Source organism: Methylorubrum sp. SL192, from assembly GCF_026672325.1.
Classification (GTDB): Bacteria; Pseudomonadota; Alphaproteobacteria; order Rhizobiales; family Beijerinckiaceae; genus Methylobacterium; species Methylobacterium extorquens.
This window is the reverse complement of the sequence record NZ_JAPPQV010000003.1, coordinates 1,308,242-1,364,341: the sequence shown is the minus strand read 5'-3', so window position 1 is coordinate 1,364,341 and position 56,100 is coordinate 1,308,242. Positions and strand designations below refer to the sequence as shown.

General features: G+C 69.3%; 51 protein-coding genes, 1 tRNA gene and 2 pseudogenes (1 of these 54 running past the window's edge). 30 read left to right on the top strand and 24 right to left on the bottom strand.

Features of this window, described 5'->3' with window-relative positions:
• Positions 1-543 precede the first annotated feature (543 nt).
• Positions 544-1,173, bottom strand: a complete 630-nt coding sequence (locus tag OVA30_RS07055) for an alpha/beta hydrolase (RefSeq protein WP_268175030.1) — start codon at positions 1,171-1,173, stop codon at positions 544-546.
• A gap of 76 nt (positions 1,174-1,249) precedes the next feature.
• Entirely contained in the window at positions 1,250-2,179 is a 930-nt protein-coding gene (locus OVA30_RS07050) for a ring-cleaving dioxygenase (RefSeq protein ID WP_268175029.1), read from the bottom strand.
• A 135-nt stretch (positions 2,180-2,314) separates the two neighbouring features.
• Between OVA30_RS07050 and OVA30_RS07045 the strand changes: the two genes are divergently transcribed.
• A complete protein-coding gene (locus OVA30_RS07045) occupies positions 2,315-3,241 on the top strand; it encodes a LysR family transcriptional regulator (protein WP_268175028.1) in 927 nt (308 codons plus the stop codon).
• 113 nt (positions 3,242-3,354) lie between these two features.
• Here OVA30_RS07045 and OVA30_RS07040 read toward each other — a convergent pair whose 3' ends face one another.
• Complete coding sequence (locus OVA30_RS07040; protein WP_268175027.1) at positions 3,355-3,990, bottom strand: DUF4194 domain-containing protein; 636 nt, start codon at positions 3,988-3,990, stop codon at positions 3,355-3,357.
• Between the two features lie 12 nt (positions 3,991-4,002).
• A complete protein-coding gene (locus OVA30_RS07035; RefSeq protein WP_268175026.1) occupies positions 4,003-5,415 on the bottom strand; it encodes a Wadjet anti-phage system protein JetA family protein in 1,413 nt (470 codons plus the stop codon).
• 152 nt (positions 5,416-5,567) lie between these two features.
• Here OVA30_RS07035 and OVA30_RS07030 point away from each other — a divergent pair, with 152 nt between their 5' ends.
• Entirely contained in the window at positions 5,568-6,242 is a 675-nt protein-coding gene (locus tag OVA30_RS07030) for an HAD family hydrolase (protein ID WP_268175025.1), read from the top strand.
• A gap of 225 nt (positions 6,243-6,467) precedes the next feature.
• On the top strand, positions 6,468-6,857 hold the full coding sequence (locus OVA30_RS07025; RefSeq protein ID WP_003605194.1) for a hypothetical protein: 390 nt from the start codon (positions 6,468-6,470) through the stop codon (positions 6,855-6,857).
• A gap of 69 nt (positions 6,858-6,926) precedes the next feature.
• Here OVA30_RS07025 and OVA30_RS07020 read toward each other — a convergent pair whose 3' ends face one another.
• A complete protein-coding gene (locus OVA30_RS07020; RefSeq protein ID WP_003605195.1) occupies positions 6,927-7,817 on the bottom strand; it encodes an HpcH/HpaI aldolase/citrate lyase family protein in 891 nt (296 codons plus the stop codon).
• A gap of 260 nt (positions 7,818-8,077) precedes the next feature.
• Between OVA30_RS07020 and OVA30_RS07015 the strand changes: the two genes are divergently transcribed.
• Complete coding sequence (locus OVA30_RS07015) at positions 8,078-8,467, top strand: tautomerase family protein (protein WP_268175024.1); 390 nt, start codon at positions 8,078-8,080, stop codon at positions 8,465-8,467.
• Here OVA30_RS07015 and OVA30_RS07010 read toward each other — a convergent pair.
• Positions 8,451-9,353 (bottom strand): LysR substrate-binding domain-containing protein, encoded by a 903-nt coding sequence (locus OVA30_RS07010; RefSeq protein ID WP_268175023.1) that lies wholly within the window; start codon positions 9,351-9,353, stop codon positions 8,451-8,453. The genes OVA30_RS07015 and OVA30_RS07010 overlap by 17 nt on opposite strands.
• Before the next feature lie 117 nt (positions 9,354-9,470).
• On the opposite strand from OVA30_RS07010, the gene OVA30_RS07005 reads away from it, so the two are divergent.
• The 4 genes from OVA30_RS07005 (at position 9,471) to OVA30_RS06990 (ending at position 11,821) form a co-directional block, all read left to right on the top strand.
• Positions 9,471-10,673 (top strand): MFS transporter, encoded by a 1,203-nt coding sequence (locus OVA30_RS07005; protein WP_268175022.1) that lies wholly within the window; start codon positions 9,471-9,473, stop codon positions 10,671-10,673.
• A gap of 130 nt (positions 10,674-10,803) precedes the next feature.
• Positions 10,804-11,169 carry a hypothetical protein gene (locus tag OVA30_RS07000; protein ID WP_147017850.1) on the top strand — a complete coding sequence of 122 codons (366 nt, stop codon included), beginning with the start codon at positions 10,804-10,806 and terminating at the stop codon, positions 11,167-11,169.
• A gap of 115 nt (positions 11,170-11,284) precedes the next feature.
• The gene (locus OVA30_RS06995) at positions 11,285-11,539 is read left to right on the top strand and encodes a hypothetical protein (RefSeq protein WP_003600060.1); all 255 of its coding nucleotides are present in this window, start codon (positions 11,285-11,287) and stop codon (positions 11,537-11,539) included.
• Positions 11,540-11,821 (top strand): hypothetical protein, encoded by a 282-nt coding sequence (locus tag OVA30_RS06990; RefSeq protein ID WP_003600059.1) that lies wholly within the window; start codon positions 11,540-11,542, stop codon positions 11,819-11,821.
• Between the two features lie 562 nt (positions 11,822-12,383).
• On the opposite strand, the gene OVA30_RS06985 is transcribed toward OVA30_RS06990, so the two are convergent.
• From OVA30_RS06985 to oxlT, 4 genes are all read right to left on the bottom strand, one after another.
• A complete protein-coding gene (locus tag OVA30_RS06985) occupies positions 12,384-13,964 on the bottom strand; it encodes an acyl--CoA ligase (protein ID WP_253395644.1) in 1,581 nt (526 codons plus the stop codon).
• Positions 13,965-13,966: 2 nt separating this feature from the next.
• The gene (locus tag OVA30_RS06980) at positions 13,967-14,974 is read right to left on the bottom strand and encodes a 2-dehydropantoate 2-reductase (protein WP_003600053.1); all 1,008 of its coding nucleotides are present in this window, start codon (positions 14,972-14,974) and stop codon (positions 13,967-13,969) included.
• A 105-nt stretch (positions 14,975-15,079) separates the two neighbouring features.
• A complete protein-coding gene (locus OVA30_RS06975) occupies positions 15,080-15,844 on the bottom strand; it encodes a fumarylacetoacetate hydrolase family protein (protein ID WP_268175020.1) in 765 nt (254 codons plus the stop codon).
• Between the two features lie 11 nt (positions 15,845-15,855).
• Entirely contained in the window at positions 15,856-17,166 is a 1,311-nt protein-coding gene (gene oxlT / locus OVA30_RS06970) for an oxalate/formate MFS antiporter (RefSeq protein WP_003600049.1), read from the bottom strand.
• Between the two features lie 304 nt (positions 17,167-17,470).
• On the opposite strand from oxlT, the gene OVA30_RS06965 reads away from it, so the two are divergent.
• Together OVA30_RS06965 and OVA30_RS06960 are read left to right on the top strand one after the other, a co-directional pair.
• Positions 17,471-17,674: a CsbD family protein gene (locus OVA30_RS06965; protein WP_003600046.1), complete on the top strand. Its 204-nt coding sequence runs from the start codon at positions 17,471-17,473 to the stop codon at positions 17,672-17,674.
• A gap of 130 nt (positions 17,675-17,804) precedes the next feature.
• Positions 17,805-18,221 (top strand): CsbD family protein, encoded by a 417-nt coding sequence (locus tag OVA30_RS06960; RefSeq protein WP_015822662.1) that lies wholly within the window; start codon positions 17,805-17,807, stop codon positions 18,219-18,221.
• Here the strand turns inward: OVA30_RS06960 and OVA30_RS06955 are convergent.
• Positions 18,205-19,146: a sensor domain-containing diguanylate cyclase gene (locus OVA30_RS06955; RefSeq protein WP_253395640.1), complete on the bottom strand. Its 942-nt coding sequence runs from the start codon at positions 19,144-19,146 to the stop codon at positions 18,205-18,207. The genes OVA30_RS06960 and OVA30_RS06955 overlap by 17 nt on opposite strands.
• Before the next feature lie 148 nt (positions 19,147-19,294).
• Between OVA30_RS06955 and OVA30_RS06950 the strand changes: the two genes are divergently transcribed.
• Positions 19,295-20,071 carry a creatininase family protein gene (locus tag OVA30_RS06950; RefSeq protein ID WP_268175019.1) on the top strand — a complete coding sequence of 259 codons (777 nt, stop codon included), beginning with the start codon at positions 19,295-19,297 and terminating at the stop codon, positions 20,069-20,071.
• A gap of 6 nt (positions 20,072-20,077) precedes the next feature.
• Here OVA30_RS06950 and OVA30_RS06945 read toward each other — a convergent pair whose 3' ends face one another.
• The 3 genes from OVA30_RS06945 to OVA30_RS06935 all read right to left on the bottom strand — a co-directional run bounded on the left by OVA30_RS06945 (position 20,078) and on the right by OVA30_RS06935 (position 22,999).
• A complete protein-coding gene (locus tag OVA30_RS06945) occupies positions 20,078-21,340 on the bottom strand; it encodes a glycosyltransferase (protein ID WP_268175018.1) in 1,263 nt (420 codons plus the stop codon).
• A 36-nt stretch (positions 21,341-21,376) separates the two neighbouring features.
• The gene (locus OVA30_RS06940) at positions 21,377-22,675 is read right to left on the bottom strand and encodes an alpha/beta hydrolase (RefSeq protein ID WP_268177465.1); all 1,299 of its coding nucleotides are present in this window, start codon (positions 22,673-22,675) and stop codon (positions 21,377-21,379) included.
• Positions 22,676-22,923: 248 nt separating this feature from the next.
• Positions 22,924-22,999, bottom strand: a tRNA-Thr gene (locus OVA30_RS06935).
• A gap of 470 nt (positions 23,000-23,469) precedes the next feature.
• Between OVA30_RS06935 and OVA30_RS06930 the strand changes: the two genes are divergently transcribed.
• The gene (locus OVA30_RS06930) at positions 23,470-23,787 is read left to right on the top strand and encodes a DUF167 domain-containing protein (protein WP_056503683.1); all 318 of its coding nucleotides are present in this window, start codon (positions 23,470-23,472) and stop codon (positions 23,785-23,787) included.
• A gap of 24 nt (positions 23,788-23,811) precedes the next feature.
• Here the strand turns inward: OVA30_RS06930 and cmk are convergent, their stop codons facing one another.
• Both cmk and aroA read right to left on the bottom strand, forming a co-directional pair.
• Positions 23,812-24,480, bottom strand: a complete 669-nt coding sequence (gene cmk / locus OVA30_RS06925) for a (d)CMP kinase (RefSeq protein WP_268175017.1) — start codon at positions 24,478-24,480, stop codon at positions 23,812-23,814.
• Positions 24,477-25,838, bottom strand: a complete 1,362-nt coding sequence (aroA, locus tag OVA30_RS06920) for a 3-phosphoshikimate 1-carboxyvinyltransferase (protein ID WP_253395635.1) — start codon at positions 25,836-25,838, stop codon at positions 24,477-24,479. Before aroA ends, cmk begins: the two co-directional genes overlap by 4 nt.
• 380 nt (positions 25,839-26,218) lie before the next feature.
• Here aroA and OVA30_RS06915 point away from each other — a divergent pair.
• Together OVA30_RS06915 and OVA30_RS06910 are read left to right on the top strand one after the other, a co-directional pair.
• Positions 26,219-26,484, top strand: a pseudogene (locus OVA30_RS06915) (hypothetical protein).
• Between the two features lie 180 nt (positions 26,485-26,664).
• Positions 26,665-27,042: a TIGR02300 family protein gene (locus OVA30_RS06910; RefSeq protein WP_003600035.1), complete on the top strand. Its 378-nt coding sequence runs from the start codon at positions 26,665-26,667 to the stop codon at positions 27,040-27,042.
• A 168-nt stretch (positions 27,043-27,210) separates the two neighbouring features.
• On the opposite strand, the gene OVA30_RS06905 is transcribed toward OVA30_RS06910, so the two are convergent.
• The 3 genes from OVA30_RS06905 to OVA30_RS06895 all read right to left on the bottom strand — a co-directional run bounded on the left by OVA30_RS06905 (position 27,211) and on the right by OVA30_RS06895 (position 29,306).
• On the bottom strand, positions 27,211-27,942 hold the full coding sequence (locus OVA30_RS06905; protein WP_268175016.1) for a ferredoxin reductase: 732 nt from the start codon (positions 27,940-27,942) through the stop codon (positions 27,211-27,213).
• 13 nt (positions 27,943-27,955) lie between these two features.
• On the bottom strand, positions 27,956-28,561 hold the full coding sequence (locus tag OVA30_RS06900) for a sulfite oxidase-like oxidoreductase (RefSeq protein ID WP_268175015.1): 606 nt from the start codon (positions 28,559-28,561) through the stop codon (positions 27,956-27,958).
• A gap of 244 nt (positions 28,562-28,805) precedes the next feature.
• Positions 28,806-29,306 carry a hypothetical protein gene (locus tag OVA30_RS06895; protein WP_076643908.1) on the bottom strand — a complete coding sequence of 167 codons (501 nt, stop codon included), beginning with the start codon at positions 29,304-29,306 and terminating at the stop codon, positions 28,806-28,808.
• 344 nt (positions 29,307-29,650) lie between these two features.
• On the opposite strand from OVA30_RS06895, the gene OVA30_RS06890 reads away from it, so the two are divergent.
• The 4 genes and pseudogenes from OVA30_RS06890 (at position 29,651) to OVA30_RS06875 (ending at position 34,903) form a co-directional block, all read left to right on the top strand.
• Positions 29,651-31,831: a TonB-dependent siderophore receptor gene (locus OVA30_RS06890; protein WP_268175014.1), complete on the top strand. Its 2,181-nt coding sequence runs from the start codon at positions 29,651-29,653 to the stop codon at positions 31,829-31,831.
• Positions 31,832-31,885: 54 nt separating this feature from the next.
• A pseudogene (locus tag OVA30_RS06885) lies at positions 31,886-33,082 on the top strand (PepSY-associated TM helix domain-containing protein).
• A gap of 184 nt (positions 33,083-33,266) precedes the next feature.
• Entirely contained in the window at positions 33,267-33,998 is a 732-nt protein-coding gene (locus tag OVA30_RS06880) for a Crp/Fnr family transcriptional regulator (RefSeq protein ID WP_012253614.1), read from the top strand.
• A 521-nt stretch (positions 33,999-34,519) separates the two neighbouring features.
• Complete coding sequence (locus tag OVA30_RS06875; protein ID WP_082290176.1) at positions 34,520-34,903, top strand: VOC family protein; 384 nt, start codon at positions 34,520-34,522, stop codon at positions 34,901-34,903.
• A gap of 86 nt (positions 34,904-34,989) precedes the next feature.
• Here the strand turns inward: OVA30_RS06875 and OVA30_RS06870 are convergent, their stop codons facing one another.
• Positions 34,990-36,810 carry an ATP-binding response regulator gene (locus OVA30_RS06870; protein ID WP_268177464.1) on the bottom strand — a complete coding sequence of 607 codons (1,821 nt, stop codon included), beginning with the start codon at positions 36,808-36,810 and terminating at the stop codon, positions 34,990-34,992.
• 375 nt (positions 36,811-37,185) lie between these two features.
• On the opposite strand from OVA30_RS06870, the gene OVA30_RS06865 reads away from it, so the two are divergent.
• The 8 genes from OVA30_RS06865 (at position 37,186) to OVA30_RS06830 (ending at position 44,633) form a co-directional block, all read left to right on the top strand.
• Complete coding sequence (locus tag OVA30_RS06865) at positions 37,186-37,920, top strand: response regulator (RefSeq protein WP_082290178.1); 735 nt, start codon at positions 37,186-37,188, stop codon at positions 37,918-37,920.
• Between the two features lie 156 nt (positions 37,921-38,076).
• On the top strand, positions 38,077-38,361 hold the full coding sequence (locus OVA30_RS06860; RefSeq protein WP_245268185.1) for a hypothetical protein: 285 nt from the start codon (positions 38,077-38,079) through the stop codon (positions 38,359-38,361).
• A gap of 11 nt (positions 38,362-38,372) precedes the next feature.
• Entirely contained in the window at positions 38,373-38,576 is a 204-nt protein-coding gene (locus OVA30_RS06855; RefSeq protein ID WP_012253609.1) for a hypothetical protein, read from the top strand.
• A gap of 121 nt (positions 38,577-38,697) precedes the next feature.
• Positions 38,698-40,971 (top strand): sensor histidine kinase, encoded by a 2,274-nt coding sequence (locus tag OVA30_RS06850; RefSeq protein WP_268175013.1) that lies wholly within the window; start codon positions 38,698-38,700, stop codon positions 40,969-40,971.
• 615 nt (positions 40,972-41,586) lie between these two features.
• Positions 41,587-42,534 (top strand): helix-turn-helix transcriptional regulator, encoded by a 948-nt coding sequence (locus OVA30_RS06845; protein WP_003604166.1) that lies wholly within the window; start codon positions 41,587-41,589, stop codon positions 42,532-42,534.
• Between the two features lie 281 nt (positions 42,535-42,815).
• A complete protein-coding gene (gene cysE / locus OVA30_RS06840; RefSeq protein ID WP_003604165.1) occupies positions 42,816-43,676 on the top strand; it encodes a serine O-acetyltransferase in 861 nt (286 codons plus the stop codon).
• Between the two features lie 135 nt (positions 43,677-43,811).
• On the top strand, positions 43,812-44,027 hold the full coding sequence (locus tag OVA30_RS06835) for a DUF3126 family protein (protein ID WP_003604163.1): 216 nt from the start codon (positions 43,812-43,814) through the stop codon (positions 44,025-44,027).
• 276 nt (positions 44,028-44,303) lie between these two features.
• Positions 44,304-44,633, top strand: coding sequence for a DUF6949 family protein (locus OVA30_RS06830; protein ID WP_012253606.1), 330 nt, complete (start codon positions 44,304-44,306; stop codon positions 44,631-44,633).
• 10 nt (positions 44,634-44,643) lie between these two features.
• On the opposite strand, the gene OVA30_RS06825 is transcribed toward OVA30_RS06830, so the two are convergent.
• Positions 44,644-45,276 (bottom strand): S24 family peptidase, encoded by a 633-nt coding sequence (locus OVA30_RS06825; protein WP_012253605.1) that lies wholly within the window; start codon positions 45,274-45,276, stop codon positions 44,644-44,646.
• Positions 45,277-45,498: 222 nt separating this feature from the next.
• On the opposite strand from OVA30_RS06825, the gene OVA30_RS06820 reads away from it, so the two are divergent.
• The 4 genes from OVA30_RS06820 (at position 45,499) to OVA30_RS06805 (ending at position 50,082) form a co-directional block, all read left to right on the top strand.
• Complete coding sequence (locus tag OVA30_RS06820; RefSeq protein WP_003604160.1) at positions 45,499-45,849, top strand: DUF952 domain-containing protein; 351 nt, start codon at positions 45,499-45,501, stop codon at positions 45,847-45,849.
• Complete coding sequence (locus tag OVA30_RS06815) at positions 45,846-46,922, top strand: quinone-dependent dihydroorotate dehydrogenase (RefSeq protein WP_268175011.1); 1,077 nt, start codon at positions 45,846-45,848, stop codon at positions 46,920-46,922. Before OVA30_RS06820 ends, OVA30_RS06815 begins: the two co-directional genes overlap by 4 nt.
• A 521-nt stretch (positions 46,923-47,443) precedes the next feature.
• Positions 47,444-49,762, top strand: a complete 2,319-nt coding sequence (locus OVA30_RS06810) for an FdhF/YdeP family oxidoreductase (protein WP_268175010.1) — start codon at positions 47,444-47,446, stop codon at positions 49,760-49,762.
• Between the two features lie 17 nt (positions 49,763-49,779).
• The gene (locus OVA30_RS06805) at positions 49,780-50,082 is read left to right on the top strand and encodes a hypothetical protein (protein ID WP_182568984.1); all 303 of its coding nucleotides are present in this window, start codon (positions 49,780-49,782) and stop codon (positions 50,080-50,082) included.
• A 22-nt stretch (positions 50,083-50,104) separates the two neighbouring features.
• Here the strand turns inward: OVA30_RS06805 and OVA30_RS06800 are convergent, their stop codons facing one another.
• From OVA30_RS06800 to OVA30_RS06790, 3 genes are all read right to left on the bottom strand, one after another.
• Entirely contained in the window at positions 50,105-52,072 is a 1,968-nt protein-coding gene (locus OVA30_RS06800) for a PAS domain-containing sensor histidine kinase (protein ID WP_268175009.1), read from the bottom strand.
• 355 nt (positions 52,073-52,427) lie between these two features.
• Positions 52,428-54,587, bottom strand: a complete 2,160-nt coding sequence (locus tag OVA30_RS06795) for a TonB-dependent receptor (protein WP_268175008.1) — start codon at positions 54,585-54,587, stop codon at positions 52,428-52,430.
• 150 nt (positions 54,588-54,737) lie between these two features.
• Positions 54,738-56,100 carry the 3' portion of a DNA translocase FtsK gene (locus tag OVA30_RS06790; protein ID WP_268175007.1) on the bottom strand. Its footprint extends 1,253 nt past the window's final position, so only the last 1,363 of its 2,616 coding nucleotides appear in the window; its start codon lies beyond the right edge, outside the window; its stop codon occupies positions 54,738-54,740.

Here is a 56,100-nt window from a genome sequence, read left to right as displayed (position 1 = left end):
ATCTTTCCTTAGGTTACCGCCGCGGCCGATCGCGCGCAAAGGGTCACTTGGCTTAAAACTAGGCGAATTCTGCAGGTTCCCCTTTATCGAACGGCATCGTTAACGGACCGGTCACCCTAAGGTTGGACGTCCGGCCGGGACGGCGTCAGCTTGGTGCCGCTGCGTATCGATCCGCAGATCCGGCGTTCGCCGAAAGGGGGTAGGCTGTCCCGCGGCGCCACTCGTTTGTCCGCGATTGCGCCGAAGACGAGCCTTTCGCCCGCCGCCGCGGCATCGGCGACACCCTGGTCGAGACCAGCATCGGCTTCGCCCGCGAGACGAACTTATACCAGCGACGGCTTCGCCTGCGACGAGACCGCAAGCCATACCGGCTTCGGTAGGCCGGTCGAGGATGAAGCCTGGATGCTGCCCTTAGGCGAGACGGGGCAGGCACTGGGGCAAGCACCGGGGCAGGCCACGTGACGGGGGCGATGCCCCCGCCACATCGGGTATGTCACGCCGATTCCCCGGTCCCCAGTCCGGACAGGCCCTCTCGCGGGAAGCTTAGCCGCCAAAATTCTTGGCGAGCCACGCCCCGGAGGCGGCCAGATCGGCCTGGGACAGGCCGTGACCGGCCGGATTGACCGTGTGGGTCACCGCCGCGCCCGCTTGCTGGAGACGCGCGGCGAGCCGTTCGGCATTCTCGGCCGGCACGATCGGATCGAGAGCGCCCGAGAGCAGCAGCACCGGGCGGCCAGCGAGGTCGGCCGGCGGGCTTTCGGCAAGCGGCACCATCGCCCGCAGCAGAACCGCCCCGGCCAGCACCTCCGGGTGCAGGAGCAAGGTCGCCGCGGCGATGTTGGCCCCGTTCGAGAATCCGACCGCCACCGGCGCGGCGAGCCCATAGGCCGCCCGCGCCTGCGCGACGAAGGCGGCGAGGTCACCGGCCCGGCGGCGGACATCCGCCTCGTCGAACACGCCTTCCGCGAGACGGCGGAAGAAGCGCGGCATGCCGTTCTCCAGAACCGGCCCGCGGGGCGAGAGCAGCGCGGAGCCGGGCGAGAGCGCGCGGCCGAGGGAAAGCAGGTCGTTCTCGTCACCGCCCGTGCCGTGCAGCAGCAGGAGCGGCGGCGCGCGCTCGTCGGTGCCGGGCTCGAAGCGGTGGATGAAATCGAAGGTGACGCCGTTCGTCATGGCTGTCTCCGTTCCGTCTGAGGAGGGTACGGCCGCCCGGATAGGATCCGGGCGGCCGCGAAGGTGGGCGGTCGGTTCAGGCGACCTTCGGCAGCACCGCCTCGATCCGCCCGCGATGCGGCTCGAGGAAGGGCGGCAGCTTCAGCGCGGTCCCGAGTTCCGCCACCGGCTCGTCGATGGCAAAGCCCGGCGCGTCGGTGGCGATCTCGAACAGCACGCCGCCCGGTTCGCGGAAGTAGACCGAGCGGAAGTACTGCCGGTCGCGCTGCTCGGTCACGGACAGGCCGTGCCGATCGCTCAGCCGTTCCGTCATCGCCGCCTGCGCCGCGTCGTCGGCGGCACGGAAGGCGATGTGGTGGACCGAGCCCGCCCCCTGCCGGCCGGGCAGGAAATCGCCGACCGCCCGAAGCGTCACGAACTCGCCGAGGCCTGCCCCGCTCGTCAGCCGGATCTGGCTGCCCTCGCGGGCGGCCTCCGTAAAGCCGAGCACGTCGGTGAGGATCGCGGCGGTCGCCTCCGCCCCGCGCAGGAGCAGGGTGACGCCGTGGAAGCCGCGGATCGCGGTCTCCGGCGCGATGCCCTCGGAGGTCCAAGCCGGCTCGGCCTCCGCCCCCTCGACGCCGACGAGTGCCAGCGGCATCCCGTCGGGATCGCGGAACCGCAGCACCGTCTCGCCGAAGACCGTTACGGGCGCCTCGTGCGAGACGTTCAGCGACACGAAGCGGTGCGTCCAGGCGCCGATCGCGGCGCGCGGCACGCGGAAAGCGGTCTCCGACACCTGCCCGATGCCGACGCGGCCGGGGGCCGCCTGAGCGATCGGGAAGAAGGTGAGGATCGTGCCGGGCGCGCCTGCCTCGTCGCCGAAATACAGGTGGTAGGTGCCGGGATCGTCGAAGTTGACCGTCTTCTTCACCAGCCGCAGGCCGAGCACGCGGGTGTAGAAGTCGATGGTGCGGGCCGTATCGCTTGCAAACGCCGTAACGTGGTGGATGCCGTGCGCGCTCATGGTGCGGGTCTCCTGTTCGAGAGGATCGCCGCGGGGATCCGTGTCCGGGCTGCGATCGGTGTGAGCGCAATCTGGCCCTTGCCTGCTCACCTGAAAATGGAAACGATCGAAACGCATCGTTTCCGGATTTGAGCCATGGCGAAACTACCCGATTTCGAGGCCTGGGCCGTGTTCGCGGTGGTGGCCGACGCTCTCTCCTTCGCCCGGGCGGCCGACGAACTTGGGCTGTCGAAGGCGACCGTCTCGAAAGCGGTCGCGCGCTTGGAGGGACGCCTCGGCGCGCGGCTGTTCCACCGCACCTCCCGCCGCCTCGCACTGACCGAAGCCGGCCGTCTGGCGCGCGAGGACGCCGCGGGGCTGCTGGCCGCGGGCGAGGCGGCGGAGGCCCGCGCGCTCGACGCCAACGGCGTGCCGCGGGGCCGAGTGCGGCTCGCGGCCCCCATGTCCTTCGGGGTCGCCCATGTTGCGCCGGTGTTGCCGGAATTCCTGGCTGCACACGCGCAAGTCTCGGTCGATCTGCACCTGTCGGATGCGCTGGTCGATCTCGTCGGCGGCGGGTTCGATCTCGGCCTGCGGATCGCGGCTTTGCCCGATTCCTCGCTCCGGGTGCGGCGCCTCTGCGGGGTGCGCCGTTCGCTCGTGGCGACGCCCGCCTATCTCGAACGCTACGGACCGCCGCAGCATCCGGAGGATCTGAAGGCCCGCGCCTGCCTCGGCTACGCCTACCTGCCGACGCCGGACCGCTGGCCCTTCACCAACGCGGCCGGCGAAACCGTCACGATCGTGCCCGAAGGCCCGCTGCGGGCCAACAATGCCGATGCCCTGGTGCCGGCCCTGCGCGCCGGGCTCGGCCTCGCGGTGCAGCCGGATTTCACGATCTGGGAGGATCTGAAGTCGGGCCGCCTGGAGCGGGTGATGCCGGACTGGCAGCCGCCGCCGATCGCCCTCAACCTCGTGATGCCGCCCGGTCTGCCGCGCCCGGCGCGGGTCACCGCGCTGATCGCCTTCCTGGAACGGGCCTTTTCCACCGCGCCCTGGGCACAGGAGGAGGCTTCGCCTTAGATCGATGTGCGTTGACCCCGCCCATCGGTCGGGATCAACGCGCTCGGCGGACGACCGCCGCCACGCATTCGCGTGGGCGAACGGCGATGAGATGGGCTCATCGCCGTTCGGTCTCAGGCCCCCCTCCCCTCCCCAGCGGAGGCCCAGGCGCGGACCTGATCCATCCAGGCATCCGGCGAGAGCACGGTGATGCCCGGCATCACCATCAGCGGCGTGACCCGCTCGGCCCGGTCGCGCTCGCCCAGCCGCAGGGCGCCCTTGCGGGCGAACAGGCGCAGGATTTCGATCAGGCGCGCCTCGTCCGGGGGCTCGGTGCGGGCGGCAGAGCGGATCGCGTCGGCGATGTCGTCGGTGGTGCATTCCACCGTGCCGTCGGTGGAGACCCGGTGATCGCGCAGGCCCTCCTCGTAGGCGAGCCGGAGCGCCAGCAGCACCAGCGTCTCGTCCTTGCGAAGGCGTTCGCCCTGCGCGTCGTGGCGCACGCCGTCCGGCGGCAGGGCGAGGAACACCATCTGATCGCGGTGGGCGACCTCGAAGCGGTAGCCGAGGCAGGCGAAGTAGTCGCGGAAGAACGGCGCGTAGTGCCGCGCGAGTTCGTAGGAGCGGCCGATGCCGGTGGTCGCGGCATAGATGCACTGGCTCTTCAGCATCACCTGAAGCGCGCGGGTCAGCTCCTCCTCGCTCGGCGCGGCGCTGCCGGGCGGGGGCATCTCCTCGCCGTCGAGGATGGCGCGGAAGGGTTCGAGCATCGGGTTGTCCGTTCAGCCTGCTTTGCCGGCTCCGCGCCGGGCGGCGGGGGGCGGTATGCGCTCGATCGTGAAGTCCGGACAGTCGAGCCAGCCGTTGGAGACGCGGCCCTCGATCCGGGCGACGCGGTAGCGGCTGCGCAGGACGCCGTCGAACAGCACGTCGATCTCGCGCAGGCGCTGAAAGACGACGAAGGCATCGACGTCATCGACCTGGATGTCCGAGCCGCGCAGGGCCTTCACCTGGGCGAGCCGGGCGTCGAGATAGGCGACGATGCGCTCCGGCGTCACGGTGATGCGGCGGCGGAATTCGTCCTTGGCAGCGATGAACGCCTCGATCGCCGGATCGATGTCGATCTCCGGCAGCGGCTCGTACTCGATGATCCGGCGCGGCATGCGCGGATTCGTGAGCTGCGGCGGACCGATCGGCGGGCGCAACAGCGAGATCTGCGCCAAGGGCAGGCCGGCGAGGTCGTCCTCGCCCGCGCCGACCGCGCGGAGCGCCGCCGCCGCCCGCTCGATTCGGGCCGAGTCGCGCGGGTCGCGGTAGCGGAGCGCGGCCGAGATGCGCCGTTCCAGCCGGGCAACCACCTCGGCCACCGCATCGAGATGCGGGTCGAGTCCCTCGAAGATCGAGAGGATCTCGACGAGGTCGGTGCGCACCATCCGCTCGGCCGCGGTGATGTCGGCGGCACGGCCCTCGCGCAGGTTGCCGTCCGCCAGCGCCCTGAGCGTCAGCGGATCGCGCAAGGCGCGCCCGGCCTCGCGCACGATGCCGGAGCGGAAGCGGAACGGATTGAAGCGGGTGTGCAGCGTCCGGTAGTCGGAGACGAGGTGGCGCTCGACGAACTCTTCGAAGTAGAGCCGGAAGGCCGCACTCAGATCGGGCTCGCGCAGGATGCGCTCTTCGAGCTTGCGCATGGCACCGGCTAGGCCGCGCAGGTGGCCGAGGAAGGTGCGCGAGGCTTTCGCCGCGTTGCGCAGCGCCTCAGAGCGATCGGCGGGGCTGGCGATGGCGCTCTCCAGCGCGCTCAGGACTTCGAGCACCGCGCCGCCGTAGGAGCGGGTCTCGCCGCGCTCGATCCGGGCCAGTTCCTCGATCAGCAGCCGCGCGTCGGGGTCGAAATCGACCACCGGCACGTAGCGCTCGCGCCGCTCCACCAGCCAGCCCGCCTCGATCAGCCGCCGGAACACCGCCGAGCGCCGCTCGATCGGATCGACCGGCGTCGCCTCGTCGTCGGCGATCTCGGCCTGGCTCCAGCCGGCGGAGAAATCGCCGATGGCGGCCAGCAACTCGCTCTTGCGCAGGGGCTCGGCGGCATCGCCGAACACGCGGGCATGCAGGTGCAGCAGCAGGGCCGCGTTGAAGGCGCGGCTCGGCGAGGCGAGCGGTCGGAAGAGGTCGTCGGCGAGATGAGTGAACAGCATGACGGGACGGGCGCGACCACAACCCGCTCGGGCGCCGCGGGTCAATGCTCGCGCCGCTCTATCCCCCCTTGATCCCTGATTGATCCCTTCTTGCATCGACCGCGGCATGCATCCGTTGTCTCGGCAGACGCCGCCCGATGGAGCCCAAAGAAATGCGCATCGAAACTGTCTTCCTGTTCGATCTCGACGGCACGCTGGTCGACAGCGTCTACCAGCACGTGCTCGCCTGGAAGGAGGCGCTCGACGCGGAGGGGATTCCGCTCTCTGTCTGGCGCATCCACCGCAAGATCGGGATGAGCGGGGGCCTGTTCACCAACCAGCTCCTGCGCGAGACCGGGCTCGCCATCGATCCGGATCGGATCGACCGGCTGCGGCGGCTGCACGCGGAGGCCTATGGCCGACTGTCGAAGGGCGTGGTGCCGCTGCCCGGTGCGAAGGACCTGCTCGCCACGCTGACCGAGAACCGCATTCCCTGGGCCATCGCCACCAGCGGCCGGATGGAGACCGCCGGCCACAACCTCGTGGCGCTCGGCGTCGATCCCGAACAGGTGCCGGTGGTGACGCGGGACCTCGTGAAATACGCCAAACCCGATCCGGACCTGTTCCTCGCCGCCGCCGCGCGGCTGAACGCGCCGATCGAGCACGCGGTGATCGTCGGCGATTCGATCTGGGACATGCTGGCGGCCCGGCGCTACCGCGGGCTCGGGGTCGGCCTGCTCTCGGGTGGATACGGCACGGAAGAGCTGGAACGCTCCGGCGCGGTCAGGGTCTACGACGACCCCGCGATGCTTCTGGAACACCTCGACGAAGTCGGCGGCCGACGCTGAGCGCTGAGCGCGCACTATGGCCAAGGCTAAGCCGAAGATCCGCTGCGCTCGGCCTCGGTCATGGGTCCGCAATGTGACCCTGACGATTGGATGAACGGCCCCTTGCACCTTCGTTCATGCGACAGGACGTAGCGTGAGCTTCGGCACATCGGGAGTGAACCGAATCCAGGCCGTACCCGTTGGGGTGCCAATGGATCGATGATCCACCCTTTTCGGAGAGACGTGATGAAGAAGCTTGCGATTCTGTCCGCCGTGGCCGTCCTCGGCGTCGGCGCCCTGTCCTCCACCGATGCCGAGGCCCGCTGGCGCGGCCGTGGTGGCGGCGGTGGCGCGATCGCGGCCGGCGTCATCGGCGGACTCGCGGCCGGCGCGCTCGTCGGTGCGGCCGCCTCGAATGCCTACGGCTACGGCGGCTATGGTGATGGCTACGGTTACGGCGGTGGCTACGGCTATGCCCGCCCGGTCGCCGGTTACGGGTATGGCTATGCCCGTCCCGCCTACGGGTACGGCTACCGCAACGTCGGCTATTACGATGGCGGCTACTACGCGCCGCGTCGTGCCTACGGTGGCTATTCCTGGGGCGGCCCGGCCTACGATTACGGCTACGGCTGGTAAGTCTTTCAGGCCTGACAGCCTCTCATAACGAAACGGCCGCGCCCCATCCGGGCGCGGCCGTTTCGCGTTTCAGGCGGCGGCGTCGCGGGCGGCGATGGTCTCGGACCAGACCACGGCGCGGCGGGCCACGCCGATATGCTGGCGCTCGTACATGCGGCCCTCGACCTTGATCGCCGCGCGCTTGGCGTTCTCCGGTAGGTTGAAGGCCTCGATCACGAGGCGGGCGCGGCGCACCTCCTCCTCCGTCGGAGCGAAGGAGGTGTTGGCGGGCTCGAGCTGGTTCGGGTGGATCAGCGTTTTGCCGTCGAAGCCGAGGTCGCGTGCCTGCCGGCACTCTTCGCGGCAGCCCTCCGGATCGGCGATGTCGTTCCACACGCCGTCGAGGACGATCAGCCCCTCGGCCCGGGCCGCGGCCAGGGTCAGCATCATCCAGGGCAGCATCGGCACGCGCCCGCGCACCAGTTGCGCCCAGGTGTCCTTGGCCAGATCGTTGGTGCCGAGCACGAAACCGGTCAGCCGGTTGCGACGGTCGCGGCGCGCCTTGGCGATCTCGTGGATGTTGAGGATCGCGGCCGGGGTCTCGATCATCGCCCAGACCGCGATGGAATCGGGAGCGTCGAGGGCCTCCAGCGCGTCGGCCACGCTTTCCAGCACGGCGGGCGAGGACACCTTCGGCATCAGGATCGCATCGGGCTTGGCCTGGATCGCCGCGCGCAGGTCGCCGTCGCCCCAGGGCGTCTGGGGGGCGTTCACCCGGATCACGAGTTCGCGATGGCCGTAACCGCCGCCCTTCACCGCGGCGCAGACCTGATCGCGGGCCAGTTCCTTCTCCTCCATGGAGACGGCGTCCTCGAGATCCAGGATCAGCGAGTCGGCGGGCAGCGTCTTCGCTTTATCGAGCGCCCGCTGGTTCGATCCCGGCATGTAGAGAACACTGCGGCGCAACCGCAAATCGGACATGTCTCGTCTCCTCGCAGGGGCCGGTGAGGGGCCCGGTGCGCCGCTCCCCACCCTCATTTGAATGCATAATACGAACAATCCCGATCGGTTGGAAGCGGCCGGAAGCGAAGCTATTTAACCGCGAGCGCCCGGCAACCGCCAGAGGGCGCAACCTCGCCTTGCGGCGCCGTCGTTCGGATCTCGGATCTCGGCCGACGCGCCCGAACCGTCTTTCGGCCTCGTTCCCCTCTCGGGGACGACGCTTCATCCTGGAGAGTCCCATGCCCTTGATGCGTTTCGACCTGATCGAGGGCCGCAGCGACGCGGAATTGAAGGCGCTTCTCGACGCCGCGCACGAGGCGATGCTCGAAGCCTTTCAGGTGCCGCCGGGCGACCGCTACCAGATCGTGACCGAGCACAAGCCTTCGCGGATGATCGTGGAGGATACCGGCCTCGACATCCCGCGCACGCAGAATGTGGTGGTGGTGCAGATGATCACCCGGCCGCGCGGGCGCGAGAAGAAGGAGCTGTTCTACCGGCTGCTGACCGAGAAGCTGCAGGTCGCCTGCGGCATCGCCCCCGCCGACGTGATGGTCTCGACGGTGGAGAACACCGACGAGGATTGGTCGTTCGGGCACGGCCGGGCGCAGTTCCTCACCGGGGAATTGTGAGCCCCGGCCGCCCACCCTCCGCTACGAGCCAGTCAATGAGGGCGGTGAGCGCGGGCGACTTGTCGGCATCGAACGGCGTCAGGGCGAAGTAGGCGGCGCGTCCGACCCGGATGTCCGGAAAAGGCGCCACGAGCCGGCCCGCGGCGACCATCCGGTCGAGCACGGGAAACGGCCCGATGCCGATTCCCGTACCGTCCTCAAGCGCCTGAAGGGTCACGAAGAAGTGGTCGAAGACCCGGCGGCGCACGCCGCCGGGGAGCATTACCGCGGCGGCCGTGAGCCAGTCGCTCCAATCCCCCGGCCGGGTCTCGGTGCCGAGGAGGATGTGACCGTCGAGGTCGCGCAACGTCGCGAGCGGTTTGTCCCGCAGCAAAGCGGGGCTTGCCACCAGCGTGTCGGTCTCCGTCAGGAAGGGCACGGCGCGGTGCTGTGGCCAGGGCTCGGGGCCGCGCCGGATCGCGAGGTCGAACCCGCCGCGCAGCGCATCCTGCAAGGTCGTCGTGGTCGTGACCCTGACCTCCGTGCCGGGACGAACCGTATGGAAGTCGTCGAGGCGCGGGATCAGCCAGCGCATCGCGAAGGTCGCGGGCGCGCTGACCCGCAGAACGCGCGGCGCCTGGGGCCGCCCGCACGCTTCCGCCGCCGCCGTGAGCCGGTCGAAGGACAGGCTGATCTCCTCGGCGAAGACGCGTGCTGCCGGGGTCGCCACCATCCGTCGGCCGACCCGCACGAACAGCCGCTGGCCGAGCCACGTCTCCAGGGCGGCGATTTGCCGGCTCACGGCGCCGTGGGTCAGCCCGAGTTCGAGCCCGGCCTGCGCGTAGCTGCCGGCTCTGGCGGCGACTTCGAACACCTGCAACGCGTGCAGCGGCGGTAGCCGGCGCATGTCCCTCGCCCCATCGATGCGTGAGAAAACCGCACGAAACCCGTGAGGCAAACGGCTCTCATCGCGCAAAACTCACAAGTCTAAGATCGCCGCGCAATCGCAGCCGGAGATTTTCGTGTGAGCCAAGCCGTTCGACTCGAGGAATTCCAGCGAGCGGATCGCGCGAGCCTCGACCTCAAGCGGCGCAGTCTCGGCGGAGCCTGCCTCGCCCACGCCCTGCACGACGGCTACACCGACCTGCTCTACGTACTGCTGCCGGTCTGGCAGGCGGAATTCGGCCTCGGCTATGCCGGGCTCGCCGTCCTGCGCAGCCTCTACTACGCGACCATGGGCGGGTTGCAGATCCCCGCGGACCGGCTGGCGGCGCGCTGGCCGATCCGCATGAGCCTCGCCATCTCGACCCTCGTCGCCGCCGCGGGCTTCGGTGCGATGGCACTGAGCGGCAGCCTGTTCGGGCTCTGCGCCGGTCTGGTGCTCGCCGGGATCGGTGCGAGCCTCCAGCATCCCCGCGCCTCCCTCCTCGTCGCCCAGGCCTATGGCGGCGCCGCGCGCGGGCCGCTCGGGATCTACAATTTCGCCGGCGATCTCGGGAAGGCGGTGTTTCCGGTCGCCGTCGCGCTGCTGCTCGGGGTGATGGCGTGGCGGCCGGTCGCCGGGCTGATGGCAGCCGTCGGCCTCGCCGCGGCTTTGGCGCTGGTCTTCGTCCTGCCGCGGGGATCGCTAACCGCCGCCGCCCCGCGCGCCAGCGGGAGCGGCGGCGAGGGCCGGGGCTTCGCCCTCCTGATGACGGTCGGCGCCTTTGACACCGCCACGCGGATGGGCACGCTGCTGTTCCTGCCCTTCCTGCTGGAGGCGAAGGGCGGCACGGGCACGACCACCGGGCTCGCCCTCGCCCTGGTGTTTTCCGGCGGCGCCTTCGGCAAGGCGGTGTGCGGCTGGCTCGGCGAACGGCTCGGCATCGTGCCGTGCGTCGTCGCGACCGAGACGGCCACCGCCGTGGGGGTCGCCGCGCTCCTCGTCCTGCCGCTCGGGCCGACCCTGGCCCTACTGCCGCTCCTCGGCCTCGTCCTCAACGGCACCTCCTCGGTACTGTACGGGACGGTGCCGGATCTCGCGCCGCGGGGGGATGTCGGCCGGGCGTTCGCGCTGTTCTACACCGCGGTGATCGGATCGGGCGGCCTTGCGCCGATCGCCTACGGAGCACTGGGCGACAGGGCCGGTCCGGCCGTCGGTCTGCTGGCCGCCGCCGCCACGGCGCTCGCCATCGTTCCGCTGGTGCTTCGATTGCGCCGGCCGCTCGCGGCCAGCGGCCAGGCTTGAGCAAGAACAAACGCGAATTCAGCCTTTGTCTTCGGCTATACGGCCAAGTCACGAAACAAAATCAGGTCAACCTTTCGTCAAGATCGAACGTCAAGGGCGTCCTCGAAGTGCTTTTCGAAGGGACGACCGGATGCGAAGAACCTGCCTCGGCGCCTGTGCCGGCCTTGTGCTGCTCGCAGGACTGTCCGCACCCGCGCAGGCCGAGAACCGGACGGCGATGAGTGTCGGAGCCGGTGCCGTGGCCGGTGCGCTCGTGGCCGGGCCGGTCGGCGCCGTGGTGGGCGCGGTGGCCGGTGGCTTCATCGGCTCGAATAGCAGCGCGCGTCCCCGTTCCACCCGCAAGCGCCGCGCCGCCCTGCGCCGGTCGGTCCGTGCGCCCCGCCGCGCGGCGATGGCCGAGCCGGCGGTCGCCCGTTCCGAGGCGCCGCGGGTGATGACCACCGGTGGCGCGAGCGCCGCCGCGCCGGTCCGTTCCGGCTGGCAGGATCCGCGTTGAGCGTGTCCGGACCGGCCGTGGCAAGTGTCGCTTTCACGTCACAGCCAGGGAAATGCGCAAGCGTGGCCGGTCCGGTGCCATTTTCATGACGCGATGCGGCGCGCAGGATCACCTCATGCAATCGTCCGAGAGCGAGGAAGCGATGGCTGATCCGAGCGCCGACCCGAACCGAACGGACCGACTGCAGACGGTGTCCTGCCTCGAGCGGCCCGTCGTCAGCCGGGTGACCAAAGGTGTCGCCTCCGCCATCGGCAAGCGCCTGTCCGTCGATAAGGACGGCGCCCTGCCCGATCGCCTCGCCTCCCTCGTGGATCGTCTCCAGGCCGGACCTCTCGGCCGCACCTCCCTCAAGCATCGTCGAGTTGCCTGAATGTCCAAGTTCGATCGCGCCCTCAACGACGCCGCCGTAGTCCCCTTCCCCGCCGCTGCCGCCGAGGCGGTGGCCGACGAGAACGTCGCCTCGATCATCGAGGTGCTTCAGGATCAGCTCAAGCTCGCCCGCGAGGGCAAGCTGCGCTCGGTCGCCGTGGTCTCGGTCTCGAACGACGGCAGCGCCATCGGCACGCAGTGGTCCTGCGCCCATGGCGACGTGGCGAGCCTGATCGGCAAGCTCACCGTCCTGTCCCACGACATGATGGCCGCGCGGAACTGAGTTTTTCCGAGCGATCCCGAAAGCAGAAAAGGCGGCGCTTGCAGCGCCGCCTTTTTTTATGTCGACGGGTTGTTGGTGTTCGTCCGACGCGTCGTGCCGCGCATAGCCCCGAACGGGTAGGAGCCGCGACGGCGCCGCTGCGATTCGAGCCGCGCCCGATCATGTCCGAACGCAACACCCTGGACGCGCACATGCAGCGTGTCAGGCTTTCTGGTTGCACGCCCGACCGGCGCATTCATACTGAGGGCGTTGGACGCAAACCTTCCGGTCACGACGACCCTGCGGCTACGGGGCTTACGGCGACTTAGCCGATCGCCGTCCGTGAGTAGGCAGACGGGAAGGGGGTGAGCAATGTGCTGATGTTTCCGCTTCTACGGATCACCATCACGAAAAACCCGAGCGGTGAGTGGTCCGTGACCATCACGCTCGGGCTCATGTAAACCGTAGTCCAACAAGAGGGCCCGCAGGTAGCCGCCTGCGGGCTCTCACTACTTAGTATGGGGTGTTGTCAGGACGAAATCAAACCCGTCTCAGACAGCATGACGACTGAAGCGGTCTTCTCTCAGACCAGCCCGAGCTTCTGCGCCAGCCCGATGCGCTGGAGCTTGCCGGTGGCACCCTTAGGGATCTCGTCGAGGATCAGGATCTTGGCCGGAACCTTGAAGGCGGCGAGCCGCTCCGAGGCGAAGCTGCGGATATCCTTTTCCACCGCCTCGACGCCCTCGCGCAGAACGATCGCGGCAGCGACATCCTCGCCGAGCTTGTCGTGCGGCACGGCGAAGGTGACGCATTGCGACACTGCCGGGTGGTCCATCAGGATCTCGTCGACCTCGCGCGGCGAAATCTTCTCGCCGCCGCGATTGATGATCTCTTTCAGGCGCCCGGTGATCGAGAGGTAGCCCTCGGGGCTCAGCACGCCCTGGTCGCCGGTGCGGAACCAGCCCTGCTTGGTGAAGGCCTCGGCATTGGCCTTCTCGTTGTTCTCGTAGCCCTTCATCACGTTGTCGCCGCGGATGACGATCTCGCCGGTCTCGCCCGCGGGCAGCGGCTCGCCGTCCAGATCGACCACCGCGATTTCCGGGCCCGCGGCGAGGCCGACCGAGCCCGCGTAGTGGGGCTTGGGCGGCAGCGGGTTCGAGGCCATCTGGTGCGCGGCCTCGGTCATGCCGTAGGCCTCGATGACGGGAGCGCCGAAGGTGTCCTCCAGCTCCTTCATCACCTGCGGCGGCAGGGACGAGGACGAGGAGCGGATGAAGCGCAGCGGGTTGCGCGCGATGATTTCCTTGTTGCGCGCGGCCCGGCCCAGGATCGCCTGATGCATGGTCGGCACGCCGGTGTACCAAGTGGGGTTCACCTCATCCATCCAGCCGAAGAACTTCAGCGCGTTGAAGCCCGGCGTGCAGGACACCTGGCCGCCGACCGAGAGCGGAGCGAGGATGCCGGCGATCAGGCCGTGGATGTGGAACAGCGGCATGATGTTGAGGCCGCGATCCTCGGGCCCGAAGGCGAGCGCGGTGCGGATGTTGCGCGCCGAGGCGCAGACATTGGCCTGCGTCAGCGGCACGATCTTCGGCCGCGAGGTGGTGCCGGAGGTGTGCAGCACCAGCGCGATGTCGTCCGAACCGGCGGGGCCGCTCTTCTCCGCCGGACCGGTGCTCTCGCCGGCAAAGTGCAGCGTGAAGCTGCCGGCGCCCTCGTCCGGGGTCGGCCGCAGGCGGGCGACCGACACGCCGAGCTTCTCCGCGACCGCGACGGCGGGCGTCTCGGAGCCCTCGGCGACCAGCAGGAGCTTGGCCCCGAGGTCGCTCATGTAGAACTCGAACTCGTCGGCCTTGTAGCTCGGGTTCAGCGGCGCCGAGGTGGTGCCGGCAGCCACCGCGATGAAGGCGGCGGCCATTTCCGGGCCGTTCGGCAGAACGATCGCAACGCGGTCGCCGCGGCCGATGCCGCGGGCGTTGAGGTCGGCGACCGTGCGCTCGGTCAGCGCCCGCAGGGCCTGGAACGTCAGCGGCACGCCGCCGGGGCTCGACAGGGCGGGGGCCGCATCGGCGCCGGCCTGGATCAGCTCGTGAAGAGTCGTCGCGGGCACGCTGGCCTCCTTGGAATCGATGGGGAGAAGGGCGGAAGGTTCGGGCAGGAGCATCGTCAAGCTCCCTGGATCGCGAGGCGACCCTGGGCACGCTCCAGGCTCTGGGCCAGGAGCCGCATCAGGGCGAAGACGGTGTCGATATGCGGGGTCGGGGTGCCGGTGAGGCGGCCGAGTTCGATCACCGAGCCGACGAGGGCTTCGAGCTCGATCGGCCGGCCTGCCTCGACGTCCTGAAGCATCGAGGTCTTGTGCGGGCCGACCTTCTCGGCACCGGCGATGCGCTTGTCGATGCCGAGGCGGAAGGTGACGCCGAGCTTATTCGCGATGACCTCCGCCTCGCGCATCATCTCGGCGGCGATCGCCCGGGTGTCGGGGAAGCGGCAGATGTCTTCCAGCGTCGCGTGGGTCAGCGCGGAGATCGGGTTGAAGCTGAGGTTGCCCCACAGCTTGAGCCAGATCTCGGCGCGGATGTCGCTCGTGACGGGCGCGCGGAAGCCGGCCTTGGCGAGGCGCTGCGACAGGGCGAGCACCCGCTCCGACTTCGAGCCATCGAGCTCACCGAGACCGAAGCGGTTGCCCTCGATCACCTTCACGGTGCCGGGATCGGTGAGCACGGTCGCCGGATAGACCACCGAGCCGATGACGTGTTTGGGGTCGAGATGGTCGGCGATCAGCCCGCCGGGATCGGCGCTTTCCAGCCGCGTGCCGGCATGGTCTCCACTGTAGCCGCCTAAAAAATACCACCACGGAATCCCGTTCTGCATCGTCACCACGACGGTGTCGGGGCCGATCAGGTGGTGCAGGTCGGCGGCGATCGGGCCGACCTGATGCGCCTTCACCGTCAGCAGCACGACCTCGTGCACGCCCGCCTCCTGCATGGAGCGGGTCGCCTTGACGGATTTCGAGTGGATCTCGGTGCCGTCCTCCTCGATCAGGCGCATGCCGTCCGCCTGGATCGCCGCCGCGTTGGAGCGGGCGATGAAGGTCACGTCCTCGCCGGCCTCCGCCAGCCTGACTCCGAGATATCCGCCGATGGCGCCGGCGCCGACGATCGCGATGCTCATATTCTCACCCGTGCTGCCGTTCTTCGCTCCGCCGGCTTCGTTCTGAAACGCCGTTCGAGGCCGATTCCGTCCGGCCGCGGAGACCACTTTTGCTTGAGCGTGCCGTTAATCGAACCGGTTCGAGAGCGTTCCGATGCCCTCGATCACCACTTCGACCGTGGCACCCTTGGGGATCGGCCCCGACCCAACCGAGGTACCGCAGGCGATCACGTCACCCGGCTCGAGCGTCATGCCCTGCGAGAGCTGCGCGACGAGCCGGGGGACCGGGATCAGCATGTCGCCGATCGGGAAGTTCTGACGTTCGCGCCCGTTCACCAGGGTCCGTACGGTCATCGCCGCCGGGTCGAGCCCGGTGGCGATGACCGGACCGAACGGCCCGAAGCCGTCGAGGCCCTTGGCGCGGGTCCACTGCGTGAAGCTCGCATCCGCCTTGAGGATCGCCGAGGCGGTGACGTCGTTCACACAGGTGAAGCCGAAGACGTGGCCGGCGGCTTCTTCCTCGGTGAGGTCGCGCGCCGTTTTGCCGATCACGATTCCGAGTTCGCCCTCGTAGAGCGCCCGGCCCGCCGCCTCCGGCACCGCCACCGCCGCTCCGGAAGGCCGGAAGGTGTTGGCGGGCTTGGTCAGGAACAGGGGCGCCTCGGGCCGCGACAGGCCCTGCTTTTCCATGAGCGCCCCGAAGTTGTTCCACAGGGCGATCATCTTCGAGGGCCGGCAGGGCAGGCCGACGCTCACTTCCGCGAGCGCCAGCACCTGCCCCGTGGATCTGTTCTCGCCGAACAGGTCGCCCTCGCAGACCTCGATCCGCTCTCCGTCGAGCCGGCCGAAGCCGGGCTCGCCGTTATGGACGAAGCCGATCCAGCGCGTCACGGTCACCTCCGTCACTGGTTGCGGGCCACGAAGCGGGCGCGCATCGGCTTCAAGACGAAGAGCGCGAGGAAGCCGGCGATGAAGGCCATGCCGGAGGCGAGATAGAACACGTTCTGCCAGGAGCCGGTCGCGGTCTGGATCGCCAGGAAGGCCGGCAGCATCAGCGAGGCCGTGCCCTTGGCGGTGTAGAGCAGGCCGGCATTGGCGGTGGCGTTCTTGTCGCCGTAGGTGTCGGCGCAGGTCGAGGGGAACAGCGAGTAGATCTCGCCCCAGGCGAAGAACACGAGGCCGGTGAGCAGCACGAAGGCCATCGGCGAGTGGGCGAACATGCCGAGCGCCAGGATGCCGGCACCCTCGATCATGAAGGCGGCGAACATGGTGTTCTCACGCCCGATCCGGTCGGAGATCCAGCCGAAGACCGGCCGGGTCACGCCGTTGAGCACCCGGTCGATGGTGAGTGCGAAGGTCAGCGCCGGCAGAGTCAGGCCCATGAGCGAGACCGGGATCGAATCGACCTGAAAGTCCTTGGCGATGGGCGCGAGCGAGGCCGTCGCCATCAGGCCGCCGGCGGCCATCATCACGAACATCGCGTACATCAGCCAGAAGACCGGGGTGCGCACCATCTCGGCCGACGAGTACTGGCGGCGGCTGGTGGCGTTGGGGGAGACGCGGCCGGCCAGCATCCGCTCCTTGTAGGCGGCGCTCGGCGAGGAGAGCAGCAGGGCGGCGACCATCACGACGATGCCCTGGCCGAGGCCGAAGGCGAGGAAGGTCTGCTCGTAGCCGCTGTCGCGGATCATCGCGGCGATCGGGATGACGGTGAGGGCCGAGCCCGCACCGAAGCCCGCGGCGGTGAGGCCGGCGGCGAGGCCGCGGCGATCGGGGAACCACTTGAGGGCGTTGCCGACGCAGGTGCCGTAGACGGCGCCCGCACCGATGCCGCTGATGGCGGCGGCCAGATACAGGAACCACAGCGAGTCCGCGACCGAGTTCATCGCCCAGCCAACGGCGCAGAGCACGCCGCCGAACAGCGTGACGACCTTCGGGCCGTACTTGTCGACGAACCAGCCCTCGATCGGCACGAGCCAGGTCTCGGTGAGGACGAAGATCGTGAAGGCGACCTGAATCGCCGGCTTGCCCCAGTGATACTTGTCGTTGATCGGATTGACGAAAAGCGTCCAGCCGTACTGCAGGTTGGCGATCATCGACATGCACAGCACGCCGAGAATGAGCTGTCCCCAGCGCCCGCCCAGAGGCGAATCGGCGCGCGAGACGGAATAAGCACTAGCGCCGGGTAATGGATCGGCGGCTTGAACGGCCATGGAGCGGTCCCTCGAACTCACGTCTTCTTGGCGGACCGGAACGGGTGCCCGGCTTAGCCATATTGGAATTTTGGATACCGCATACGTAACCGCTCGTGACCCAAGCGCTGACAGGAAAATATTTGGCCGCCGCGCAGATATTTTTTGAACGTCGGCGCAGCGTTGGCGGCCGTGAATGCCCGCTGCCAGCGCGTGTGCGGCGATGCACACCACATCATAGGAGTGGAACCAAGCGCTCGGGGCTCCCGTTCAGTTTGCCGAGAGCGTCGCGACGCGGCGCAAGAGCAATGAACGAGGAAACGCGATGAGCAGCACGACCGACAAGATCAAGGGTGCCGCCAACGAGGTCGCCGGCAACGTCAAGCAGGGCGTCGGCAACGTGACCGGCAACGACAAGCTGCAGGCCGAGGGCAAGGCGCAGGAGCTCGAGGGCAAAACCCAGCGCACCGTCGGCGAGGCCAAAGAGGGCGTGAAGAACGCCGCCGATGCGGTGAAGAGCAAGCTCTAAGGCGCGAGGCCGGCGGGATTTTCCAATTAAAATCCGACGGCCGAAGCCGCACCCCACCGGGTGCGGCTTCTTCGTTTCGGGCCCCGTCTTTGGGTGGGCTCAGCAGACATTTGATCAAAGGGAATTCATCATGAACAGGGACCAGATCGAGGGCGGCCTCCGCAACCTCAAGGGCCGCGGACGCACCGTGTTCGGCGCCGTCGCAGGCCGGGCCCGCCCGCAGGTCGAGGGTGCCTACGAACAGGTCGCGGGCGTGGCGCAGGCGGCCTACGGCCGGACCCGCGAGCGAGCCGAGGACATCTACGAGGACGGCTACCGTATCGCCGACCAGGCGGTCTCCCGCGGCCGGCACCTGCGTGACGAGGCCGCGCAACGGGGCCGCCATCTCCACGACGAGGCCCATGCCCGCGGGCGGCATCTTCGCGACGAGGCGGACCGGCGCGGTCGCGCCCTCGCATTGCAGGCCGAAGAGAACCGCGGCACGACCCTGGCGCTGGTCGCCGCGGCGGCCTTCGGCCTCGGCTGGCTCCTCAGCCGCCGTCGCTGACGCCGGCCCGTCTGACCGCTTCCTTGGCGTCGTAGAGGACACGGTCGGCCCGCGCGAGCAGGGCATCGACCGTGTCCTCGGGGCCCTGTGCCGAAGCGAGGCCGAGGCTGGCGCCGATCCGCACCGTCTCGGCATCGACGGCGATGGGTGCGGCGATGATCGCGCGAACGGCCTCGGGCGACACCGACACGCCGTCCGGCACGATCAGAACGAATTCGTCGCCTCCGGGCCGCGCCGCGAACAGGCCGTGCGAAGCCGCCAGTTCGGCCAGGCGGCGACCGATCTCCGTCAGGACGCGATCGCCCGCGGCGTGGCCGAGGCGATCGTTGACGGGTTTGAAGCCGTCGAGATCGAGGCAGAGCACGCCGGGGCGTTGTCCGGCAGCCAGTAGCCCCGCCAGATGCTCACGCAGATACATCCGGTTCGGCAGGCCCGTGAGGTCGTCGTGCCGGGCGAGGTGGCGGAGCCGCTCGTTCGCCGCCTCCCGCTGCGTCACATCCCGGTCGATGCCGCGATAGCCGCGCAACGCGCCGTCGGGACCGAGCAGCGGCACGCCGCTCGTTTCCAGCACGACGAGGCTGCCGTCCTTGCGCAGGTTGCGGTTGAGAAGCTGGGTGAAGGGCCGTTGCTCGGCGGCGATGGCGCCGAAGATCCGGCCGACCCGCTCGGCCTCGTCCGGCGGCATGAAGTCGAAGGGGGTGCGACCCAGCACCTCCTCCGGCTCGCGGCCGAGCAGGGCGACGCATTGGCGCGAGGCGTAGGTGTAGCGCCCCTGCGCATCGACCTCCCAGATCCAGTCCGAGTTCTGCTCCAGCATCTCCCGCAGGCGGGCCAATTCCCGGCGCATCGCCGCGGACGAGTCGTCATTCGCCGCGCCCGTATCGGAAGGCATCGCGCCAAGCCCGTTCTGAGGAAAGGTGTTCATGGCAATTCGGCAATGGCAAGCGAGGCAATCCGGCAGCTCCTAAGCCAGCTTGACTAACGTGTGGTTGATGCGGTTTCCGCTTGATCGCAGCCGGAAGCCTATGAACGCGCCGGCGCGTCGCTCGAACCGCGACAAAGGAGATGACAGCATGCCGGCGCGATCCTGGCTCGACCTGACGACGGCGGAGATCCGGGCCCGCGACATGAGCCGAACGATCGCGGTCCTGCCGGTTGCCGCGGTGGAGCAGCACGGGCCGCACCTGCCACTCGGCACCGACACCCTGATCGCCGAAGGCTATCTCGCGCGGGTCGCACCGCAGGTGCCGGAGGCGCTCGACGTGCTGCTCCTGCCGGTCCAGACCGTCGGCAAATCGGATGAGCACGATTCCTTCCCCGGCACGCTGACGCTGACCGCGCCGACCGCGCTTGCGGCCTGGACCGAGATCGGCGCGAGCCTGCACCGGGCGGGCTGCACGAAACTCGTGATCGTCTCCTCCCATGGCGGCAACAGCGCGCTCATCGACCTCGTCGCGGGCGAGCTGCGCGGTCGATTCGGTATGGTCGCGGTGACGACGTCGTGGAGCCGGCTCGGGCTGCCCGAGGGGCTGTTTCCGGCCGGTGAGATCCGCCACGGGATCCATGCCGGCGGCATCGAAACCGCCTTGATGCTGGCGCTGCGGCCCGACCTCGTCCGGCGCGATCACATCGAGGATTTCGAGCCCCGCACGGTGGCGATGGAGCGCGACTTCGCGCTGCTGCGCGCCGGCCGCCCGGCGGCCTTCGCCTGGAAGACTGAAGACCTCCACCGGTCCGGGGCTCTCGGCGACGCCCGCCTCGGCACGGCGGAAGCGGGCGAGGCCGCCCTCGCTTACGGCGCGCACGCCTTCGTGCGGCTACTGGAAGAGGTGGATCGGTTTTCGCTGTAGCGGGCGTCAGGCCGCGGACGATCGAACCGTTCGAGCGAAGGTTTCGACCGCATCGCAGGCCTCCCCGACGCCATCCTCCTGCGCCATCCGTGCCTTGGCCGCCGCGCAGGCCTGGGCGACGTGCGGATCGGTCAGCAGCCGGCGCAACGTGGACGTCGCGCGGGCCGGCGTGAAGCGGCGGCGGCTCAACGAGGTGCCGACCCCGAGCCGTTGCAGCCAGCGCGCTTCGTCGAAGTGATCGAAGGCGACGGGCACCACCAGCTGCGGGATTCCGGCCGCGAGCGCCTGCGCGACGGTGCCGATCCCGCCATGGTGGATCAGGGCCGCGCAGCGAGGCAGCACGCGGCTGAACGGGGCGTAGGGGACGTGCAGCACGCTCGCAGGCAGGTCCGTCGGCACCTGCCCGCCCTGCGGCGCCAGGAGGAGGCCGCGCCGTCCGAGCCTTTCGCAGATCCGCAGCGCCGTGCGGAAGAAGCCCTGGCTCCCCGACATCGCCGATCCGTAGGTGAAGGCCAGCGGCGGCCCCTCGTCCAGGAAGCGCGCAACGGCGGGCTCCTGCTCGGCGACATCGCCGAAGCGATCCGCAAGCGGGAAGCCGACCTGCAGCGATTGGGGCATCCGGTGTGGCTGCGGCGCGGCGTACCATCGCGGAAAGGCGAACAGGACGCGCTGCGGGCTGCTCCACCAGCGGCGGAGCCGGAGCACCGGCGGCAGGTCCAGCCTCGCGCGAAATTCGTTTAGGGCCGGCAGGGCGGCGGGCCCGATCACGAAACGGTCGGCCCCGCGTCCGATCCAGTGCCGGAAGCGTGCCGGCAGCCGCTCGGAGAGCGGGAGGCCGGGCAGGATCGGCGGATCGGTGCGGCTCCGGGCGAGCAACGGCATAAGATGCACCGTGACGACGTCCAGCCCGAGCTTTTCCTGGGCCACCCGCGCCCCGAGCGCCAGCGTCGAGGCGAGCACGATGCTCTCGCCGGGCCGTGCGTTCCTCGCGAGCCAATCATAGACCGGCTCGGTCGCCGCCGAGACATGGCGGAACATCGCTCCGACGCCGCGCCAGGGTCGCCAGAGTTCGGTCTCGGTGGCGGCGAGACGGTAGTCGTCCTCCGTCCCGAGGGCGAAGAACGGCAGGTCCGCCCGGGCGGCCATGGCCGCGAACGGAGCGGGCGCCGCCAGCGTGACCGCATGCCCCCGCCGTCGCAGCTCGGCCGCGATCGCAAGGAGTGGCAGGACATCGCCGTGGCTGCCGACGGCAACGATGAAAACCTGCATCGACCTCAGCGTTGGCTGGCGTCCGGCCGCGCCGGATCAGAGCGGAAGGGCGGGCTCACGTTCGGGGCACGCAGCGGGGGCGAGCACCTGCTCGCGCAGCCGCCGCGGGCCCAAAGTCATCGCGAAGAAATCGTAGGCACCGGGCCGCTCGTTCGCGAGCAGGAACTGGAAGTGCATCCGGAAGGGACGGAAGCGTACCCGCCGGTAGGTCTCCGGGCAGATCAGGTCGCGAAAGCGCGCCGAGCGCACGAGCGGATTGGCGACCGGCTGCCCGTGCAGCTCGAGGCCGAGGTGCTGCAGCGGATTGAAGCCGGGGAAGTTCATCCAATCCTGGGGCGCGTGGAAGTCACACCAGACGATGCGCCGCTCCGTGACGAGGCCCGCGATCTCCGCCCGCAGGCGCGTGGCGGCCGGCTGCATCGCCACCAGCGGCAGCCCGGACCCGAGCGTCACGAGGGACAGGTTGGCGCCGGAGGTACCGATCGTCCCGTCACGGGCGAGCACGCGGGCCGCGACCTCGACCGCCGTCAGCCCGCCGGAGGAATGACCGACGATCATCACCTCGTCGGTCGCCTCCCCCGCCGCGGCCCGCGCTGCGAGGGCGGACAGGATATGCGCAGCGAAGGCATCGAGGCGGCGCTCGTAGTCGGGCCGCAGGCCCTGGCCGTGCTGCCAGTTGAACACCCAGTCGTTCAGGAGCTGCCAGAAGAAGACGCGGTTCAGGAAGGCTTCGATCGCCTTGATCCAGACGATGCCCGCCACCACGGCCAGAGGCAGCGAGACCCAGAGCGGCCATCGCAGGCTGTGACCGAACGCGTCGCCGAGATGGGCATGGACCGTCACCCCGATGACGAGGGACAGGGCGGTGAGCAAGATCACCATCACGAAGGGGTAGAGGATGACGTTGCCGTACTTCCAGTTCAGCCGGTAGAAGCGGAACAGCAGGCCGATCAGGATCATATGCAGGGTGCCGACGACGAGTAGCGCCACGCTGAGAAAGCGGGAGCGGGCGAAGTCGGCGGCGACGATGTCGTCCCACAAAAGCACGTCGTAGCGGGTCTCGGCCCCGTCGCCCTGGTCGGGCGGACTGACGGTCCAGCTTTGAACCAAGCCGTCCTCGCTCGTTTGCGCGCGGGAGATCTCCCGCCTGCCGCCGAACCGCTTGGTGTAGCGAGCCCATTCCCGCACGAAGAGCAGCCGGTAGCGAGTTTTCGCCTCGGGATCATAGCCGGGAATATAGAAGACGTAGCGGTGGCTCACCGATTCCGGCCGGGCCTCCTGCATATCCGGCGGCGTGAAACTCAGCAATTTACGCATACGTCCGAACGCCCCCATCCGGATGACGGTCCTCACGCCGTAGCCGAACGCGTCAGCCGCCTGCGGAAAGAGCCTCAAACCTTTTCGAAATGCACCATCATCCGTTACAACTCTGACAGTTGCGAAAAGGGAGCAAAGGCGGCTCTCGAAATCGGCGTCACGCGAAGGTGAAGATTTTCGTCCTGTGCCGCATCTCGGACAGGCCAGCCGCCGACGAGGACAGTGCTCACGCGCTGCCCGACATGTCTGCAAAATCGTGGGGAGAATGGTGCCGGTTGCGGGACTCGAACTCGCGACCTACCGCTTACAAGGCGGTTGCTCTACCAACTGAGCTAAACCGGCAGCGTACAACCCGCTATCAGCCCGCCCCGAACGGCGCAAGCGCATCCCCAGCCGCCCACTCCACTTGTTCAATCCCCGATCTGTATATTGCGCACAACTGAGCTTGTCTGGGCGACGAGCTCAAGCATTGGGGTCAAGCCGGCCTAGGGCCATTCGCACGAGAACCGATCGAAAGCCCGGTTCAGGTGTGGTCACGAGCGAACTGGCGGCGGGCCCCCGTCCGAGGCCAAGCGGAGTGCGGACGGTCGTTCTCAGGCTGCTTTCGGGTGTCCCTGAGCCCTCGACCCTGGACGCGGCCGCGCACCGCGCGGGCCTCAGGATCACCGCGAACGCGCCGCCGGGGCGCGCATGAGCGTAAGCCGAACCGATGATCCGCTGATTATCCCGATGACAATCCGCTCGGCCGGACGGATACGCGTCGGCACGGGAGCATGTCCGCCCGATCGGGACGCGGAGCCCGCGAGGCTGTCATGACGCAAAGCCCCTTCACCCTCGAGGCGAACGGCCTTGTCCTGGCGGTGCGGTTGACACCGCGAGCCAGCCGAACCGGCCTCGACGGTGTCCGCACGGAGGCGAGCGGGCGGCCGGTCCTGTCCCTGCGGGTGGCGGCTCCACCGGTCGAGGGTGCCGCCAACGCGGCGCTGACCGCCTTCGTCGCCAAGAGCCTGGGGCTGCGGAAGGCGGAGGTGACGCTGGTCTCCGGCGAGACCTCCCGCACCAAGCGCCTGCATCTCTCCGGCGATCCGCAGACGCTCGCGGCGCGGGTGGAAGCTTGGCTGGGCGGGTAAACGCAGCGCGGCGCGGCGGGCGCCTCAGGCGGCCTTGAGCCGCTCGACGATGGCGACTGCTTCGGCGAAGGCAGCCTCGGCGTCGAGTTCGGTGGTGTCGAGCACCACCGCATCCTCGGCGGCTTTCAGGGGGGCAGCGGCGCGGCTCGAATCGCGGGCGTCGCGGGCGCGGATGTCGGCGAGGATCGCGGCGAGCGTGGTCTCCTCGCCGCGGCCGAGCAGCTCGCGATGGCGGCGGCGCGCCCGCTCCTCCGGGGCGGCGGTGATGAACAGCTTCACCCGCGCGTCCGGACAGACGACGGTGCCGATGTCGCGCCCGTCGAGCACCGCACCCTCCGCCGCTTCGGCGAAGCGCCGCTGCCAGGACAGCAGAGCGGCGCGAACCTCCGGCACCGAGGAGACCCGCGAGGCCGCCTCGCCCATCGCCCGCTCCCGCAGGCGCGGGTCGGTCAGCCGCTCCGCCGACAGGTCGGAGGCCGCCCGCGCCGCCGCTCCCGCGTCGTCGAGGTCGCCCCCCGCGTCGAGCAGGGTCAGCGCGACCGCGCGGTAGAGCAGACCGGTATCGAGATGCGGCAGGCCGTAATGCAGGGCGAGCCGCTTGGCGAGCGTGCCCTTGCCCGAGGCGGCCGGGCCGTCGATGGCGATGACGAGGGGCGCGTTGTCCCGGTGCACGGCGATATCATCCGGGATCATGCGGCGGCCCCGTCCTCGATCCGGGCGCCGAGCGCCAGCATGGTCGGGCGGAAGCTCGGGAAGCTCGTGGCGATCATCGCGCCGTCGTCCACGGTCACGGGGCTCTTGGCGGCGAGCCCCAGGACGAGGAAGGCCATGGCGATGCGGTGATCGAGATGGGTCGCGACCGTGCCGCCGCCCGCGGGCGCCTGCCCGTCGCCGGTCACGATCAGGTCATCGCCCTCGATGGCGTGGGTGACGCCGTTGGCGGCAAGCCCGGCGGCGACTGCCGCGAGCCGGTCGGATTCCTTGACCCGCAATTCGTGCAGCCCGTTCATCCGGGTCGTGCCCTCGGCGAACGAAGCGGCGACCGCCAGGATCGGATACTCGTCGATCATCGACGGCGCCCGCTCGGCCGGCACATCGACGCCTTTCAGGCGGCTCGCGCGCACCCGCAGGTCGGCCACCGTCTCGCCCCCCTCCTCGCGCTCGTCGAGGCGCTCGATGTCGGCGCCCATCTCGATCAGCGTCGTGATGAGGCCGGTGCGCAGCGGGTTCATCATCACGCCGCGCAGGATCACTTCGGAGCCCGGCACGACCAGCGCCGCCACCAGCGGGAAGGCGGCCGAGGACGGATCGGCCGGCACGACCACGTCGGTGCCGCGCAGGGTCGGCTGGCCGGTCAGCGTGACGGTGCGGCCATGGCCGCCCTCGCCCGACGGTGTGACGGACACCTCCGCGCCGAACAGGCGCAGCATCCGCTCGGTATGGTCGCGGGACGCCGCTTTCTCGATGACGGTGGTGGTGCCCGGCGCGTTGAGCCCGGCGAGCAGCACCGCCGACTTGATCTGCGCCGAGGCCACCGGAAGTTCGTAGCGGATCGGAATCGCCTCGCGCGGGCCCCGCAGGGTCAGCGGCACGCGCCCGCCTTCGGCCTCGGACACGATCTCGGCGCCCATCTTCAGGATCGGATCGAGGATGCGCCGCATCGGCCGTTTGCGAAGGCTGGCGTCGCCATCGAAGGTCGCGGTCACGGGCTGGCCGCCGACGACACCCATCATCAGCCGCGAGCCGGTGCCGGCATTGCCGAAATCGAGCACGCCGTCCGGATCCTGCATCCCGCCGATGCCGACGCCGACGATCCGCCAACGCCCCTCGCCCTCGCGGGTGATCTGCGCCCCGAGCGCCTTGGCGGCGGCGGCCGTGCGCAGCACGTCGTCGCCCTCCAGAAGCCCCTCGACCCGCGTCTCGCCGATGGCGAGCAGACCCAGGATCATCGCCCGGTGGGAGATCGACTTGTCGCCCGGCGGCTTCAGGGACCCGTTCAAGGGGCCTCCGGGAGTGGCGGTGACGGGCTGCGGTTCGGAATCGTGCGACACGGGAATCTGCGTCTTGCTCGAGCGCTGCGCTGAGGCGTGTCGGCACCGAGAGGGCACCGAGAGCCGCCCGCCGGACGGGCCCGGCGTGACCGGCGCCCGTTACCATGCGGACCGGCCCGCGTCATCCGGAAGGCCGGCGACGGCCTCATGCTGCCGCCGGAACCCTCGCCGCAGCTCGCTCGGCCGGTTCGCGGATAGTGTGTTATCTTGCCAGATCGCTTCAGCTTATAGTGAGAAACCTCCGGCCGCGGACAAAGCTGCCAAGGTCGATGCGACGCCGCGCAACACTCGACTGACCTTCGTTAATCCAATCCCGTGAAAAGAGGGACCGGACAGGCCTAGGGCCGCATCGAACGCTCGACAAGGCCATACATATGTTTATGCTGCTGCCCATGACGCCCGTGCGCCAATGCCTCCGCAAGGTTGATCATGCTTCGGCCATCGCCGATTCGGCGGCTGGCACATGCATTCTCGAAGCTTTGAACGAGCTCGAGAGCGCCTATCGCCGCCCCAGCGAACGCATCGTCGCCCTCGAAGCCGTCCTTCATGAATTCGACCGCGACGGACGGGGGGCGGCACGCCGTTCGGCCGGCTCCTGCGCGTCACCGTCGAGCGGCGGCAGAACAAGTGGGCGCGTCGCGCCTGACACCGCCCCATCTTACGTCGCAACCGTTCTCGCCGGGCGCCCGGCTTCGCCCTTCGGCGTGACGCTCGGCGCACAACGCGCCATGGCACGCGACACGGCGTTTGACATGGACGGAGGCTGCGACTAACGGGGCCCCTCCCCCGGATCCTTTCCGTTATCCGTCCCCAGAGGTGCGCAGCCGTGGCTAGACCGGAACTCGGCGTCAAACGCCAGTGCATGAATTGCGGTGCCAAGTTCTACGATCTCGACCGTGATCCGGCGACCTGTCCGAAATGCGGCACGATCTACCAAGTCGCGACGTCCCGCGTCGCCCCGCCCGTCGCCAGCCGCGCCACGGATGACGACGAGGACGAGGACGAGAAGAGCGGCCCGGAGATCGTCTCCCTCGATGAGGCCGAGGCCAGCGAGGACGATGCCGATATCGCCGTGGACGACGAGGAGGGTGGCGACAACGCCGCCGGGGGAACGGACGACGACACCTTCCTCGAGGAAGAGGATGGCGACGACGACGTCTCCGACCTGATCGACAACGATTCGGACGGCGACGAGGAAGGCTAAGCGCGCCGCCGAACCGGGAGACCGGTTCGGCGAAAAGGGCGCGTTGAGCGAGCCGGTTCCGATCCGGGCCGGCTCCCTCGCATGGCTGCCTCGGATAGGCTGGCAGCCGTGCTTCGGACGGGCGATCTCTGCGCCCTTCCCTCTCCGGGCACCCGAACCGGAACGACGTCAGCCGCCGAACCGCTCCGTGCGGACCACGCCCGGCTTCACGCCCGCATCCACCAGCAGATCGGCGACCGCGCCGACGAAGCCGTTGCCGCCGCAGACGAAGGCGTGGCGCGGCATCCCTAAGCACTCGATCGCGGTGTTGATCATCACCCGGTCGATGCGCCGGCCCGCGGTCGGTCCCTCGCGGGTCAGGAGCAGGGTCAGGTCGAAGCCGGTCTCGTCGCGGGAGAGCGCGGCGAGCTCCGTCCGGGCGATGGCTTCGGCGGCTTTGCGCACCGAGTAGATCAGCAGCATCGGCACCTCGGGCGCGTGCCGGGTCCGCTCGCGCACCATGGCCAGCAGCGGCACGATGCCGGAGCCGCCGGCGATCAGCAGCACCGGCCCGCCCTCCGCCGGACTCCACGAGAACGCACCGAGGGGACCGCGCAGCTCGATCGTGTCGCCGACCTCGGCCACGGTGTCGAAGAAGCCCGAAACCTCGCCCGCCTCCAACCCCTCGATCATCAGCTCGATGCCGGCGGGATCGTCCGGCGCCGAAGCGATGGAGTAGCTGCGCTGCGCCTGGTAGCCGTCGGGCGCGGTGAGGCGCACATCGACGTGCTGGCCGGCCCGGTGCGGGCGATCCAGGGGGCCGAAGCGGAAGCTTTTCACCCGCGGCGTCACGGGCGTGATCGCCCGGATCGTCATGGCCCGCCAGGGTGACGGCGAGGGCGAGGGCGCGATGCCGTTCACGTCGGGCAATCCTTCAATCGCCGCTGAAACGCTGCTCACGCCAGGGGTCGCCGTACATGTGGTAGCCGCGCATTTCCCAGAACCCGGCCTCGTCCCGTTCGGTGAAGCGCAAGCCCTTCACCCATTTGGCGCTCTTCCAGAAGTAGAGGTGCGGCACGAGGAGACGGGCCGGGCCACCGTGGTCGGGCGGGATCGGCTTGCCGTCGTAATGGGTCGCCACCATCGCCTTGCCGCCGGTTAGATCCGCCACCGGCACATTGGTGGTGTAGTCGTCGTGGCTCTCCGCCAGAAGGAAGCCGGTCGGCGCCTCGAGACCGGCCGCCGCCAGGATGTCGTCGAAGCTCACGCCCTCCCAGGCGGTGTCGAACTTCGACCACTTGGTCACGCAGTGGATGTCGCCGCTCCAACGGGTGCGGGGCAGTTGCGCGAATTCCTCCCAAGTCCAGCTCGCCAGCGGTCGCGAGCCCTGGCGCAGGGTGAAGCGCCAGCCCTCGGTGGACACCCGCGGCGTGGGCCCGAGCTGGAGCACGGGGAAATCGTCGGTGAGGTACTGACCCGGCGGAAGCCGTTCGCGGATCGCCGCGGCGGGGGGCCGCCCGGTAAAGCCTCGCGTCGCCATCACGCTCCTCCGCCGTCCCATTTGCCGGGAGCCGTGCCGGCGCACCGCCTCCCTTGATCCGATACGAACCCCAGGGGCGGCAACGGAGCGTCGCCCGAAAGCGTTCCGCGCCGGCGCCGGTTCCCGAGGCGCCTCTTCCCCCAAGTGCTTTTTCCCCCAAGTGCCTTTTCCCAGAAAGTGCCTTTTCCCAGAAAGTGCCTTTTCCCCGAAAGTGCCGTTTCCCTGGAGCCTTGCCGAAACGCCGTCAGGCCGGCCGTGACAGGTCGGGGCGCGGAAGCCGCAGGATGCGCGGCCGCCAGATGCCGAGCACGACGTTGATGACCGCGACGGCGAGGATCACCCAGAGGGTGTTGCTCTCGGCGGCCAGCGCGCCCGTGAGGGTGGCGGGATCGATCTCGCCGCGGAGCGCGGCGGCGCTGCGCCGGGCCTCCTCCTGCATCGGCCCTTGGATGCCGACGAAGCCGCCCTCGAACACCAGCACGCCGGTGGCGAGCTTGACCCAGGCCCACCCCGCCTCGCGAAAGCCCGGATGCAGCGCGACCGCCAGCAACCCGGAGATCAGCGTCAGGCCGAGCGAGGGCAGGAAGATCCATGTTGCGACGGAGCCCATCGCCCCGCGCATCAGGGCGTAGCCGGCGAGCGAGGCCGGCGGCGGGGTGTGATTCAAGAGGATGACGAGACACGCCATCGCCCCCATCAGCCCGACCGCCCCCATCGTATGCAGGAACTTGAGAAGGCGTCGCATGTCGGTGCGCCCCGGCCGTGGCAATCGCGCAAGGATTGCAGAGGCGATTGGTGACACGAAAGCAGGCGCGGCGCGAGCGGCGCTCCATTGCGGCAAGGCCACCTCCGAACAACCCGGACATCGGCGGCGCAGAATCCCGTTCGAGCGAAGACTTCCCGGCCATGCAGCCGACGCGCTTTCGTTTCTACTTTAGACTTGGAATAAAATGTTGTTCTGCGGCAACGACATGCTCTCCATCGAATAAATCCCACAAAATAAACAAGCATACGCTTGCGGCCTGCAAACCCGCATATGTAAACGCGCCGTGTTGGTTCCGTGGAGCCGGCCCTCGAATCGGAACGACGATGAGCAACGCAGCGCAGGGACGACGTCCCGTCACACCGGGATCGACCGCGCTCATCACCGGCTCACGCGCTCTGCTCGGCCTCGCCCTGTTCTGGCCGCTGAGCGTCCAGGCGCAAACCGTCCCCCCGGAGGGCGCCGAGGCCGTTTTGTCCGAACTCTCGGTCACGGGCACCGGCGAGCGGGCGGGCGGTCCCGTCGTCGGATACCGCGCCACGCGCTCGGCCACGGCGACGCGGACGGACACGGCTTTGCGCGACACGCCGCAATCGATCCAGGTCGTCCCGCGCGAGGTTCTGGTCGATCAGCAGAATGTCCGCCTGACCGATGCGCTCACCAATGTCAGCAACGTCCAGCCGGGGGGCACCATCCAGGGACGCTCCGACACCTACATCCTGCGCGGCTTCCGCACCCAGACCTACGCCATCGACGGGCTGGTGCTGAACCCGGCCAACGCCTTTCAGCCGACGCAGCGCGACCTCGCCAATGTCGAGCGGATCGAGGTGCTCAAAGGCCCGGCCTCCGTGCTCTACGGCCAGGGCGACCCCGGCGGGCTGATCAACATCGTCACCCGCCAGCCGACCCTCACGCCGTCGGCCGACCTGACGGTTCAGGGCGGCTCGTTCGGCTTTCGGCGGGTGCAGGGCTCGGTCTCGGGCGCGATCCCGAGCGTGGAGGGGCTTGCCGCCCGCTTCAGCTTCGGCACGCAGAACGAGGCGACCTTCCGTGATTTCGGCGGCCCGGAAAACTCCCGGCACTTCTTCGCGCCGGCCTTCGTCTGGACGCCCGACGCCTCGACGCGGGTCTACCTCAACGCCGAGTTCACCCGTCAGCACAGCCAGTACGACGAGGGCCTGATCGCCTTCGGCGGCCGGGTGCCGCTCGACAACGTCCGCCGCTTCTACGGCGAGCCGTGGTCGCGCTACTATGGCGAATCGAACTCGATCACCCTGCTGGCCGAGCACGACGTCAACGAGAACCTGACCCTGCGGCAGGCGATCAACGGCCAGTGGGGATCGTTCAATCTCCTGGCGACCCGGGCGACGGGCGTGAATGCGGCCGGCACCACGGTAACGCGGCGCCTCACCGAGGGCGATTCGATCTATCACTCCATCGATAGCCGGACCGAGGCGCTCGGGCGCTTCATCGATCCGTTCGGCTTCCGCCACACCGCTCTGGCCGGCTTCGAGATCGTGGATGGCTTCCGCCACCCGTTCACCACGCAGGGGACCGCGACCTCGGTCTCCTTCCTCAACCCGATCCGGGGCTCGGTGCCGCAAATCGGCACGCTCACCCTGCAGAGCGACCTTCGACAGAAGCTCAGCCTGTTCGGCCTCTACATGCAGGACCAGATCGAGTTCTTTCCCGGCCTGCAGCTCGTGCTCGGCGTGCGCTTCGATACGGCCAACCAGCTCTATTTCCAGCGCACGCCGACCACGCGGACGATCCCGCCGGAGCAGAACCTCACCGGGGTCTCGCCACGGGTGGGCCTCGTCTGGCGGCCGCTGGAGCCGCTCACGCTCTATGGCAGCTACACCACCTCCTTCGTGCCGCAGACCGCCAACGTCCTCAACGTCGCGAGCCCGCCCCCGGAGACCGGCGAACAGGTCGAGGTCGGCGCCCGCTTCGACCTAATCCCCGACCGGCTCACGGTGAGTGCCGCCGCCTTCCGCATCCTGCGGGCGAACGTCGCCGCCTCCGATCCGGTCAATACCGGCTTCTCGATCATCACCGGCGAGCAGCGCTCGCAGGGGTTCGAGGGCGACATCGCCGGCGAGATCCTGCCGGGCTGGAAGATCATCGGCGGCATCGGCTATCTCGATGCGGAGGTCACGAAAGATGCGACCGTCGCCATCGGCAACCGCCTGCCCGCGGCACCGGTCTTCAGCGCCAGCGTCTGGTCGACCTACCAGTTCCAGGGCGGCCCCCTGCACGGCTGGGGCTTCGGCGGCGGCCTCACCTATGTCGGCGAGCGCTTCGGCGACATCACCAACACCTACAAGGTCGGCGCCTATGCCCGCCTCGACGCGACCGTGTTCTACGAGATCGACCCGACCTGGCGCTTCGCCGTGAACGGCCGCAACCTGACCGACCGGCGCTACATCGAGCAGCCGTTCAACCAATTCAACAACCAGCCCGGCGCCCCCCTGACCGTGCTCGCCAGCCTGACGGCGCGCTACTGAGGGACGCCCCGTCGGGAACCGAACGCCGAACCGAACGATCGTTTTCAGAGCCTCATGCCGTCAGCCTTTTCTCCCGCCCGCACCGTTGTGTTTCGCCTGCACTGGGCGCTCGGCCTCACCGCCGGGCTCGTCCTCGCGCTGATGGGTCTCACGGGCGCGCTGATGAGCTACGAGGAGGCGATCACCGCCTTCGCCAACCGCGATCGGATACAGGTCTCGGCGGCGCAGGACCGGCCGCCGCTCACGCCCTCGGCCCTGGCGGCACGGATCGAGGCGCAGCTTCCGGGACAGCGGGTCTCCGCACTGACCCTGTCGGGCGATCCCGCTCAGAGCGCCGTGGCGCGGTTTGCCCGCGACCGGGCGGGTGGGCGGCCCTCGCCCGTCTACGCCGACCCCACGGAAGGGACCGTGCTCGGCCCCGTGCGGCTCGAGGCGTTCTTCGCCACCGTGCGGGAGTTGCATCGCTGGCTGCTGCTTCCCGGCGAGGGCAAGGGCTGGGGCCGCACGATCACCGGCGCCTGTGCCATCGCGCTGCTCGTCTTCCTCGGCAGCGGGCTGTATCTGCGCTGGCCCGGCCGGCACCGCTGGCGGGTCTGGCTCCGGCCGAACCTCGCCCGGCCCGGCCGAGCCCGCTGGTGGTCGCTGCATGCGGTGGCCGGGACATGGCTGCTGCCGGTCTACGCGGTGAGCGCCCTGTCGGGCCTGTAGTGGTCCTATGACTGGTACCGCGCGGGCGCGACATGGCTTCTGACGGGCCAAGCCCTCCCGGCGCGGGCCGCCGAGCGCGCGCCGGGCGGCAAGCCCCCCGATGGCAAGATTCCGGAAGGCAAGATTCCGGAGGGCACACCGGCCATCGACACCGCCTGGGCGGAGTTTTCGGCCACGCGCACGGCTTCCCTCGCGACCCTGACCCTGCCGGGGAAGGAGGCCGCGGCGATCCGCATCCGCTGGTACGCCCCGGATTCGAACCTGCGCAACGAGGCCACCTACGACGCCCGCACCGGCGCCGGGCTCACTGACAAGCGCGCCGCCGACGCGGCCCTCGGCTCGCGGCTCGTCGACAACATGCTGGAGGTACATCGCGGACGCTTCTTCGGCGCGCCCGTCGCCCTGCTGTTCTGCCTCGCGGCGCTCGCGCTCCCCGGCTTCTTTGCGACCGGGCTGACGCTCTACGTGCTGCGCCGCCGGGCCGGGCGGCGAAGGGCTCCCGCCCGCGCATCGCTGCCGGCCGAGGCATCGGTGCAAGGATGATGGCGCGGCTTGGCAGGCCGAGCATCGGCCTGAAGCACGCCGCCTCCTTGCCCGAAGCGCCACCGCCTCAACGCGGCTTCCGCTCGATCGGCCGGTCGCCGCGGCCCGTGCACCGTCCGGGGCATCGAACTCAAAGTTCCGGGCTAGCGTTTCCGTAAGAACGCGAGAGGGGCTTGAACCAGCGATGGGCGTATCATCACCACGAAATCGCCTGCTTCAGGCTTTGCCACCCAGCGAGCTGGAACAGCTCCTGCCGCAGTTCGAGCGTGTCCAGGTTCAACGAGGCGACATCCTCTGGTCCGTCGGGGATCCGCTGGACTTCGTCTACTTTCCGGAAGCCGGATTGTCGTCGAACGTCGCCGTCACCGGTGAGGGGCGGCGGATCGAGGTCGGCTGCTTCGGCTCCGAGGGCATGGTGAGCACGGCCAGCGTATTGGGCGTGGATCGCGCCACGCACGAGCTTCTGGTCCAGGTTGGCGGCCCCTGGCTGCGGATCGGGGCCGAGGCGTTCCGCGACGCTCTCCGGAGCAGCCCCGCCCTGCACGAGCTGCTGCTGCACTACACCCATACGGTGATGATGACCGTGAGCCAGACGGCGATGTCGAACGGCGCCTACTCCGTCGAAGAGCGGCTGGCCCGCTGGATCCTGATGGCGCACGACCGGCTGGAGGGCAACGATCTCTCGCTCACCCACGATTTCCTGTCGATCATGCTGGCGACGCAGCGATCGACCGTGACGCTGGCGATCCAGGCGCTCGAAGGCTACGGCGCGATCCAGGCCAAGCGTGCCCTGATCACCGTCCGCGACCGCGGGATGCTGTGCGACCTCGCGGGAAGCAGCTACGGTCCCGCCGAAGCCACGTATGAGCGCCTGATCGGTCCGTTCCGGAAGAGTCCGACCCCGTCCCCCGAGTGAGGGCGCCGGATGAGACGCAGCCGTCATCGCCGTTCGATCCGGACGCCTGCTGTCGGAGGCGCTGCCCGACTTCCTGTCGAAGCGGGCGCGCGGCCTCGTGCCGGCCTTCGAGCGGTTCGTGATCGTGTCCACCGGGGTCGCCGACCCGTTCCCGATTCTCTCGACCCTTCGGGCCGACCCCGTGCTCTCCCACCACCTCGCCCCCGGCACCGTCGTGGCGGCCGTCGATGCGGTGAACGCCGCGGATCAGATCGCGCCGGCCGGAGATGACCAAGCAGATTTCGGCCGCCGACCGGATCGTCGTGACGAAGGGCGACCGCATGACGCCGGCGAGGTCCTTACCAGCCTTCGCTGTGGCGACGCACTGACGTTCCGGTCGGCCCGCGCGGAGCGGCGGGGCGCCTCCTCCCAGGACAAAGCTCATAGGGAAGGAGTGGTTCTGGCCGGATCAGGACCTGATGCGCGATACGCATTAAGCTCCGCACAGGCCGGTCGGCGGACAAGCGATGGGAATGGCTGACATGAAGGTGACGGTTTCCATCGACGTCCCGTCGATCGAAGAGGGTCTGAAGTTCTTCGGTGATGTCTTCGGGTTCGTCGAAACGGCGCGGCCTCACCCCGGCTACGCGACGTTGGCATCGGGCGATGCGACGATCGGGCTTCTCGCGAAGCCGGCCGGATCATCACCCGCGCCGGGAAGCAACGACCTCCGCCGGTATGAGCGCCATTGGACACCGGTTCACGTCGATTTCCGTGTCGATGACTTCGAAGGAACGCTCGGGCGCGCTTTGGCGAATGGCGCAAGATCAGAACAGGTGCACCGCGTGCCGGGCTTTCCCCCCGTTGCGTTCTGCAGCGATCCTTTCGGACATGGGTTCTGCATTGTTGGCATGAACACGCTTTAGCCCCCCGACAGCGCCATCGATTCGATCTGCTGGTCGCTTCGGTTCGCGGGCAGCGCCCCGCCTGACCACGCTGCCCGGTTTCGCCCCTAAGGCACCCCCACCGCCTCCCTCGGAAACCGCATCGCGAACTCGGCCCCCTGCCCCGGTCCGTCGGAAAACGCTTCGGCGCGGCCGCCGTGGAGTTCGGCGATGCGCTTGACGATGGAGAGGCCCAGCCCCGTCGAGCCCTCGCCGCCGGTGGGCTTGGCCGAGAGGCGCTGGTAGCGGCCGAACAGGCGGCCGGCATCCTCCGGCGACAGGCCGGGCCCCTGGTCGGCCACCGCGCAGACGAGGTCGCCCGCCTCCTCCCGCACGCTCACCGCGATCGCGCCGCCGGGATAGGAATACTTGATCGCGTTCGAGACGAGATTGTCGAGCGCCTCGCGCAGCCGCTCGGCGTCGCCGCAGAGCGAGAGCGGGCCGGCGAGATCCATCACCAGGCTCTGGCCCTTCGACTCAGCGAGCGGACGGTTGGCCTCGCAGACCTCGCGGGCGAGGCCGGCGAGATCGACGGGTTCCCGCCGCAGGGTGATGTCGAGGGCGTCGTTCATGGCATCGGCCATGAGGCTGTCGATCATGTCGATCAGGCGCGTGGCCGAGGCGCGGATGTGCTCGACCTGGGTCAGCATCGCCGCCTGCGCCTTCTCCACGCCGGAGGCATCCCCCTGATCGAGGCCGATCAGATCGGTCAGCATCTCGGAGCGGCCCAGAATCACCGAGAGCGGGTTCTTCAGGTCGTGGGCGATGGTGCCCAGAATCTCGGTCTTGAGGCTGTTGGCCCGGCGCAGGTCCGAGCGCTGCATGTCGAGGCGGCGGTTGGCACGGATCAGCTCGGCGGTGCGCTCGACCACCCGCTGCTCCAAGGTGACGTTGGCGCGCTGCAGCCGCTCGTAGAGAATCACGTTGTCGAACGCGACCGAGAGACGCCCCGCCAACAGGGTGATCAGCGCCCGGTCGGTGTCGGAGAGCGGGCGGTCGGTGTCGATCAGCGCGACGATCTCGCTGCCGCTCGCGGTCTGGACATAGAGCGTGGAGAGGTTGTCGCCGAAGTTGTGGCAGCGCGCGGCGAAGGCTTGCTCGACCAGGGGCTGGATACCGGGATCGAGCGGCCAGCCAGGGTCGCGCCCGACATAGCCGCCGTAGAGCCCCGAGCCCGCCAACACGCAGAAGCCGCCCTCCCGCCGGTCGGCGGCATCCTCGCTCTCGCGCAGAACCAGGATGCCGGCGCAATCGACATTGAGGAGCGAGGCGACCTGGGTCAGCACCCCTTCGGCGAGCCGCTGCATCGACTTGTGGTCGAGCAGCATCGGTGCGGCGTCGATGATGATTTCCAGGCCGCGCCGGGTCTCGTCGAGCCGCCGCAGCTGCTGGTAGGCCCGGAGCGCCGCGGTGAGGCTGGTGAAGAGCTTGTCGGCGGTGAGTTCGGTCTTCGCCTTGTAGTCGTTGATGTCGTAATCGACGATGACGCGCCGCTCCGGCGCCTGCCCCGGCTGGCCGGTGCGCAGGATGATGCGGACGGTCTCCTCCTTCAGCTCCCGGCGGATGTAATCGACGAGCCTCAGTCCGGCATCGTCGGTCTCCATCACGACGTCGAGCAGCACGATGGCGATGTCGCGCCGCTCGGCGAGCAGCGCCCGCGCCTCCTGGGCCGAATAGGCGGAGAGGATGTCGAGACCCCGCCCGTCGAGGCTGTAGCCGGCGAGCGCGTAGCGGGTGCCCTCGTGGACGGCCGGATCGTCGTCGACCACCGCGATGGTCCAGGTTCCGGCTCGGGTCGGCGCTTCCGCAGCCTCGTCGGGGATGAGTTCGAGCCAGTCGTCGTCGTTCATCGCGTGAAGGCCTTCCGCGGTCTTCGAGGTCGCCCGCATGCATCCGCCGACCGAATCAGCGTAACGCATGCGCTCACGCCGCCCTTGATGCAGCGGCGCGAGCGGTGACGCCATTCGAAAGCACACACCGCGATGCTTAGCGAAATCTTGCGACGAAATCGTATCGAAAGGCGAGTGGTCTCAACACATGCCCCGCTGCTCGACGTCGGGCGGCTTCAATGATCGTGCACAAGTTCGGCGCGGCTCGCCCGCCAAGAACCGTTGATCGCCGTTCCCATGGTGTCGCCAAGCTAGGCCGGATCGGGCATGGTGAGGGCGAAAGCTGTCGAGGCCGGCCGAAAGTGCCTTTCCGATTCGAGGGACGATCGAGGTGACCATCCAATTCCTTTCGCCGGACTGGACAGGCGCGGGTCGATGACGGCGAGCGGCCCCCACATCGCCGTCGTGGACGACGAGGCCGATGCCCGCGCCATGGTCGGCGACTATCTGCGCCTGCACGGCTTCGACGTGGCCCTGTGCGAGGGCGGACGGGCGCTGCGGGCGCATCTCCAGATCCGCACGCCGGACCTGATCGTGCTCGACCTCAACATGCCCGAGGAGGACGGCCTCTCCATCGTGCGGGATCTGAAGGCGCGAAGCCCGATACCGATCATCATGCTGACGGCGACGGCGAGTGCGATCGACCGGGTGGTGGGGCTCGAACTCGGCGCGGACGATTACCTGCCCAAGCCCTGCGAGTTGCGCGAACTCGTCGCCCGGGTGCGCTCGGTGCTGCGGCGGGCCCAGGTCGCGCCGGCATCTCCGCAGGCGGCGGCGCCCGAAGCCGCGGCACCGACGCGAACGGTTCGGTTCGGCACGAAGTGGCTCGAACTCGATGCCCTGCGCCTGCGCGACGATGCGGGCGTGGAGCAACCGCTCACCCGCTCGGAATTCGATCTCCTCAAGGCCTTCGCCGACCATCCGAAACGGGCCCTGTCGCGCGAGCGCCTGCTCGACCTCGCCGATGCCCGCGATCCGGACGCGTTCGACCGGGCGATCGACGTACGAATCAACCGCATCCGCAAGAAGGTGGAGCCGGACCCGGCCAACCCGCGCTACATCCGCACCGTGCGCGGCCTCGGCTACATCTTCCGGCCCGAAGGCGACTGAAAGCGCCGTCCCCGCCGCCGAATGTTTCGTCGGCGGCTGCGAGACGCAACAATCGCCCCTGATCCCGTGATCCTGTGACGGACGACGCAAAACGCCGGACATGGCCACTGCCTACAAGCACTCCCATCAACGACGGCAAAGCCGCGGGAGGATGTCATGCAGGGATTGGTTTCCATGATCGCCGCGAGCGCGGTTTTGTCCGCCGGCCTCGTCGCCGGCTTGGCCGCGACGGATGCCGCCGCCGGCCCGAAGCCGGCTTTGTCCGCAGCGCCCATCCAGGCGCCCGCCGCAATGGCTTCCAAGGTCTCGGCGCCCAAAGCGACGGCGCTCAAGGGCGAAACATCGACGACCGCCCCCTGTGCCGCCGCGTGGCCCTACCAACCGGCAGCCTGCGCCGCCGACGGGCGCAAGGTCCGCATCATCGCTCTCACCGCGCGTTGAGGAGGGCCGCCATGCCGCATTTCTCGAAGGAGGATCTGGAGGCCTCGGCGGAGACGCTGGCCAACCTGCGGGAGATCCTGCACGGGCGCCAGCAGGGCGGGCGCGACGGCCGACCCGTCCCGACGACGCCGACCAAGGAAGGGCGCTTCGGCACCTCCGGCGGCCGGGGGGCCCCGGTGCGTAAGCGGCGCCACACGGCCCCGGCAGGCGCGTGACGACGGCTCGGTCCGTCGCCCCCATCCAGACCGGCACGACGCCCTTGTTCGGCGACGCGTTTCCGGCGACGATCCCGCTGCGACGAAGAACGCTCCCGAGGGAGCCCGCCACGGGGCGAGGATGCGGGTCGGCCGGAAGATTGCCCTGGTCGGCGGTGTCCCGATCCTCGTCGCCGCGGCCATCGCGGCGGCGGGCTGGTTCCTGCTCGCCCAGGGGGAGCGGGCCCGGGCCGGCGCCCTGCTCGCCGCCCGCGTCTATCACGACCTCACCCTGGCGCGGATGGTCCGCGACGATTCCGTCTCCGCCCGCGCCGACGCACGCGCGGCGATCGAGACGCGGTTCTTCGACCTGACCGCCCGAGCCGGACGCGGCCTGGAAGCGCTTCAGAATCAGGCCCGCACCCGGAGCCAGGCCGAGCGGGCCGCCGCGGCGCGCCAATCCCTCGGCCGCTACGTGGCGCGGATGCGGGATTTCTCCGCGGTCGCCCGCGAGAATGACGGTCTCATCGCCGAGATGGGACAGCGCGCGAACCGCCTGACCGACCTTGCCGAACAGGCGCGCCAGCGCCAGCAGGCCGCCAACGTCGATCTCGCCTGGACGATGACGGGGAAGGTCAACCGGCTGCGCGCGACTCGCGACGTCGTGGCGGGGCTCAACGCCGTGCTGGCCGCCGCGTGGCAGGGCGCGCTTGCCCGGCAACGCGGCGAGGAGGCCGCGCACTCCGAGCGCACCCGCCTCGTCCATGCCGGCCGCGACCTCGCCGCGGCCCTGCGCGCCACCTCCCGCGAGACCGAAGCGACGGAGGCGGAGGGGCTGACCGCCTCGGAGCCGGCCGCTGGCGACCGGCTGACGGAGTGGGGCGAACGCTGGCTCAAGACCGCAACCTCCGAGCAGCGCACGCTCGACGACGCGGTGGCGCAGCTCCTCGCCTCCGCAGGCGAGGCCAACGCCACCGAGCAGGCGACGCAGAATATCGGCATCGCCACGCTCAAGCTGGGCCAGCGCACCGCCGAGGCGCTGGCCCGGCGCGATGCGGAGGCCGTCTCCGCCATGCTCGGCGAGGGCGAGCGGCTCTCGGCGAGCGCCTCCACCCTGCCGATCTCGCCGCTGATCCAATCCGACATGATCGAGGCCATCGACGGCTGGCGCGCGCGGCTCGCCACCACGATCGACGGGCTCAAGCGCCAGAACGCGATGATCGCCGAAATGGACGGCCTCGCCGCCGGCCTGAGCGAGGCCGCCCGCGACCTCAACGACGACGCGGTCGAGGATGCCGACCGGTTCGGCACCTTCCTCGGCCGGCTCCTCCTTGCTGGGGCGGCCATCGGCCTGTTGCTCGGAGCCCTCGTCGCACTGGCCGTCGCCCGCTCGATCCTCGTGCCGCTGCGCCAGCTTCAGGGCGACATGATCGCGCTCGCCGCCGACCCGAAGGCGGAGGGGCTCTCGGGCACGCAGCGCACGGACGAACTCGGCGACATCGCCCGCGCGACGAACTTCTTCGTGACCGAGATCGGCCGGCGCGAACGGGCGCTGCGGCGGGCCAAGGATCAGGCGGACACCGCCCTGCACGATCTTCGCCAGGCCCAGGACGACCTGATCCGCGTGGAAAAACTCGCCTCGCTGGGGCAGCTCGTGGCCGGCGTCGCCCACGAGATCAACACGCCGCTCGGCATCGCGCTGACCACCGCGACGCTGGTGCGCGACGAGACGCGGACCTTCCAGGATTTGGTCGCGGCGGGCACGCTCTCGCGCTCGCGCCTGACCCATTTCGTCGATCGGGTCGGCGAGGGCGCGCAACTGCTCTGCGCGAACCTGACCCGCGCCGCCGACCTCGTCCACGGCTTCAAGCAGGTGGCGGTGGACCGGGCGAGCGACGAGCGCCGGAGCTTCGACCTCGATATCTGGCTCGGCGAATTGCTCGCGAGCCTCCAGCCGATGCTGCGCAAGGGCGGCCACAGGATTCGGTGTGAGGTCCCGCCCGGCATCGTCCTCGACACCTATCCCGGCGTGCTCGCGCAGGTCGTCACCAACCTCGTCGCCAACGCCGTCGTGCACGGTTTTGCCGGCGCCGAGCGGCCCGGAACCATCACGGTGCGGGTCTCGACGCCCGGAGCGCTCGTGCGGCTGGAGGTGAGCGACGATGGCGGCGGCATCGCGCCGGAGCATCTCGGGCGGATCTTCGACCCGTTCTTCACCACGGCCCGCTCCCGCGGCAGCACCGGGCTCGGCATGCACATCGTGCACAACCTCGTCACGGCCAAGCTCCAGGGCCGCATCGCCGTCGAGAGCGCACCGGAGCACGGCACCCTCGTGCGCCTGGACTTCCCGCGGGTGCCCGGCGGCACCGAGCGGCCGGGCACGGCCCGCCGGCCGACCGGAGCGGACGCGCGATGAGTCGCCTCGTCCACGCCGCGGCTCACCGTCCACGCTGGCAGGTCGACCATGATGGTCTACCGCTGGACCAGCGAGAACGGCGACCCGGACAACCTCATGAACGTGCTGATCGGCGGACGGCGGGGGCACCAACCCTGCCCGCTGGTGCGACTCAGGCCGCAATGCAGCAATCTTCGACACATGCCACATCGACGAGCATGAGACTCGCACCCGGCGCAACCGGGATACTCAGCCCGACTCCGCGAGGCTGTTCAATGGGTTCCGCGCGCCGGAACCGTTGTCCACAGGGCAGCCCGAGCATGGTGCGCGGCGTCCGGAAGAACCGGCTCAGGTGCACCCTATTCGAGGGGGTAAAGTTGGCGGATGAGCGTTTTACCCAGCCATGCCTCTCGCATTGCAGCATAGCATATGTTATCCAGCGGCGAGTTCGCATGGATGCTAAGCTCGTGCGATGGGTTGCACCGCAGCTCGCCAGTCGCCAGATGTGCGCCTTCCCCGCCGTATCCGTGTGCTTTGGCCCGCGGGTTGCAGCGGGCGTCTCTCGTTCGGGTCTCCGGACGAGCGGATGGTGTTCCAGACGCGAGGTCGAGGCCTCGCCGGAACTGTTCGGCATGGATGCGGATCGAGGCGGGCGTCGGAAAGGACGATGAAGTGAGTGGGGCCATGACCGACGCGGCCGATCAAGAAGCGAGCTTCCTCAACGAACTCGGCCGGCGCGTGCGCCACGCGCGGACGGTGCGCGGGCTTTCGCGCAAGCTGCTGTCGCAGGCCTCCGGCCTGTCCGAGCGCTACATTGCCCAGCTCGAGAGCGGCCAGGGCAACGTCTCGATCATCCTGCTGCGGCGCGTCGCCAATGCGATGGGGATGCGGCTCGACGATCTCGTCGCGACCCAGGAAGCCTCGTCCGACTGGCGCGTCATCCGCGACCTGCTCGATCAGGCCAGTCCTGACCAGATCGCCCTGGCCAAATCGGCGCTTGCAGGCTCGACCGGCACGGAATCGCGGACGATCCGGCGGCGCGTGGCGCTGGTGGGCCTGCGCGGTGCCGGCAAATCGACGCTGGGCCGGATGGCGGCGGCCCATCTCGGCTGGCGCTTCGTGGAGCTCAACACGGAGATCGAGCGCGAGAACGGTCTGTCGGTGCGCGAGATCTTCGCGATCTACGGCCAGGAAGGCTATCGCCGGCTGGAGCAGAAGGCCCTGCGCGGCCTCGCCGAGCAGCCGGGGCCGATGGTGCTCGCCACCGGCGGCAGCATCGTCGCCGAGCCGCTGACCTACGACCTGCTGCTCTCCTCCTTCTACACGATCTGGCTTCAGGCCCGCCCCGAAGAGCATCTTCAGCGGGTGCGCGACCAGGGCCATGTCGAGGGCAAGGGCGATCCGGCCTCGGTGCTGGAGGATCTGCGCGCGGTGCTGCTCAGCCGCGAGCCGCTCTATGCCCGCGCCTCCGCCGTCGTGGACACCTCCGACGTGCCGGTCGAGGTCATGGCCGAGCGTCTGATCGAAGTGATCGAGACCCGCTTCAGCGGCAACGACACCGGTGGGCGTCGCCCGGCCGCGTGATCGCAGCCTTGCGGCGCCATCCGCCGCAGGGTGTAACCCGGCCCCTTGATGCGGCGCGGGATCGCCCCAAGCTGTAGGGCTTGACCCGGCGCGGGCGAAGACGCTTCTCTTCCGCGCTCTTTTCGCGATACGCGTCGTAACCCCACGCCCCGCCCGGCGACATAACCCGTCTCACGGGCCGTCTCGGCGAGGCCGTGCGGGGCGGCGCGAACACGCTGCCGGAAGCGGGCACGTCGCGGCCTCAAGCCGGATGGACAGCCCACGCTGTCGAGGAGGAATGCATGTCCGCCAGTCCGTCGCTCAGCCCGGCCTCCGGGCGCGAAGGCATCGCCGGAATCGTCGATCCGCTCTGGACGCGCGTGCGCACCGAGGCGGAAACGGTGGTGCGCGACGAGCCGCAGCTCGCCTCGTTCTTCGTGGCGACCATCCTCAACCATCCGAGCCTGGAGGCGGCGGTCGCGCATCGCGTCGCCACCCGCCTCGGCCACGCCTCGCTCTCGAGCGAACTCGTCGCTCACGGCTTCCACGAAGCGCTTCAGGACGACGTTCGCATCGGCCAGAGCATGCGCGCCGACATCCTCGCAGTGATGGACCGCGACCCGGCGACGACCCGGGCGCTCGAGCCGCTGCTCTATTTCAAGGGCTTCCACGCGATCCAGGCGCACCGCCTCGCCCACTGGTACTGGGGCCAGGGCCGGCGCGACCTCGCGCTCTACCTGCAAAGCCGGTCGTCGGAGGTATTCCAGACCGACATCCACCCGGCCGCCCGGATCGGGCGCGGGGTGTTCTTCGACCATGCGACCGGGGTCGTGATCGGCTCCACCGCGGTGATCGAGGACGACGTCTCGATCCTGCACGCGGTGACGCTCGGCGGCACGGGCAAGCATGGCGGCGACCGCCACCCCAAGATCCGCCGCGGCGTGATGATCGGCGCGGGCGCCAAGATCCTCGGCAACATCGAGGTCGGGGCCTGCGCCCGGGTCGCGGCCGGCTCGGTCGTGCTTCGGTCGGTGCCGGCCCACACCACCGTCGTCGGCGTGCCCGCGCGCGTCGTCGGCGCGGCCGGCTGCGCCGAGCCAGCTCGCTCGATGGACCAGCTCGTGGCGATGAGCGAGTTCATCGATATCGCCGGCGGAATCTGAAGCCGCTCTCCGCGTCCGGCGGGTTGCCTGCCCTCCCCCGACGTGGCAAGCCGCCGGCCACCATCACAAGCCCCTCAGCGCTGCCGCCGGGATCACGCGTCCCGGCACGCACCGCCTCGCAAGAAGGTTGACGGCGTGACCAAGACCGAAGTCGCCAAGCTGCAGGATTACCTGCGCCGCAAGTTCGCCAATGCCAGCATCCGCGTCGTGGCGATGAAAACCGGTGATTCCGCCGAGGTGTTCATCGGCGACGAGTCGATCGGTGTCCTCGCCGACGACAAGGAAGACGGCGACGATTCCTTCACCTTCCGCATGGCGATCCTCGACATCGATCTCGAAGAAGACGCCTGATACGATCCTCGCTTGATTCAAGCGTGGACCGTATCCCTCAGCCCGCGCGGCGCCTGAGCGAAGCCCAAATCCGCCATCCCGAAGGGATCAACCGGATTTGGTATGACGTCGCGAGCCGGCCTCCGTTTCGGCCGGCTGCACCGCTCCGGGCTCGGCGCCCACTTCCGGCGTCGAACCTGTGGGCGGCGTTAATGTTAACGAAACGTCTTTCTTAACAACACGTAAACGATCGGTCAGACTGCGCGTTACATCCTGAGAAGGAGCGTCGAGCGCGTCATGACCGTGAGCCCGTCTTCCGTCGAATCCATCCAGGCGCTCATCGTCGGTCTCGCGCTGGCGGGGCTGCTGGCGAGCGCCTTCGAATACGCCACGAACCGGCGGGCGAGCTTCCGTCTGCTGGAAGCCGGCGGCGTCACCGCCTTGGCCGCGCTGCCGATGATCGCGGTGGTCGCGCCCTTCATCATCCTGCGCAACACTCTGCGGGGTCGGCGCATCGAGCGCCGGCCGATCCCCTTCGTGATGATCGCGACGATGATCGCCTGCGGCTGGAGCCTGCTCTCGGGCCAGATCGCCCTCGGCATGGCCCATCGGCTGGCGGGGCTGTAGCCGGCGCCTTCTACTGCCGCACCCACATCACGCGCGCCATCCAGGCGACGTCGGCGAGCGGCACCGCCCGATCCTCGTGGTCGGGGTTGAGCGAGGCGAGTTCGATGGTGCGGGCGGTGCGGCGGCGCAGTTCCTTGGCCAGCACCTCGCCGTTGTTGAGCCGCGCCACGATCCGGTCGCCCTTGCGGATGCTGGCATTCGGGGCGACGATCAGCACGTCGCCGTCGCGGTAGAGCGGCAGCATCGAATCGCCCTGAACCTCGAGCGCGAAGGCGCGGTCCCCGCCGAGATCGGGAAACTCGATCTCGTCCCAGCCAGGGCCGCCGGTCGGGATCCCCTCCTCGTTGAACAGGCGGCCGGAGCCGGCCTGGGTCAGGCCGATCAGCGGCACCATCGTCCGGGTCGGACCCTGCCCGGAATCGACCAGGTGCAGGAAGTCGTCGAGGCTGGCGCCCGTGGCGGCGAGCACCTTCGCGATCGATTCGGTCGAGGGCCAGCGCTTGCGCCCGTCGGGCCCGACCCGCTTCGAGCGGTTGAAGCTCGTGGCATCGAGACCCGCACGCCGGGCGAGCCCCGACGCGGAGAAGCCGTGGCGCTCGGCCAACCGGTCGATCGCAGTCCAGATCTGCTCGTGCGACAGCATGGTGGCCTCAGACCGGCGCGTGTGCCGTTGAGACATACGGCCTACAGTTAGGAAACTAGAACCCGCTGGTGCCGGACGCAATCGGAGCATCCGGAGAAGCGAGTGTCGCATCTGAACGGCAAGCGGTGAAGGCGTGGCACCCCGTATCCGGTATCATCCCGCATTGGTTGCCGTCGGCCAGCGCGCGTTCTATCGCTCCGGAAGATTGACCCCGGAGACCGGATGGCCCTCGTCTACAAGATCTGTCCGCGCGGCCTCTGGCGGGAGGCCGAGGCGCTCGGCCGCTTCACCGGCGCACCCGTCGATCACGCCGACGGCTTCATCCACTTCTCGACCGCGGAGCAGGTCGCCGAAACCGCCGCCCGCCACTTTTCCGGGCAGGACGACCTGCTGCTCGTGGCGATCGAGGGCGACGACCTCGGACCGGCCCTGCGGTTCGAGCCGTCGCGGGGCGGCGCGCTGTTCCCGCACCTCTACGGTGATCTTCCCTTGAGTGCCGTGCGCTCCGTGACCGACATGCCCCTCGGGCCGGAGGGGCGGCACGTGTTCCCGGCGGAGATCCCGCAGGCATGATCGACGCGCTCTTCCCCCTCGCCCGGCCGCTGCTGCACGGGCTCGACGCCGAGACGGCGCACGACGTGACGATTCGCGGCCTGTCGCTGCTGCCGCCGCGGCGTCCGCCAGCCGACGATGCGTCCCTGGCCGTCGAGTTGTTCGGGCAGAGCTTTCCCAATCCGGTCGGCCTCGCCGCCGGGTTCGACAAGGGCGCGCGGGTGGCCGATGCGCTGCTCGGCCTCGGTTTCGGCTTCGTCGAGGTCGGCGGAGTCGTACCGCGGCCCCAGCCCGGCAATCCGCGCCCGCGGGTGTTCCGGCTCCCCCGTGACCGGGCGGTGATCAACCGCTTCGGCCTCAACAGCGAGGGGCTCGACGCGGTGGCCGACCGGCTCAAGGCCCGCGTTGGCCGCGAGGGGATCGTCGGCGTCAACATCGGCGCCAACAAGGAATCGGCGGACCGGCTCGCCGACTACGTCGCCTGCACCGCGCGGCTCGCCCCGCATGTCGCCTTCATCACCGTCAACGTCTCCTCGCCCAACACGCCGGGCCTGCGCGACCTCCAGGGTGAGGCCTTCCTCGATGACCTGCTCGCCCGCGTCGTCGCCGCCCGCGATGCCAGCGGATCGAGCGCCGCCGTGCTCCTCAAGATCGCGCCCGACATCGCGCTCGAAGGGCTCGACGCCATGACGGCGACGGCGCTCCGGCGCGGCATCCAGGGCCTTGTCGTCTCGAACACGACCATCGCCCGGCCGACGTCCCTCGTAGAATCCTCCGTCGCGAAGGAGACCGGCGGCCTGTCCGGACGGCCGCTGTTCGGCCCGTCGACACGGCTCCTGGCGGAGACCTATCTGCGCGTCGGCGACCGGATCCCGCTGATCGGCGTCGGCGGCATCGATTCGGCGGAGGCCGCCTGGACCAAGATCCGGGCCGGTGCGCGCCTCGTCCAGCTCTACTCCGCCCTCGTCTACGAGGGGCCGGGGCTGGTCGGCACGATCAAGCGCGGCCTGAGCCAGCGGCTGCGGGCGGAGGGCCTGACGAGCCTCGCCCCGGTCGTCGGGCGGGACGCGGCCGCCCTCGCGCGGGACGCCTGACCCGGCCCCACGCCGTCGCACGGCCTCTTTGGTGGGCTCGGCGCTCCGGATCACCGCGGCTCCGCCTGACGATGACGGAGCAGGTCCCGTTCTGCGCGCCAGCGCCAGCGTCCGTGACATGATCCGGCGGCCGCGACGGGCATAGGGCTCGCGTCGCATTCGTCCTGCCGCCGCAACAACGGATCGGCCCTGAGACGGCGCGGGCGGGCTGTATGAACCGATCCGCCACGCGATTTCTTACCATGTGAATTTTGATGCAATGCACCAAAGTTCTATAAGTCACGCGGCACTCTGACCCAAATTCAGCTTTGAGCTATTCCAGGAACGGGCATCTTCTGGAGTCGAGTTAAATTGCCCTGCGTACGGCGAATGCCTCCCCCATCATCGGCCACGCATCAACTCGCATCTGCGAGATGTTATTTCCCGGTCACGGCATCTGAAACCGCTCACCCGCCAGGGGGCGAAGCGGCGGGCGCGGATCGTCGAAGACATCTCCCACATCGCGAAGACCGGGCTCACGGATGGATCGTTCGCAAGGCCTACCCAAGCGTTCTTCCGCCGCGGGCGGCTGGGGCGCGCTGAAGAGCTGCGGCAAGTTCCTGTTGGGGAGCCGGGCGCCGATCTCCGGCGCACGCGCCCTGCTCAGCGCCAACCAGCCCGACGGCTTCGATTGCCCCGGCTGCGCCTGGGGCGACCCGGCCCACGGCTCCTCGTTCGAGTTCTGCGAGAACGGCGTGAAGGCGGTCTCCTGGGAGGCCACCGACAAGCGCGCGACGCCGCGTTTCTTTGCCAAGCATCCCGTCTCGGAGCTGCGCGGCTGGACCGATTACGCGCTGGAGAGCGAGGGCCGCCTCACGCATCCGATGCGCTACGACGCCAAGACCGACACCTACCGCGCCGTGGAATGGGACGAGGCGTTCGCCGAGATCGGCGCGACCCTGCGCGGCCTCGACCATCCCGATCGCGTCGAGTTCTACACCTCCGGCCGCGCCTCGAACGAGGCGGCCTACCTCTACCAGCTCTTCGCCCGGGCCTACGGCACCAACAACTTCCCCGATTGCTCGAACATGTGCCACGAGGCGAGCGGCATCGCCCTCGTCCAGGCCATCGGCATCGGCAAGGGCACGGTGCTGCTCGAAGATTTCGAGAAGGCGGACGCGATCTTCGTCGTCGGCCAGAACCCCGGCACCAACCATCCGCGCATGCTGGGCGACCTGCGCCGGGCCGCCGAGCGCGGCGCACGGGTCGTGGTGCTCAACCCCGTGCGTGAGCGCGGGCTGGAGCGCTTCGCCGATCCGCAGAACAGCGTCGAGATGCTGCGCGGGGCGAGCCGCCCGATCGCCAGCCATTACTTCCAGCCGAAGCCCGGCGGCGACATGGCCGCCTTCCGCGGCATCGCCAAGGTCGTCTTCGCCCGCGACGCGGCGGCGATCGAGGCGGGCAAGCCCTCGCTCCTCGACCACGCCTTCATCGCCGCGCATACCAGCGCCTTCGCCGATTACCGCACGGCGGTCGAGACGACGGCGTGGGACGCGATCCTCGACCAGTCCGGCCTGACCCGTGAGGAGATCGAGACCGCGGCCGACGTCTATCTCGGCGCCGACAAGGTGATCGCGACCTGGGCGATGGGCGTGACCCAGCACCGCCACTCGGTGGCAACGATCCGCGAGATCGCCAACCTGCTGTTCCTGCGCGGCCATATCGGCCGACCGGGCGCGGGCCTGTGCCCGGTGCGCGGCCATTCCAACGTGCAGGGCGACCGTACGGTCGGCATCAACGAGAAGCCGCCCCTCGCGCTTCTCGAAGCGCTCGACCGCGAGTTCGGCCTCAATGTCCCGCGCAAGCACGGTCACAACGTCCTCGGTGCCATCGGAGCGATGCTCAACGGCTCGGCGAAGGCGTTCATCGGGCTCGGCGGCAATTTCGTGCGCGCGACGCCGGACACGCGGCTGGTGGAGAAGGCGCTCGCCGGCTGCGAACTCACCGTCCACATCGCGACTAAGCTCAACCACTCGCATCTCGTGCCGGGCCGGGTCGCCTACCTGCTGCCCTGCCTCGGGCGCACCGAGATCGACCGCAACAGCCGGGCCAAGGTCCAGATCGTGACCGTCGAGGATTCGATGAGCATGGTCCACGGCTCGGGCGGCATCAACAAGCCGGCCTCGCCACATCTGCGCTCGGAGATCGGCATCATCGCCGGCATGGCCGCGGCGACGGTGGGTTCGGAGCGGATCGATTGGGGCGCGCTGGCCGACGATTACGACCTCATCCGTGATCGCATCGAGCGGACGATCCCGGGGTTTTCCGGCTTCAACACCCGGGTGCGGCGGCCCCGCGGCTTCATGCTGCGCAATCTGGCCGCCGAGCGGGTGTTCGAGACCGCAACCGGACGGGCGGGCTTCTCCAGCGGGCCGCTGCCGGTGGCGACCGAGCACCAGCGCGCGAGCCTTCGGGGCGATACCTTCGTGCTGCAGACTTTCCGCAGCCACGACCAGTACAACACCACGATCTACGGCCTCGACGACCGCTACCGCGGCGTCTACGGCGAGCGCCGCGTCGTGTTCGCCAACCCGGACGACCTGGCCGAGCTGAAGGCGCGGGCGGGCGAGCGGGTCGATCTCGTCTGCGTCCATGCCGAGGACGGCGTCGAGCGGGTGGCGGAGGATTTCCGCCTCGTGCCCTTCGACATGCCGCGCGGCGCGCTCGCCGGCTACTACCCGGAACTCAACGTGCTGGTGCCGCTCTCGGCCTTCGGCGAGTTCTCGGATACGCCGACCTCGAAGTCGGTGCTGGTCCAGGTGCGGGCCCGCGCCGCCAATGATCTGGGCAAGGCTGCGTGAGCGAGGAAAAAGGCCGCGTGAGCGAGCCCGCTGCCGACGCCGAGACCTTTCTCGCCGCGACCGACACGATCGCGGCGCTGCGTCCCGAACTCAGCCTTCTGGAGGCCGGCATCCTCGCCGGCCTGCATCTCGGGCTGGCGGCCGACAGCCGGAGCTTCGCCCGCATCTTCGGCGTCGAGCACGCCCTGGTGCTGCGGGCGGTGGAAAGCCTGACCGCTGAGACCCTCATCACCGTGACGGCCCGTGACGGCCGCACCCAGCGCACCCGCTACGAGGTGAGCCCGGCGGGCAGCGCGGTGCTGACGGCGCTCGCCGCCTGATCCTCGACTCGCACGGCGACGATCAGGCCGTGCTCACCTGCCCGAACCGCTCGCCCAGCGGCAGTTCGATGGCGCAGCGCAGCCGCGTCTCACCGAGTTCGTAGTGCGTCTTGGCGTTGAGCGCGTAAGGCATCGCCTGCTCGATCAACTCGCGTCCATAGCCGCGCCGCGTCGGGCTCTGTTCCTCCCGCGGCCGGCTGATGCCCTCCTCGATCCACTCGATCAGCAGGTTTCCTCCGCCCTGGTCGTCGCGGTCGGCGCGCCATGTCACCGAGAGGCGGCCGTGCTCGGTCGTCAGGGCACCGTACTTACGGGCATTGGTGGCCAGTTCGTGCACGGCGAGCGCCAGGGTCTGCACCGACGCCTTGCGCAGGCGCACCGGCGGCCCGGCGATATGGATTCGATCGGCGAAGTCGCCGCCCCCGAGGGCGTCCAGCTCCGTTCGTATCAGGGTGCGCAGGGTGATCGGCTCCTGCTCCGAGCGCGACAGCAGCCCCTGAACCCGCGACAGGGCGGCGAGCCGGTCGTTGAACTGCTCGCGGAAGCGCTCCGTCGGACCGGTCTGCGCCATGGTCTGGTGGGCGATGGAGCGCACGACGCCGAGCAAGTTGCGGGTGCGGTGCTGCAACTCGGCGACGAGGATGGTCTGGCGCTCCTGCAGATCGTGCAGATCGTGGATGTCCATGGCGGCCCCGATCCACTGCGTGACCTGTCCCTCGGTGTCGAGGAGGGGCGCCTGCCGTACGAGGAACCAGCGATACTGCCCGTCATACCGGCGGATGCGCTGCTGCACCTCGATCAACCGCTGCTGCTCGCGTCCGGAGCGAAAGGCCTCGCTCACCGCGTCGCGGTCGGCGGGATGGATCGCTTCGAGCCAGCCGCCGGCCTGGGATTGCTGCAGGGTCTGGCCGGTATAGGCGAGCCAAGCCTCGTTGAGGGAGTTGTGCTGCCCGCTCTCGTCCGAGCGCCACAGCAGGACGGGGATGAGGCTCGCCAGGGTGCGAAAGCGTTCCTCGCTCTCGCGCAGGGCCGCGTTTGCGCTCTCGTCGCGAAGCCGCAGCATCTCGTTCTGCGCCGCCTTCCAGGCCGAGATTTCCTTGGTGGTGATGGCGACTCCGTCACCGAGCTTCACCGCGCACTGGAAGAACCAGCCGTCGAACTGCTCGTGGGCGTAGCGGCGCTCCGCGGTCGCGGGCTGGCCGGTTTCCGTGACACGCTTGAAGGTGTCGAAGATGCCTTCCTGTATCACGCCCGGATTGCGTTCGAGCAGGCTCTGGCCACCCACATCGCCGTAGCGGCTCGCCGAGGTCGAGTTGTTCAGGAGCCAGCGGAAATCGACGATCTCGCCCGCCGGATCGCGCACGGCCTTCAAGACCTGAATCATGTCCATGGAGCTGTCCATGGTCGCCTTGAGCAGGTCGCGGCTCGCTTGAAGCTCCGCCGTCCGCTCCTGGACCTGACGTTCCAGCTCGGCCCGGAAGCGCGCCTCGCTCTCGCGCAACGCCCGGTCGGACAGCACGCGGGCCGTACTCTCGACCAGGGTGACCAGAATGCCCGCGATTCGCTCCGCCTCGTCCCGCAACGGGCTGTAGGTCAGCGTGAACCACGCGTCTTCGAGGCGGCCCGACCGGACCAGCGGGTAGAGCGCGTCTTCGAAGGTGAACGTCTCGCCATTCCAGACCCGCTCGTAGATCGGCGCGGTGATGTGCCAGATCTCGGGCCAGCACGCGCGTGCCGGCTGACCCAGCCCGGCCGGGTGCTTCGATCCCATCAGGTCCCGGAAGTCGTCGTTGTAGACCTGGATCAGATCCCGGCCCCACAGCGCGATCATGGGGAAGCCGCAGCCGAGGATCAGGCTGATCGTGGCCCTGAGGCTCGGCGGCCAAGCGTCCGCCGCACCGAGCGCCGTCGCGGTCCAGTCATGCGCCCGGATCCGCTCGGCCATCTCGCCGCGGCGCGACTGCGCAGGTGGACTGTCGCTCCCATCCATCCCGCACCTTCGCACAGCTTTCTATAGCGTACTACGCAGACGCAGCGGGCAGCATCAACCGCAGTCGCGGCGATTTCATTACGGCATCTCCCGCCCGGGCACGAGATGGAACATATCGGCGCCGGACTTCTCTTTCATAAATCCTGGCCTGCCCCGATCGATACGCTCGGTCTACGCTATACTGAGGAGAGGCGCCGCATGACTGCGCGCGACCTGATGCAATCGGCCGCAGTGCGCATGCTTCAGAACGCTCGAAACGACCGGCCATCCTGAACGGGTTCCGCACCGCTCCCTTGGCGAGACCGGCACGTCGGAGGGCGTGGGTAGGGTTCGAACCAAGCAGCACCCCGGATCGTCAGAACCGTGCCGTGAGGAAGAGCCGCACATTGCGGCCCGGCAGCACGACCTCGTCCTTGCGGAAGGAGGCGGCATTGCGGATCACGTCGTCGAGGAGGTTCGTGCCGCGCAGGCCGAGCGTCACCTCGCTGAGACCGTGGACCGCCGGATTGAGCGAACGGCTGTAGGCGATCTCCGCCTTGAGGTCGTTGTAGCCCGGCGTCGGCGTTTCCAGCGTGCCCGTCTGCGTCTGAGCGAAGGCGTGCAGCAGGCTGAGTTGAGCGAACCAGCCGTCGGCCCGCAGGAAGACGCCCCCACCGACGCGGTGGGGCGGGATGCGCGGCACGAAGCGGCCGTCGTCGAACTGGGCGCGCACGAAATCGTACTGGGCGCTGATGCCGGCAAACCCGTCACCGACCGGCACGACGTCGATCTGGCTCGCAATCTCGGCGCCGGCGAAAGTGGCGCCGGCCTGCGAATAGGCGACCTGCCGCAGATCCCCGCCGCCGATGCCGCAACTGTCGAAGGTGTCGCCGCAGGTGAAGCCGGTCAGGCGCTTGTAGACGAAGCCGGTATAGCGGGTGACGTAGCCGGTCGCGTCGAGGCGGAACGGCCCCTCCGCCCGCCTTATCGCCACCTCGACGGTGCGGGCCCGCTCCGGCTTAAGGTTGGGATCGCCGATCTCGAAGGTCGCGGAGGCCTCGTGCGGACCGCGCGAGAACAGTTCGGGCGAAGTCGGCGCGCGCTCGACATAGGAGCCGGTCAGGCTCCCCACGAACCCGTGGGGCAGGTCCTGGAGCGCGCTGAGGCTCGCGCTTTTCGGGGCGAAGCGGCGGATGCGCCGCGATTCCACGGGCTCGTCGCCGGGGCCGTCGGGCAGGAAGTTCGAGGGGAACAGCGCCTGCGTGCCGGCGACGCGGTTGCCCTCGATGCGGCCCGCCGCCTGGAACCGCAGGCCGCCGCCGAGGGCCAGTTCCTCGAACAGGTAGGCGGCCTGCACCCGCGTGTCGGTCGGGCGCAACAGGCCCCCTTCCGCCCCCGAAATGCGGAGCTTGCGCCGGTCGGCCTGGAATCCGAGCTGGCCACTGAAGGTGCCGAAAGCGGTCTCGACCGGCACGTGGTCGAATTCGATCCGCCCTTCCGCCGCGCGGTTCTTGAACACCGCCTCGATCCCCTCGACGCCGTTGGCGTCGGTGCCGAACTCGTTGTGGCGGTAGTTCGAGCCGCCCGCCCAGAACCGGATCACCGCGAACGGCCCGTCCAGCGGCCGGTACTCGCCCCGGGCCTGGAGCTTGTCCTGCACCGGGTCGAGGCGGGTGCGCTGCGCCGCGGAGCTGATTCCAGGAATGCCGTAGACCGAATCGAAGTGGCTGAAGGACATCCCGACGAAGCCGCGGTCGAACAGGTAGGAGGTGCCGAAAGCGCCGCCCTGCGATTCGTTGAAGGAATTGCGCTGGATGCCGAGCGGCGTGTTGTAGTCGTCCGCCGCGCTCCGGAACGCATCGGCATGGACGGCAACGTTGCCGCTGCCGGCATCGACCGTGGCGGCGGCGTTGCGGCCATTGTCGACGGCCGAGTAGCCGGTGGTCACCCGTCCCGCGACGCCGCCGGGCGGAATACTCGTCGGGATGCGGTTGTTCTCGACCGAGACCACGCCACCGACGGCCTGGGAGCCGTAGCGCAGGCCCGCGGGCCCGCGGATCACCTCGATACGGTCGTTGATCAGCGGGTTGATCGGCACGGCGTGGTCCTCTCCCAGATCGGACATGTCCTGCACACCGGTGCCGTTCTCGAGGATGCGGACACGGTGGTTGTCGAGGCCGCGGATGATCGGCCGCGAGGCCGAGCCCGGCGCGAAGGTGGTCGCGGACAGGCCCGGCTTGTCGAACAGCGCCGCGCCAAGGGAGGTCGGCTGCGAGCGGGCGAGTTCGGCCCCGGAGACGACGGTGACCGTCGAGAACCGGTCGGTCACCACCGGCAGGACGCCGACCGGGTCGGCCGGCTTCGGCGCCGGCCCCGCCGCCCCCGGACCCGCGCTTCGTGCCGGCTTGTCCGAGACGACGCTGATCTCGTCGAGGGCGACCTCTTCCGCCTGGATCGGCGAGACGACGAGGCCGGCAATGCCGATCCCAGCAAACGATCCGAACCACGGGCCAAGCCCATAGCGCTTTCTCGACATGAAACTTCAGCCTCGTAATTATAGCTGATGCTATAAGTTCGAGCGTAGCCGTTGTCGAGTCGGGGCAGGCCCCGAAACGCGAAAGCGCGCCGCCCTCGAACGAAGGCGGCGCGCTGGACAATCAGACGATGCAGGCGGCGGGTCGGCCGGTCAGTAAGCCTGCGGTTCGGGCTCGACGAGGATCTCGCGTTTGCCGGCGTGGTTGGCCGGTCCGACGAGACCTTCGGTCTCCATCCGCTCCATCAGCGAGGCGGCACGGTTGTAGCCGATCTGGAGACGGCGCTGGATGTAGGAGGTGGAGGCCTTCTTGTCCCGCAGCACCACGGCCACCGCCTGCTCGTAGAGGTCACCGCCCTCCCCGCCGCCGCCGAACTGGCCGGCATCGAAGACCGGACCATCCTCGGACGCAGGCCCCCCGGCCGGAATCTCGCCTTCCTCCGCCGTGACGGCTTCGAGGTAGGACGGCCGGCCCTGGCGCTTGAGGTGGGCAACCACGGTCTCGACTTCCGAGTCCGAGCAGAACGGCCCGTGCACGCGCGTCGTGCGCCCACCGCCAGCCATGAACAGCATGTCGCCCTGGCCCAGCAACTGCTCGGCGCCCATCTCGCCCAGGATCGTGCGGCTGTCGATCTTGCTCGTCACCTGGAAGGAGATGCGGGTCGGGAAGTTCGCCTTGATCGTGCCGGTGATGACGTCGACCGAGGGGCGCTGCGTCGCCATGATCAGGTGGATGCCGGCCGCACGCGCCATCTGCGCCAGCCGCTGGATCGCGCCCTCGATGTCCTTGCCCGCCACCATCATCAGGTCGGCCATCTCGTCGACCACGATCACGATGTAGGGCAGCGGGTTGAGGTCCATGACCTCGTCCTCGTAGACCGCCTCGCCGGTGGAACGGTCGAAGCCGGTCTGCACGGTCCGGGTCAGGGTCTCGCCGCGGGCGCGGGCCTCTTCGAGGCGCGCGTTGAAGCCGTCGATGTTCCGGACACCGACCTTGGACATCTTCTTGTAGCGCTCCTCCATCTCGCGCACGGCCCATTTGAGGGCGATGACCGCCTTCTTCGGATCGGTGACGACGGGGGAGAGCAGGTGCGGGATGCCGTCATAGACCGACAGTTCCAGCATCTTGGGATCGACCATGATGAGGCGGCACTCCTCCGGCTTGAGCCGGTAGAGCAGCGACAGGATCATGGTGTTGATGGCCACCGACTTGCCCGAACCCGTGGTGCCGGCCACCAGCAGGTGCGGCATGCGGGCGAGGTCGGCGATGATCGGCTCGCCGCCGATGTTCTTGCCGAGGCACAGGGCGAGCTTCTGCTTGGTCTCGACGAAATCCTCGGAGGCGAGAAGTTCGCGCAAGAACACCGTCTCGCGCTTGGCGTTCGGCAGTTCGATGCCGATGGCGTTGCGGCCGGGGACGACGGCGACGCGGGCGGAGACGGCGGACATCGAGCGGGCGATGTCGTCGGCGAGCGCGATCACCCGGCTCGACTTGGTGCCGGGGGCCGGTTCCAGC

Bases quoted from the DNA above. Each gene is read 5' to 3' on its own strand.
- OVA30_RS07055 (WP_268175030.1), bottom strand. From the start codon at position 1,173: ATGACGAACGGCGTCACCTTCGATTTCATCCACCGCTTCGAGCCCGGC.
- OVA30_RS07050 (WP_268175029.1), bottom strand. From the start codon at position 2,179: ATGAGCGCGCACGGCATCCACCACGTTACGGCGTTTGCAAGCGATACG.
- OVA30_RS07045 (WP_268175028.1), top strand. From the start codon at position 2,315: ATGGCGAAACTACCCGATTTCGAGGCCTGGGCCGTGTTCGCGGTGGTG.
- OVA30_RS07040 (WP_268175027.1), bottom strand. From the start codon at position 3,990: ATGCTCGAACCCTTCCGCGCCATCCTCGACGGCGAGGAGATGCCCCCG.
- OVA30_RS07035 (WP_268175026.1), bottom strand. From the start codon at position 5,415: ATGCTGTTCACTCATCTCGCCGACGACCTCTTCCGACCGCTCGCCTCG.
- OVA30_RS07030 (WP_268175025.1), top strand. From the start codon at position 5,568: ATGCGCATCGAAACTGTCTTCCTGTTCGATCTCGACGGCACGCTGGTC.
- OVA30_RS07025 (WP_003605194.1), top strand. From the start codon at position 6,468: ATGAAGAAGCTTGCGATTCTGTCCGCCGTGGCCGTCCTCGGCGTCGGC.
- OVA30_RS07020 (WP_003605195.1), bottom strand. From the start codon at position 7,817: ATGTCCGATTTGCGGTTGCGCCGCAGTGTTCTCTACATGCCGGGATCG.
- OVA30_RS07015 (WP_268175024.1), top strand. From the start codon at position 8,078: ATGCCCTTGATGCGTTTCGACCTGATCGAGGGCCGCAGCGACGCGGAA.
- OVA30_RS07010 (WP_268175023.1), bottom strand. From the start codon at position 9,353: ATGCGCCGGCTACCGCCGCTGCACGCGTTGCAGGTGTTCGAAGTCGCC.
- OVA30_RS07000 (WP_147017850.1), top strand. From the start codon at position 10,804: ATGCGAAGAACCTGCCTCGGCGCCTGTGCCGGCCTTGTGCTGCTCGCA.
- OVA30_RS06995 (WP_003600060.1), top strand. From the start codon at position 11,285: ATGCAATCGTCCGAGAGCGAGGAAGCGATGGCTGATCCGAGCGCCGAC.
- OVA30_RS06990 (WP_003600059.1), top strand. From the start codon at position 11,540: ATGTCCAAGTTCGATCGCGCCCTCAACGACGCCGCCGTAGTCCCCTTC.
- OVA30_RS06985 (WP_253395644.1), bottom strand. From the start codon at position 13,964: ATGCTCCTGCCCGAACCTTCCGCCCTTCTCCCCATCGATTCCAAGGAG.
- OVA30_RS06980 (WP_003600053.1), bottom strand. From the start codon at position 14,974: ATGAGCATCGCGATCGTCGGCGCCGGCGCCATCGGCGGATATCTCGGA.
- oxlT (WP_003600049.1), bottom strand. From the start codon at position 17,166: ATGGCCGTTCAAGCCGCCGATCCATTACCCGGCGCTAGTGCTTATTCC.
- OVA30_RS06965 (WP_003600046.1), top strand. From the start codon at position 17,471: ATGAGCAGCACGACCGACAAGATCAAGGGTGCCGCCAACGAGGTCGCC.
- OVA30_RS06960 (WP_015822662.1), top strand. From the start codon at position 17,805: ATGAACAGGGACCAGATCGAGGGCGGCCTCCGCAACCTCAAGGGCCGC.
- OVA30_RS06955 (WP_253395640.1), bottom strand. From the start codon at position 19,146: ATGAACACCTTTCCTCAGAACGGGCTTGGCGCGATGCCTTCCGATACG.
- OVA30_RS06950 (WP_268175019.1), top strand. From the start codon at position 19,295: ATGCCGGCGCGATCCTGGCTCGACCTGACGACGGCGGAGATCCGGGCC.
- OVA30_RS06945 (WP_268175018.1), bottom strand. From the start codon at position 21,340: ATGCAGGTTTTCATCGTTGCCGTCGGCAGCCACGGCGATGTCCTGCCA.
- OVA30_RS06940 (WP_268177465.1), bottom strand. From the start codon at position 22,675: ATGGGGGCGTTCGGACGTATGCGTAAATTGCTGAGTTTCACGCCGCCG.
- OVA30_RS06930 (WP_056503683.1), top strand. From the start codon at position 23,470: ATGACGCAAAGCCCCTTCACCCTCGAGGCGAACGGCCTTGTCCTGGCG.
- cmk (WP_268175017.1), bottom strand. From the start codon at position 24,480: ATGATCCCGGATGATATCGCCGTGCACCGGGACAACGCGCCCCTCGTC.
- OVA30_RS06900 (WP_268175015.1), bottom strand. From the start codon at position 28,561: ATGGCGACGCGAGGCTTTACCGGGCGGCCCCCCGCCGCGGCGATCCGC.
- OVA30_RS06895 (WP_076643908.1), bottom strand. From the start codon at position 29,306: ATGCGACGCCTTCTCAAGTTCCTGCATACGATGGGGGCGGTCGGGCTG.
- OVA30_RS06890 (WP_268175014.1), top strand. From the start codon at position 29,651: ATGAGCAACGCAGCGCAGGGACGACGTCCCGTCACACCGGGATCGACC.
- OVA30_RS06880 (WP_012253614.1), top strand. From the start codon at position 33,267: ATGGGCGTATCATCACCACGAAATCGCCTGCTTCAGGCTTTGCCACCC.
- OVA30_RS06875 (WP_082290176.1), top strand. From the start codon at position 34,520: ATGAAGGTGACGGTTTCCATCGACGTCCCGTCGATCGAAGAGGGTCTG.
- OVA30_RS06870 (WP_268177464.1), bottom strand. From the start codon at position 36,810: ATGCGGGCGACCTCGAAGACCGCGGAAGGCCTTCACGCGATGAACGAC.
- OVA30_RS06865 (WP_082290178.1), top strand. From the start codon at position 37,186: ATGACGGCGAGCGGCCCCCACATCGCCGTCGTGGACGACGAGGCCGAT.
- OVA30_RS06860 (WP_245268185.1), top strand. From the start codon at position 38,077: ATGCAGGGATTGGTTTCCATGATCGCCGCGAGCGCGGTTTTGTCCGCC.
- OVA30_RS06855 (WP_012253609.1), top strand. From the start codon at position 38,373: ATGCCGCATTTCTCGAAGGAGGATCTGGAGGCCTCGGCGGAGACGCTG.
- OVA30_RS06850 (WP_268175013.1), top strand. From the start codon at position 38,698: ATGCGGGTCGGCCGGAAGATTGCCCTGGTCGGCGGTGTCCCGATCCTC.
- OVA30_RS06845 (WP_003604166.1), top strand. From the start codon at position 41,587: ATGCGGATCGAGGCGGGCGTCGGAAAGGACGATGAAGTGAGTGGGGCC.
- cysE (WP_003604165.1), top strand. From the start codon at position 42,816: ATGTCCGCCAGTCCGTCGCTCAGCCCGGCCTCCGGGCGCGAAGGCATC.
- OVA30_RS06830 (WP_012253606.1), top strand. From the start codon at position 44,304: ATGACCGTGAGCCCGTCTTCCGTCGAATCCATCCAGGCGCTCATCGTC.
- OVA30_RS06825 (WP_012253605.1), bottom strand. From the start codon at position 45,276: ATGCTGTCGCACGAGCAGATCTGGACTGCGATCGACCGGTTGGCCGAG.
- OVA30_RS06820 (WP_003604160.1), top strand. From the start codon at position 45,499: ATGGCCCTCGTCTACAAGATCTGTCCGCGCGGCCTCTGGCGGGAGGCC.
- OVA30_RS06815 (WP_268175011.1), top strand. From the start codon at position 45,846: ATGATCGACGCGCTCTTCCCCCTCGCCCGGCCGCTGCTGCACGGGCTC.
- OVA30_RS06810 (WP_268175010.1), top strand. From the start codon at position 47,444: ATGGATCGTTCGCAAGGCCTACCCAAGCGTTCTTCCGCCGCGGGCGGC.
- OVA30_RS06800 (WP_268175009.1), bottom strand. From the start codon at position 52,072: ATGGATGGGAGCGACAGTCCACCTGCGCAGTCGCGCCGCGGCGAGATG.
- OVA30_RS06795 (WP_268175008.1), bottom strand. From the start codon at position 54,587: ATGTCGAGAAAGCGCTATGGGCTTGGCCCGTGGTTCGGATCGTTTGCT.